This window comes from Bradyrhizobium sp. LCT2 (genome assembly GCF_009931255.1).
Classification (GTDB): domain Bacteria; phylum Pseudomonadota; class Alphaproteobacteria; order Rhizobiales; family Xanthobacteraceae; genus Bradyrhizobium; species Bradyrhizobium diazoefficiens.
The window spans coordinates 57,672-115,342 of sequence record NZ_CP034431.1; the positions used below are offsets into that span (position 1 = coordinate 57,672).

General features: G+C 62.3%; 25 protein-coding genes and 9 pseudogenes (2 of these 34 cut by a window edge). 11 read left to right on the forward strand and 23 right to left on the reverse strand.

Features of this window, described 5'->3' with window-relative positions:
* The 6 genes from EI171_RS00275 to EI171_RS00300 form a co-directional block, all read right to left on the reverse strand.
* A protein-coding gene (locus tag EI171_RS00275) for a non-ribosomal peptide synthetase/type I polyketide synthase (protein ID WP_161532261.1) crosses the window boundary here: on the reverse strand, nucleotides 1-6,810 show its 5' portion. The gene continues 1,062 nt to the left of window position 1, outside the view; 6,810 of the gene's 7,872 nt are visible here — the first part of the coding sequence; its start codon is at nucleotides 6,808-6,810; the stop codon falls past the left edge of the window.
* The gene (locus tag EI171_RS00280) at nucleotides 6,807-14,366 is read right to left on the reverse strand and encodes a non-ribosomal peptide synthetase/type I polyketide synthase (RefSeq protein ID WP_161532262.1); all 7,560 of its coding nucleotides are present in this window, start codon (nucleotides 14,364-14,366) and stop codon (nucleotides 6,807-6,809) included. Before EI171_RS00280 ends, EI171_RS00275 begins: the two co-directional genes overlap by 4 nt.
* Complete coding sequence (locus EI171_RS00285) at nucleotides 14,363-21,655, reverse strand: non-ribosomal peptide synthetase (RefSeq protein ID WP_161532263.1); 7,293 nt, start codon at nucleotides 21,653-21,655, stop codon at nucleotides 14,363-14,365. Before EI171_RS00285 ends, EI171_RS00280 begins: the two co-directional genes overlap by 4 nt.
* Entirely contained in the window at nucleotides 21,652-31,335 is a 9,684-nt protein-coding gene (locus tag EI171_RS00290) for a non-ribosomal peptide synthetase/type I polyketide synthase (RefSeq protein ID WP_161532264.1), read from the reverse strand. The genes EI171_RS00285 and EI171_RS00290 overlap by 4 nt, the downstream gene beginning before the upstream one ends.
* A gap of 198 nt (nucleotides 31,336-31,533) precedes the next feature.
* Nucleotides 31,534-31,863 (reverse strand): hypothetical protein, encoded by a 330-nt coding sequence (locus EI171_RS00295; protein WP_161532265.1) that lies wholly within the window; start codon nucleotides 31,861-31,863, stop codon nucleotides 31,534-31,536.
* 370 nt (nucleotides 31,864-32,233) lie between these two features.
* Nucleotides 32,234-33,007, reverse strand: coding sequence for a thioesterase II family protein (locus EI171_RS00300; RefSeq protein ID WP_161532266.1), 774 nt, complete (start codon nucleotides 33,005-33,007; stop codon nucleotides 32,234-32,236).
* A gap of 76 nt (nucleotides 33,008-33,083) precedes the next feature.
* On the opposite strand from EI171_RS00300, the gene EI171_RS00305 reads away from it, so the two are divergent.
* The 3 genes from EI171_RS00305 to EI171_RS00315 all read left to right on the forward strand — a co-directional run bounded on the left by EI171_RS00305 (nucleotide 33,084) and on the right by EI171_RS00315 (nucleotide 34,560).
* A complete protein-coding gene (locus EI171_RS00305) occupies nucleotides 33,084-33,833 on the forward strand; it encodes a hypothetical protein (protein WP_161532267.1) in 750 nt (249 codons plus the stop codon).
* A 35-nt stretch (nucleotides 33,834-33,868) separates the two neighbouring features.
* Entirely contained in the window at nucleotides 33,869-34,243 is a 375-nt protein-coding gene (locus tag EI171_RS00310; protein ID WP_161532268.1) for a hypothetical protein, read from the forward strand.
* Between the two features lie 77 nt (nucleotides 34,244-34,320).
* A complete protein-coding gene (locus EI171_RS00315; protein ID WP_161532269.1) occupies nucleotides 34,321-34,560 on the forward strand; it encodes an MbtH family NRPS accessory protein in 240 nt (79 codons plus the stop codon).
* Between the two features lie 40 nt (nucleotides 34,561-34,600).
* Here EI171_RS00315 and EI171_RS00320 read toward each other — a convergent pair.
* From EI171_RS00320 to EI171_RS00345, 6 genes and pseudogenes are all read right to left on the reverse strand, one after another.
* Nucleotides 34,601-35,083 (reverse strand): annotated as a pseudogene (locus tag EI171_RS00320) (type IV secretory system conjugative DNA transfer family protein); the annotation flags it as partial.
* Between the two features lie 134 nt (nucleotides 35,084-35,217).
* On the reverse strand, nucleotides 35,218-35,352 hold the full coding sequence (locus tag EI171_RS46565; RefSeq protein ID WP_371740237.1) for a hypothetical protein: 135 nt from the start codon (nucleotides 35,350-35,352) through the stop codon (nucleotides 35,218-35,220).
* A 448-nt stretch (nucleotides 35,353-35,800) separates the two neighbouring features.
* Nucleotides 35,801-36,124 (reverse strand): annotated as a pseudogene (locus tag EI171_RS00330) (transposase); the annotation flags it as partial.
* A gap of 22 nt (nucleotides 36,125-36,146) precedes the next feature.
* The gene (locus EI171_RS00335) at nucleotides 36,147-37,415 is read right to left on the reverse strand and encodes an IS256 family transposase (protein ID WP_038952271.1); all 1,269 of its coding nucleotides are present in this window, start codon (nucleotides 37,413-37,415) and stop codon (nucleotides 36,147-36,149) included.
* An 87-nt stretch (nucleotides 37,416-37,502) separates the two neighbouring features.
* Nucleotides 37,503-38,252, reverse strand: a pseudogene (locus EI171_RS00340) (IS110 family transposase); the annotation flags it as partial.
* Between the two features lie 89 nt (nucleotides 38,253-38,341).
* Nucleotides 38,342-38,520, reverse strand: a pseudogene (locus EI171_RS00345) (IS3 family transposase); the annotation flags it as partial.
* Between the two features lie 258 nt (nucleotides 38,521-38,778).
* Between EI171_RS00345 and istA the strand changes: the two are divergent.
* The 3 genes and pseudogenes from istA (at nucleotide 38,779) to EI171_RS00360 (ending at nucleotide 43,884) form a co-directional block, all read left to right on the forward strand.
* Nucleotides 38,779-40,536 (forward strand): IS21 family transposase, encoded by a 1,758-nt coding sequence (istA, locus tag EI171_RS00350; protein WP_161532270.1) that lies wholly within the window; start codon nucleotides 38,779-38,781, stop codon nucleotides 40,534-40,536.
* A gap of 4 nt (nucleotides 40,537-40,540) precedes the next feature.
* Nucleotides 40,541-41,308 carry an IS21-like element IS1631 family helper ATPase IstB gene (gene istB, locus EI171_RS00355; protein WP_038952109.1) on the forward strand — a complete coding sequence of 256 codons (768 nt, stop codon included), beginning with the start codon at nucleotides 40,541-40,543 and terminating at the stop codon, nucleotides 41,306-41,308.
* Between the two features lie 511 nt (nucleotides 41,309-41,819).
* A pseudogene (locus EI171_RS00360) lies at nucleotides 41,820-43,884 on the forward strand (recombinase family protein).
* Nucleotides 43,885-43,892: 8 nt separating this feature from the next.
* Here the strand turns inward: EI171_RS00360 and EI171_RS00365 are convergent.
* Together EI171_RS00365 and EI171_RS00370 are read right to left on the reverse strand one after the other, a co-directional pair.
* Nucleotides 43,893-44,003: pseudogene (locus tag EI171_RS00365) on the reverse strand (integrase core domain-containing protein); the annotation flags it as partial.
* Between the two features lie 240 nt (nucleotides 44,004-44,243).
* Complete coding sequence (locus tag EI171_RS00370) at nucleotides 44,244-45,365, reverse strand: IS630 family transposase (RefSeq protein ID WP_161532241.1); 1,122 nt, start codon at nucleotides 45,363-45,365, stop codon at nucleotides 44,244-44,246.
* A 38-nt stretch (nucleotides 45,366-45,403) separates the two neighbouring features.
* Between EI171_RS00370 and EI171_RS00375 the strand changes: the two genes are divergently transcribed.
* Together EI171_RS00375 and EI171_RS00380 are read left to right on the forward strand one after the other, a co-directional pair.
* Entirely contained in the window at nucleotides 45,404-45,685 is a 282-nt protein-coding gene (locus tag EI171_RS00375) for a LexA family transcriptional regulator (protein ID WP_126262178.1), read from the forward strand.
* 16 nt (nucleotides 45,686-45,701) lie between these two features.
* Entirely contained in the window at nucleotides 45,702-46,574 is an 873-nt protein-coding gene (locus EI171_RS00380) for an IS110 family transposase (protein WP_246740243.1), read from the forward strand.
* Between the two features lie 174 nt (nucleotides 46,575-46,748).
* Here the strand turns inward: EI171_RS00380 and EI171_RS45285 are convergent, their stop codons facing one another.
* The 3 genes and pseudogenes from EI171_RS45285 to EI171_RS46570 form a co-directional block, all read right to left on the reverse strand.
* Nucleotides 46,749-46,919 carry a transposase gene (locus EI171_RS45285; protein WP_246740244.1) on the reverse strand — a complete coding sequence of 57 codons (171 nt, stop codon included), beginning with the start codon at nucleotides 46,917-46,919 and terminating at the stop codon, nucleotides 46,749-46,751.
* Nucleotides 46,893-47,558: pseudogene (locus EI171_RS00385) on the reverse strand (DDE-type integrase/transposase/recombinase); the annotation flags it as partial. The gene EI171_RS45285 and the pseudogene EI171_RS00385, both read right to left, overlap by 27 nt.
* On the reverse strand, nucleotides 47,486-47,917 hold the full coding sequence (locus EI171_RS46570) for a transposase (protein ID WP_371740238.1): 432 nt from the start codon (nucleotides 47,915-47,917) through the stop codon (nucleotides 47,486-47,488). The pseudogene EI171_RS00385 and the gene EI171_RS46570, both read right to left, overlap by 73 nt.
* Here EI171_RS46570 and EI171_RS00390 point away from each other — a divergent pair.
* A protein-coding gene (locus EI171_RS00390; RefSeq protein WP_086023025.1) for an IS3-like element ISRj2 family transposase occupies nucleotides 47,881-49,010 on the forward strand; the annotation gives its coding sequence in 2 pieces (ribosomal slippage) (nucleotides 47,881-48,133 and nucleotides 48,133-49,010; 1,131 coding nt in all). The two genes, EI171_RS46570 and EI171_RS00390, sit on opposite strands and share 37 nt — an antisense overlap.
* Nucleotides 49,011-49,154: 144 nt before the next feature.
* A pseudogene (locus EI171_RS00395) lies at nucleotides 49,155-49,311 on the forward strand (IS5/IS1182 family transposase); the annotation flags it as partial.
* A 389-nt stretch (nucleotides 49,312-49,700) separates the two neighbouring features.
* Here the strand turns inward: EI171_RS00395 and htpG are convergent.
* Complete coding sequence (gene htpG, locus EI171_RS00400) at nucleotides 49,701-51,578, reverse strand: molecular chaperone HtpG (protein WP_161532271.1); 1,878 nt, start codon at nucleotides 51,576-51,578, stop codon at nucleotides 49,701-49,703.
* A gap of 336 nt (nucleotides 51,579-51,914) precedes the next feature.
* Here htpG and EI171_RS00405 point away from each other — a divergent pair.
* Nucleotides 51,915-52,499, forward strand: a pseudogene (locus tag EI171_RS00405) (ACT domain-containing protein); the annotation flags it as partial.
* Between the two features lie 13 nt (nucleotides 52,500-52,512).
* On the opposite strand, the gene EI171_RS00410 reads toward EI171_RS00405, so the two are convergent.
* The 5 genes from EI171_RS00410 to EI171_RS00430 all read right to left on the reverse strand — a co-directional run.
* Nucleotides 52,513-54,459, reverse strand: coding sequence for a glycosyltransferase (locus EI171_RS00410; RefSeq protein ID WP_161532272.1), 1,947 nt, complete (start codon nucleotides 54,457-54,459; stop codon nucleotides 52,513-52,515).
* On the reverse strand, nucleotides 54,456-55,826 hold the full coding sequence (locus EI171_RS00415; protein ID WP_246740219.1) for an HlyD family secretion protein: 1,371 nt from the start codon (nucleotides 55,824-55,826) through the stop codon (nucleotides 54,456-54,458). Before EI171_RS00415 ends, EI171_RS00410 begins: the two co-directional genes overlap by 4 nt.
* A gap of 506 nt (nucleotides 55,827-56,332) precedes the next feature.
* Complete coding sequence (locus tag EI171_RS00420; RefSeq protein WP_161532273.1) at nucleotides 56,333-56,509, reverse strand: hypothetical protein; 177 nt, start codon at nucleotides 56,507-56,509, stop codon at nucleotides 56,333-56,335.
* Nucleotides 56,510-56,686: 177 nt separating this feature from the next.
* A complete protein-coding gene (locus EI171_RS00425; RefSeq protein WP_161532274.1) occupies nucleotides 56,687-57,607 on the reverse strand; it encodes an SWIM zinc finger family protein in 921 nt (306 codons plus the stop codon).
* A protein-coding gene (locus tag EI171_RS00430) for a DEAD/DEAH box helicase (protein WP_161532275.1) crosses the window boundary here: on the reverse strand, nucleotides 57,604-57,671 show its final stretch. The gene runs 2,638 nt beyond the window's last position; only the last 68 of its 2,706 coding nucleotides appear in the window; its start codon lies off the right edge, out of view — the gene reads right to left on this strand; the stop codon is at nucleotides 57,604-57,606. The genes EI171_RS00425 and EI171_RS00430 overlap by 4 nt, the downstream gene beginning before the upstream one ends.

Sequence of the window (57,671 nt, forward strand, 5' to 3'; positions counted from 1 at the left end):
AATCAGCGCCGCGAGCACGGCAAACTTGGCGTCTGGGTCCCCGACGAAAAGGTACACGCCGTCCTCGCGAAGCCGCCCTACCGCTTTCGGGTCGACGAGACGCCGGGCTGCGAACGTCCGCACCCATCGATCGCCATCCCGGCACGCCACGACAGGATCGGAAGACGCCCTGGCAAGTTCCCGAACGATCGACTGAACAAGGCTGTCCATTCGTGCTGTGCGCAAGAGGTCGTCCTCGCCGGGCGGCATGATGACGTCGATGCTGCGGCAGCGCATCGTGGGATATTCCTGGGGTATGACCCGCAAAGCGCCGAGCATGGACGCCTTCTGCGGGGCCAGCGGCGCTTCGCCGGCGATGCTGTGCAGCCCATTCGAAACAGCAGCGATCAGCACCGGTTCGGCCGACGCGTGAGCGTCGATCGCCTTCGCAAGATTGAGGAGACTGAAGAAACCACGTTGCTGAGCGAGATCAAAGGCGGCTTCGAATTCCCCATTCGCGCCAGCGGTGATCGACCACATGTGGACAATGTGCTGAGGTCCGCGATCGTCGGCGGAAAGCTCGTCGAGCAGCCACGCATAGTCCGGGCCTGCACCGGGATCGAGCGCATAGGTCTCCTGGTCCAGCCGCACCGAGGCCGGTCCCATCGTGACGGTGGTAACTTGCTGGCTCGCCATCCGCAGTCGCGTCGCCAATGCGACGCCGAGCCCGTGCTCATCCATCAGCAAGAGCCAGCGTCCGCCCGGAGCAAGCGCGGCGGGCGCCGAAGCGGTTGACGCCTGCCACACCGGCACCGAGATCCAGTCGTCAAGCGAGTTCGCCTGTACGGCGGGCCTGGCGGCGGCGGCGGTGAGAGGTTCGATCCAGTAGCGCTGCCGCTCGAACGGATAGGTCGGCAGCGCGACGCGGCCGCGATGTTCCGCTGCGGCAAAGCCGGACCAGTCCACCGCGACGCCCCATTGCCACAGACGGCCCAACGCCTCCAGGATCGAAGCCCCGTCCGATCCCCCGGCCCCGGACTTCGGCAGCGACGAGACCACCCGCCGCGACGGTTGCTGCCGGGCCAGCCCCGACAACGTTCGCCCCGGCCCGACCTCCAGCAGCACTAGTTCGGGCCGCGTGGTCAACGTTGCCAGCCCGGCGCCAAACCGGACCGGACGCCGCAGTTGCTCTACCCAGTAATCCGTGCTCGTCACTTCCGCGCTCGTTATCCACCCGCCCGTCACATTCGACACATAGGGAAGCCGCGGCGGCGAACGCTCAACCGTCTCAACCAGTTCGGCAAACGCCCCGCAGATCGGGTCCATCATCGCCGAGTGGAATGCATGCGACGTCGCGAGCCGGTGACAGACCACGCCGGCCACGGCAAGCCGCGCCGCCAAACCCTCAACTGCGTCCTCCGGCCCTCCCACAACGCAAAGCCCGGGCCCGTTCTCCGCCGAGACCGAAAGACCAGCCGTCAGTTCCCGCTCGACTTCTGCGGCCGAAAGCGACACCGCCAGCATCGCACCTCCCGCCACCCCCTGCATCAGACGCGCACGTCCCACCACCAGCCGCAGCGCATCCTCGAGCGAGAACACTTCCGCAAGACACGCCGCCACATACTCTCCAAGGCTATGCCCGAGCATCGCCGAAGGCCGTACCCCCCATCCCATCCAAAGCCGCGCCAGCGCATAGCAAATCACGAACAGCGCAGGTTGCGTCAGCTGCGTCTGCTGCAGTTGCCACGCCGCCGCGGCCTCCTTGCCGGGCGCTGGGAACAGCACCTCGCGCAGGTCAAGCCCAAGCTCTCCCACCAGCGCCTCCGCGCACCGGTCAACCTCGCTCCGGAACACCGCCTCGCTGCCGTAAAGCTCAAATCCCATCCGCACATGCTGCGTCCCCTGACCGGGAAACAGGAACCCCACCGGACGGTCGTGACCCTCTTCAAACGCCGTCAGCAGACGGTCCGGCGCAGACCCCGAAAGCACCGCTATCGCGTCCGCCCGATCGCTGCATACCGCCACGCGGCGATGACCAAATACCCGACGGCCCTGCTGGAGCGTGAACGCGACGTCCGCCAGATTCTGATCCGCCCTGTCCCGAAGGTGCCCGCCGAGCCGCGCCGTCGCAGCCTCCAGCGCCGGCTCTGTGGCGGCCGACAGCACCAGCAACTGCCACGGTCGCGACGGGCCCGACGCCGCCGCCGCAGCCGCCGCCTCTACCACCACATGCGCGTTCGTCCCCCCAATCCCGAACGAACTCACTCCGGCGCGCCGACGATGACCCGCCGCCGCAGGCCATTCGCGAAGTTTCTGGTTCACATGGAACGGACTGCCGGCAAAATCGATCGCCGGATTGGGCGTCTCAAAATGCAGGCTCGGCGGAATCACGCCATGCTCAACCGCCAGCACCGCCTTGATCAGCCCCGCGACCCCCGCCGCCGCGTCAAGATGCCCGATATTCGTCTTCACCGACCCGATCGCGCAAAAGCCCGTCTTGTCCGTGGTCCGACGAAATGCCTCCGTCAGCGCCGCAATCTCGATCGGATCTCCCAGCCGAGTCCCGGTGCCGTGAGCCTCAACATAGCCGATAGTGTCCGCATCAACGCCGGAAGAAGACAGCGCCCGCTCTACCACTTCCGCTTGTCCCTGAACGCTCGGTGCCGTGTACCCTACCTTCAGGTTGCCGTCATTGTTGACCGCAGAACCCAGAATCACCCCATGAATGTGGTCCCCGGCCAATATCGCATCCGACAAACGCTTCAATACAACAACCCCGACGCCGTTGGAAAACACGGTGCCGTCGGCCGCGGCGTCGAATGCCCGACAGATGCCGTCGGGCGATCCGATACTGCCGTCCTGATGGAGATACCCGGTCTTTTGCGGGACCCGCACCGTGACACCGCCGGCCAGTGCCGTATCGCACTCGCCGCCAATCAAAGCGCGGCACGCCACATGTACCGCCACCAACGAAGTCGAGCAGGCAGTCTGGATGCCGAGACTCGGCCCTTTCAGACCAAGCTTGTAGGAAATTCTCGAGCTCAGGAAGCTACTATCGTTGCCGACGGCAATCTGAAATATGCCGGCCGGGTCACCAAGATCGAAATGCCCGCGCAACTCCGACAAGAGGTAGGTGCTCATCGTGGTCCCGCAGTACACGCCGACCCTACCTCGGCAATTCGGGCCGTCATATCCAGCGCGCTCCAGGGCCTCCCAGGCACATTCCAACAGCAACCGGTGCTGGGGATCCATCAGCTCCGCCTCTTTGGGATGGATGCCAAAGAATGCGGCGTCGAGCATATCGACATCGTCGAGGAACGTACCGCGCTTCACATAGCGTGGGTCCGACAACAGGGCTTCGTTCACGCCGGTCGCCAGCATGTCTTCGTCGGTGAACGGGATGAATGAATCCGTCCCCGCACACAGGTTCCGCCACAACTCATTGATGTCGCGCGCACCAGGAAACCGACCGCTCATCCCTATGATCGCGATTCCGCCTCCCGTTTGCACCTTCGCTACGACTGCACTAGAAGGGCGCGCGTCAGCATCGGTGCTGTCCTGTTCCTGCCGGTGTGTGGCCTCGGCGTCTGCCGGAGAATCGGCGCTCAAATGCACGGCCAGAGCCTCGATGGTCGGATATTGGAACAGTTCGACAAGCGTGACTTCCTTGCCGAGCGTCCGGCGCATCTCCGCGCGAACGTCGATCATCGCCAGTGAGTGGCCCCCCAGATCGAAGAAGTTTTCCCGCAGGCCGATCCGATCGCGACCGAGTATCCGCCGCCAAATGTCGAGCAGCGTCTGTTCGACAGGGCGGTCTGGGCCTGCATCGGCGTCCGCGGCCGGTTCTGCCGTTTCTCCGGATACCGCAAGCGCCGCCCGATCGACCTTGCCGGTCGAGGTCACCGGAAAGGCGACGCGCAACGTCAACGACGCCGGGATCATGTATTCGGGCAACTTCGCGCGAAGGAAGTTGCGCAGGTCCGCAGTGGTTATCGCGCTCCCCAGGCGCAGGAGCACAAATGCCGCGATACGGTCTTCCGCGCCCGCCTTGCGCAGCAACACGACGGCTTCGGCCACTTCGGGATGGCCAAGAAGCACGGCTTCGATTTCTTCAAGCTCGATCCGGAAGCCCCTTATCTTGATCTGATGATCGCTGCGGCCAATGAACGCGATGTTCCCGTCGGCCTGGTAGCGGCCGAGGTCGCCGGTGTCGTAGAGCCGTGCGCCCGGCACCGAGCTGAACGGATCCGGCACGAACTTTGCCGCCGTCAGTGCGGGTTGGTCGTGATAACCTCTCGCGAGCCCGTCGCCCCCGATATGGATGCGGCCAACAGCCCCGAGCGGCACCGGCTGTAGATCGCCGCCCAACAAATAGACTCGCGTATTTCTTATCGGTCGGCCAATCGGTACAGTCGATAGGCCATTAGCCGGTCCAGCCACCTCGCACCAGGTCACGTCGGCAGCGACCTCCGACGACCCATACAGATTCAACAGCTTTGCGTGGCCTACAACCGTGCGGAAACGCTCGACCAGCGCTATGGACAGCACCTCACCGCTTGCGATCCACAGGTTCAGGTCCGGAAGCCGCGCTTGAAGCTCGGCGCAAGTATCGAGGACGATCCGAAGCAACGACGGCACCAGCACGATCCGCGAAATGCGGTGAACCGCCAAGGTCGGAACCAGCCGCGAAGGATCCTTCACGACGTCATCGGGGATGACAACCGCGGCGATTCCTTTCAGCAGCGGCCCAAATACCTCGCTCACCGAGTCGACAAAGACGGGAGCGACCGAATGGCAGCAGACCTCCGCGGCGGCATATGGATAGGTCTCCCACATCCATTCAAGCCGGTTGAGTACGCCGCGGTGCGTGCCTAGAATCCCCTTGGGCTCGTTGGTCGATCCGGAAGTGAAGATGACATAGGCGAGGCTGTCCCCCGCCGGTTCGGCGGTCGGGACACAGCGGAACGCCGCACGCTCGATTTCGTCCCAGTCAGAATCGAGGCATGTGACCCGCGTGTCCGAGTTCGGTAATCGGTGCGCGAAACGCCGGCAGGTCAGCACCATGGGCATCCCAATGCGGCCAAGCAGCACGGCGAGGCGGTCGGTCGGATGTGTCGGATCGAGCGGCACGTAGGCAGCTCCAGCCTTGAGGACGCCGAGCAAGGCGATCACGCGCTCGACAGAGCGATCCATGCAGACGCCGACGAGCCCCTCATCGCCCACGCCGGAGGCCCGGAGATGGTCGGCAAGGCGATCGGCACGCCGATCGAGTTCGCGATAGGATAGCGACCGGTCCCCGGCGATGAGCGCCACAGCGTCAGGCGTTCGACTTGCCTGTGCCGCGAACATGCGATGAATCGTCTCGACCGCAGTTGCAGGTCGTGCAGTGTCGTTCCAGGCGACAAGAAGCTGCCGGCGTTCCTCCGAACCCAGCATCGGCAGATTGCAGATGCTGCAATCCGGATCGATGACGATGCCCGCCAACAGCCTGCGCAGATGCCCGAGCATCCGCGTCATCGTGAGTTCGTCGAACAGATCGGCATTGTACTCCGCAACCAGCCGAATCTGGTCTTGCCCTTCCCACGTGTAGAGCGTGAGATCGTGTTTGGCGGCGGCAACCTCAATTTCCACCGGGCTCACGGTCAGGTGCTCAAACTCGAACGAAGGCGTCGGCGCGGTCTGGACAAACATCACCTGGAACAGCGGCGATATCGACAAGCTGCGAGTCGGTTGAAGGACCTCCACCAGTTTCTCGAAGGCCACGTCCTGATGACCGTACGCCTCGATTGCCGCATCACGGACGTTGGCGAGTAGCCGGCGAAACGAATGCGCGCCGGTGAGCCGCGTACGCATCACCAAGGTATTGACGAAACAGCCAATGAGACCTTCGATTTCGGTTCGGCTGCGGTTGGCCACCGGACAGCCGATAACGATGTCTTCATGCCCGGCGTAGCGAAACAGCAGCGCGTTGAAAGCGGCGAGCAGCATGACGAAGGATGTAACGCCCTCACGCCGGCACAGCAGTGTGAGCCGGGCGGTGAGTTCGCGATCGATCGATACCGATGCTGACCCGCCCCGGAACGTCTGCACCGTCGGCCGCGGCCGATCGGAGGGAATGCTGACCATCGGCAGACCGGCGAGCGTCCGCCGCCAGTAGGTGAGATGGGTCGCTTCGATTTCTTGCCTCGATGATTTCTGCTGCCAGTCCACGAAATCGATGTATTGGACCGGCAACTCGGGCAGCGGCGAGGGCAAGCCGCCATGGAATGCCGCATACAGCACCCGAATCTCGCGCAGCAACACGCCGAGCGACCAGCCATCGCAGATGATGTGGTGCAAGGTAATGAGCAGCACGTGCTCGTCCGAAGACAGCCGGATCAAGACGACGCGCATCGGCGGGCCGCGGACGAGATCGAAAGGCCGGTAGGCTTCCCGGATCAAGACCCTTCGCATCTCCTCCTCGCGCAACGTCGCGGGCGCCGCTTCGAGATTGACGTGCTGCAACTCGAATGTCCGATGCGGGGCGACCACCTGGTGCGGAACTGTGCCGACTATTTCGAAAGTCGTTCGCAAGGTTTCGTGGCGACGCACCGTCTCATCGAAGCTGCGCGCCAAGGCATCCACGTCGAGAGGCCCTGACAGCCGCAGCGCCAGCGGGACATTGTAGGCGACGTTGCCCGGCACCATCTGATCGACGAACCAGAGCCGCTGCTGAGCTGATGAAAGCCGGAAGCTGCGGCGTTGCAGCGCCTTCTCCCGCAGCAGCGCAGCGAGACGCGCTCGCCTGTCGGGCGGCGCCGTACCATGATAATCCGCTTCTCCGTCACTCATGGGATCCTGCCTTCAGGAGCTCTGAGTTCGCTGAGCATGGCGTCGACCTCGGCATCGGAGAGGTAATCGATGTTCACCTGTGGCGAGAGATCAATCCGACGAATGGCGTTGTCCAGGCCGCCGCCGTTCCCATTATGTCGAACCTCCCCGATGGCATCGGCAAGGCCGGCCACGGTCGGATGCTCGAAGAAGTACGCAAGCGGCACTTCGGCGGCGCACACATCGCGGACGCGGGCGATGAGTTGAGCAGCGAGCAGTGAGTGCCCCCCGAGTTCGAAGAAATCATCATATCGGCCGATTTTATCGATGCCGAGCAACTGCTGCCAAATCGCGGCGACCTTGTGCTCGACGTCGCTATCAAGAGACACATAGGCCGTGGCGATGTCCGGCCGCCGGTGGGACGCGGCCGGCGCCGTGGAACTGTTGGCGCTGCCCGGCACCGCCCCCTTGGACAGCGCCTGTACGGCGGGCCTGGCGGCGGCGGCGGTGAGAGGTTCGATCCAGTAGCGCTGCCGCTCGAACGGATAGGTCGGCAGCGCGACGCGGCCGCGATGTTCCGCTGCGGCAAAGCCGGACCAGTCCACCGCGACGCCCCATTGCCACAGACGGCCCAACGCCTCCAGGATCGAAGCCCCGTCCGATCCCCCGGCCCCGGACTTCGGCAGCGACGAGACCACCCGCCGCGACGGTTGCTGCCGGGCCAGCCCCGACAACGTTCGCCCCGGCCCGACCTCCAGCAGCACTAGTTCGGGCCGCGTGGTCAACGTTGCCAGCCCGGCGCCAAACCGGACCGGACGCCGCAGTTGCTCTACCCAGTAATCCGTGCTCGTCACTTCCGCGCTCGTTATCCACCCGCCCGTCACATTCGACACATAGGGAAGCCGCGGCGGCGAACGCTCAACCGTCTCAACCAGTTCGGCAAACGCCCCGCAGATCGGGTCCATCATCGCCGAGTGGAATGCATGCGACGTCGCGAGCCGGTGACAGACCACGCCGGCCACGGCAAGCCGCGCCGCCAAACCCTCAACTGCGTCCTCCGGCCCTCCCACAACGCAAAGCCCGGGCCCGTTCTCCGCCGAGACCGAAAGACCAGCCGTCAGTTCCCGCTCGACTTCTGCGGCCGAAAGCGACACCGCCAGCATCGCACCTCCCGCCACCCCCTGCATCAGACGCGCACGTCCCACCACCAGCCGCAGCGCATCCTCGAGCGAGAACACTTCCGCAAGACACGCCGCCACATACTCTCCAAGGCTATGCCCGAGCATCGCCGAAGGCCGTACCCCCCATCCCATCCAAAGCCGCGCCAGCGCATAGCAAATCACGAACAGCGCAGGTTGCGTCAGCTGCGTCTGCTGCAGTTGCCACGCCGCCGCGGCCTCCTTGCCGGGCGCTGGGAACAGCACCTCGCGCAGGTCAAGCCCAAGCTCTCCCACCAGCGCCTCCGCGCACCGGTCAACCTCGCTCCGGAACACCGCCTCGCTGCCGTAAAGCTCAAATCCCATCCGCACATGCTGCGTCCCCTGACCGGGAAACAGGAACCCCACCGGACGGTCGTGCCCCTCTTCAAACGCCGTCAGCAGACGGTCCGGCGCAGACCCCGAAAGCACCGCTATCGCGTCCGCCCGATCGCTGCATACCGCCACGCGGCGATGACCAAATACCCGACGGCCCTGCTGGAGCGTGAACGCGACGTCCGCCAGATTCTGATCCGCCCTGTCCCGAAGGTGCCCGCCGAGCCGCGCCGTCGCAGCCTCCAGCGCCGGCTCTGTGGCGGCCGACAGCACCAGCAACTGCCACGGTCGCGACGGGCCCGACGCCGCCGCCGCAGCCGCCGCCTCTACCACCACATGCGCGTTCGTCCCCCCAATCCCGAACGAACTCACTCCGGCGCGCCGACGATGACCCGCCGCCGCAGGCCATTCGCGAAGTTTCTGGTTCACATGGAACGGACTGCCGGCAAAATCGATCGCCGGATTGGGCGTCTCAAAATGCAGGCTCGGCGGAATCACGCCATGCTCAACCGCCAGCACCGCCTTGATCAGCCCCGCGACCCCCGCCGCCGCGTCAAGATGCCCGATATTCGTCTTCACCGACCCGATCGCGCAAAAGCCCGTCTTGTCCGTGGTCCGACGAAATGCCTCCGTCAGCGCCGCAATCTCGATCGGATCTCCCAGCCGAGTCCCGGTGCCGTGAGCCTCAACATAGCCGATAGTGTCCGCATCAACGCCGGAAGAAGACAGCGCCCGCTCTACCACTTCCGCTTGTCCCTGAACGCTCGGTGCCGTGTACCCTACCTTCAGGTTGCCGTCATTGTTGACCGCAGAACCCAGAATCACCCCATGAATGTGGTCCCCGGCCAATATCGCATCCGACAAACGCTTCAATACAACAACCCCGACGCCCTCGCCGCCAACAGTTCCCCGAGCACTGGCGTCGAATGCCCGACAACGGCCGTCTGGAGAAAAGATGCCGCCTTCCTGATAGCGGTACCCGACCCGCCGCGGCACACTGACCGAAACGCCGCCGGCCAGCGCCAGGTTGCACTGGTGCGCCAACAGACTTTGACAAGCCAATTGAACTGCTACCAGCGAAGTTGAGCACGCTGTCTGCACCGCTACACTAGGTCCCTTGAGGCCGAGCTTATAGGAGACCAGCGTGGCGAGGTGGTCCTTGTCGTTGGCGATCGCCGTCTGATGCAACCCAACCGAGTCGATCAAGTCGAGATTGGGGAACAGGTTGAACAGCAAATAGGTGCTCATGCTCGACCCGGCGAACACCCCGATCTCGCCCGGAAACTGTGCGGCATCGTATCCGGCAGTTTCGAGGCCTTCCCACGCGCATTCCAGAAACAGCCGATGTTGCGGATCGAGAATCTCAGCTTCTCTCGGATTGATGCCAAACAGTCCGGCGTCGAACATCTCGACATCGTCCAGCACCGCACGCGCCCTCACATAGTCGGAGCGCCTGAACGCCGCGGGATCGACCCCCGAGGCCGCCAGTTCCTCATCCGAGAAGATCGAAATCGCTTCTTTTCCGAGCTTGAGATTTTCCCAGAAGGTCTGAATGTCCGGAGCGCCGGGAAAACGTCCGGCCATACCGATGACGGCGATGTGAGCTGAGCCTTCGGATGGGCGCGCGCTCCCGGATCGATGCCGAGAGGATGAAGCATCCGACAGCCAGCGTCGCTCGGCGGGGTCCACCAGTCGCGCCGGCGCCCCGCTGAAGCTCGGCCACCACCAAAACAGCAACTGCGTACTGCGGTGCCAGGACTCCTGGTGCCGGCGCGCCAGCTCTTCTGCACTCAGCGGCTCGGCATGGCCCGCCGCGATCCGTCCGGCCAGCAAGCTTACGGTTGGATATTCGAACAGCTCGAGTATCGACACCTCGCACGCATTCAGTTGACGAATGCGCTCGTGAACCTGCACCAACAAGAGCGAGTGACCACCAAGGTCGAAGAAATTCTCGTGCAGACCGACCTTGCCGATCCGCAGCACGTCCTGCCAAATCGATGCAATCGAACGTTCCATCTCGGTCTGGGGAGCCACATACGCGACTTCATCCTCGAGGGCCCGCTGCTCCGATGTGATCCGCTCCAGTGAGGGCAGCCTGGCATGGTCCGTCTTGCCATGCGCTGTGAGGGGCATCTTGTCGAGGAATGCAAATACCGAAGGAATCGTGTGCTTCGGCAGCCTAGCCTCGGCGAAGCGGCGCAACTCCGTGGAAGCGAGAAACGGCGCTCGCAAGGCCGCGGTCGGCCGATCGGGCGACCGACTGCGGAAAAGACGGGGATTACCGCGAACGCCGTACACGTAATAGACGTTTGTGGTCTCGTCGAGCGACCAATCGCGCTCACTCGTCACGTGGTAGCCGCGGCATTCCAGCATGCTCGTGACGTACTCCAGCCGGCCGTCGAGATCGTGCAGTTCGAGCACTACTTGCCGGATCTTGATCCAATCCTCTTCGTGAATGCCGTTGATGACGTCGAGCTCGCTCTTCTCGACATTGATCTTGAGCAAATCGACCCGCTCGATGCGATGCTCGAGCAAGATATCCGACAGCGTACGCAGCCTGACCGGAAACTTGCTTTCCTGCAGACGGTCGTCGAGTAGCTTCTCGAGCGGCTCATCCAGCCGCTCTTCGGCGCTGTCCGCCATGGGCACGGTTTCGCCGCCGCGCAGCTGCCGGCGAATATAGGAGCGTACCAGCGCTTTTTCGTCCTCGGCCTGGGCATAGAAGCCGGACAAAATCGAGAATTTCTCGTAACAAGAGAATTCGGCCATCTGATCCGTTGCGGCTAAGCCGCAGTTGAACAATGCCGCGTCCACACCATAGAGCGCGAGGTTGCTGCGCAGAAGGTCGAACGCCACCAGGTTCGGTTCGAACGCGAAGACGCGCACGCCATCGGCTTCATGGTGGGCGAACAGCGAGAACAGGCCGATATTCGCCCCGACATCGAAGACGCATGCGCCGTCCGCGATGGTGATGCCGTGCTTCAAATAGGCGTGGTTTTCGAAAATGTCGGTATAGAGAAATGACGTCTCGTTCCTGTTCAGCTCAAGGACGGCCATGTTATTTTTCAGCAACCGGCGCGAATGGCCGGCGATCGTGCGCGAGCGCTGCGGCGACGGCACCACATAGGCGACAAGGTGCTGCTCGCCTGCCTCGCCGTCGCGAAGCTGCGCGGCAACCTCCCTTACATCGGGGTGCTGGCCAAGGATCGCCTCGACTTCGCCGAGTTCGATGCGGACTCCCCGGAGCTTGACCATGCGGTCGTTGCGACCGAGAAAAACGAGGTTGCCGTCCGATGAACGTCGCCCGAGATCTCCGCTACGGTACATCCTCGCGCCCGGCGTGTCCGCGAACGGATCGGGAAGGAACCTCTCGGCCGTCAGACCTGGCTGACCAAGGTAGCCCCGTGACACACCGGCTCCGCCGATGTAGATTTCTCCCGGCATGCCGGTCGGAACTGGATCGACGCGCCGGTCCAGCACATAGACCCTCACATTTGCGATAGGGCGACCGATCGACGGTGTCTGCGGGCCATCGCCAATCGGGCATGCCGTAGCATCGACGGTGCATTCGGTCGGGCCGTAAACATTGTAGAAGCCTGTCCGGCCAGCCTGACGCATCGCCTTCCACGCCGACTCGCCGATACTGTCTCCCCCGACCAGGATGCGCGCCGGCATAGGCCCTGGTTCGCTCGTCAATCCCGCGCCCAGAAGGAGCTCGCACTGGGAAGGCGTGCAATCGAGCACATCGATCCGGCTGGTGCGCAGAAACGCGATCAGAGCCCTCGGATCGAGCCGAACTGGGTCGGGAATGATATGGAGGGTGTGCCCCCGCAACAGCTGAACGATCTGCTTGACCGACGTATCGAAGGCGAAGGAACCGTTCACGCCGACGGCGAGCGGAGCGCCGCCGTCATCCGGGTAGACTTCCGTCAGCGCCGCCGACAAATTCATTACGGCGCCGTGGGGAACCATCACCCCGTGCGGCGCTCCAGTGGACCCGGAGGTATAGATCACATAGGCAAGGTTGTCGGATGAGACGCCATCGTTCCATGATCGGTCGCTCATGACATCGGGCAGGCTCTCCATCGCGTCGATCAACTGGATTGCGATGCCATGCTCGGGCAGTGCGCCAGCTGAACGAGCGGTGGTGACGATGACTAGCGGTGAGGCGTCTTTCAGAATGAACGCCAGACGATCCTGTGGATAGGTCGGGTCCAAGGGCAGATAGGCGCCGCCGGCTTTGAGGATGCCGAGCAAGCCAATGATCATTTCGACGGAGCGCTCCACGCAAAGCCCCACGATCGCGTCGTGCGCGACGCCGAGCGTCCGCAGCCGCCCGGCAAGCCGGTCGGCACGCAAATCGAGCTCGCGGTAGGTTAGCCGCCGGCCATCATGCACTACCGCATCGGCGTCGGGCGAACGCGCCGCCTGGGATTCGAAGGCCTGGTGAATGGTACGTTCCAGAGGAAGACCGACGCTGAAATCGTCCCGCCCGGACAAGATCGTTTGACGTTCCGACAAGTCCACGAGCGCAAGATCCGACGCCAGCTGATCGGGACTCGCGGCGGCGCACTCCAGCAACGTGCGGAAATGCCCCAGCATCCGGCGAATGGTGGATCGATCGAATATATCGGTCGCATATTCGAGTGTCGCGGCCAGTCCGGCAGCGGTTGTATCCATGAAAAGGAGCAGGTCGAACCTTGCGGTCCCCAGCGTCGTGTCCACCGGCGTCATGCGCAAATCCGGCAGTTGCAAGAACGACGACAATCCGCCTTCAAGCAGGAACAACACCTGGAACAGGGGCGCGTGGCTCAGGCTCCGCTCGGGCCTGAGTTCCTCGACCACCCGGTCGAACGGAATGTCTTGGTTGTCGTAGCCTTCGACAGCGACCTTGCGAACGCGACCGAGGATCTCGCGAAACGTCGGATTTCCGGAGAAGTCGATGCGGAGTGCGAGCGTGTTCATGAAGGTTCCGATCAATCCCTCCAGCTCCGTCCGGCTGCGATTCGACACCGGCGTTGCGACGACAATGTCGTACTGACCGGTGTAGCGATGAAGCAGTAACGCAAGACCGGCGAGAAGAGTCATGAACAGGGTGACGCCCTCATGGCGGCTCAGCGCGTCAAGGGCTCGTGTGAGTTCCTGCGGGAAAGCGGCGGTCTCGATCTCTCCCCGGAAGGTCTGCTTGGCAGGCCGCGGCCGATCAGTCGGCAAATTGAGCGACGGCGGAGCTCCGCCGAGTTGGTGCACCCAGTAGGCGAGTTGAGCCTTCAACTCGTCGCTCTGCACCCAACGACGCTGCCAATACGCAAAATCAGCGTACTGGATAGCCAGGTCGGGCATCCCATGAGGTACTCCCAGAGCCTGAGCTTCGTAAAGCTTTGCCAGTTCCCGACCAAGAATCCTCATCGACCAGGCGTCGGCGACGAGATGATGCATGGTCAAGATCAGAGCATGCGATTCGGCTCCGAACCGGACCAGCTCGCAACGCAACAGCGGACCTTCAACGAGATCGAACGGTCGCCGGACACTCGCGCGGCAAAACTCGGAAAGCCCTTCAGCTTGCGCGCCACTTGCCAGGTGAGAAAGATCGGTTACCGGTAGCGGGATGCGCAATATCGGCCGGATAACCTGAACGGGCTTCCCGTTGACGCTGGGAAATACCGTGCGTAACGCCTCGTGGCGCCGCACGATTTCGTTGAAGGCTTGCTCCAGTGCCGGCAGATTCAGTTTGCCTTCGATCCGAAATCCGGCTGGTACATTGTAGAAAGGACTATCCGGATCGAGTTGCTGCACGAACCACAGGCGCTGCTGGGCGAACGACAGCGGCATCTCTCCGGATCGGGGAACCGGATGGAGCGGCAGGCCGGGAGCGGCCGCGCTGCCACGCAGCAATTCGACCAGCTCCGCTCTGACCAAGGCTATCTCTGCACGCAGCGACGGCGTCAGAACACCCCTCGGCGCCATGTACCGCAACTGAGCGCCTTCTATCCAGAGCTCGGCGCCAAGTGCGCGGAGCCGGGCCATCAGCTCGATCGCGCTCATAGCTCTCCCACCTCCCAGTTCGCCACGTCCGAGTGATATGGCGCACGGCGGTCGGACGGCTCGTCGACGAGCGAACCACCGAGAAACGAATGGATGAGTACCTGGTTCTCGCCGAGCACGAAGTAGCGCCGAATCGGCTCGAAATCCATGACGCCGACTGGGCACAGCCCGATGCCGCAGGCGGCGGCTGTTTGCATCAACACCTGGCTCATATGCCCGGCTTCGAGCATGCACAGACGGTACGCGTGCTCGCCGTAGATCGGACCGACGGCGTCAAGCTGGGCGATCAGGAAAATGGAGAATGCCGCCTCATCAAATACGGGCTGATAGACGAAAGGAGCGTGCGCGCTCCGGGAGATGTTGGCGTCGCTCGAGAGCAGGTTGAGGCGGTGATCGAGCGGATCATGATAGTAGGTGCCGCAATCGAGCCCATCCACCCGGCCCGGCTTCACATGCAGATAAACCTGGATTGGAAAGCAATCTCCAAACGAGGGATAAACCGACATCGTGTGGTCGCTGGCCGCAACGTGACACAGGGAACCGAGCAGCTCGCCCAGCGCCGTTAGCCCGACCCGCGTACCAGCGAAGTGCCGTTGCAATTGCCGCTCGGCGGCTATCACCCGCGAGGCTTCGGTCGGGCCGCCAGCCGGGAGACCGACGGAGAGTGTGCCACTGTCGCGGCGCAGCCAGACCCGGCGCTGCTTGAGCTCATTACGTAGTACCGGATCGATCAGCATCTCGAGTGCCGGAATGCCTTCGCCCTGGAACCTCGCGGCCGTCGGCTGTATTTCCCGAACGGACTTCTTGCCGAAGACCCGGCGTGTGTGCAACGCAGCGAGCCCCCTCACCGTCGGGGCACGGTAGAAATCTTCAAACTTCAGGCGGAATCCGAGCTCGCGCTCGAGCAAGTTGGCGATGCGGACGACATCGATCGAGTTGATCCCAAGCTCGAGAAGATTGGTATCAGGCTCGATTTCCACCCGGTCGAGCAGGTTCGCCACCAACGTTCTCATTCGGTCAATCGCCGTCGCCGTCTCGGCCAGCGGTATCGTCGAATCCTTGACCGTTGAAGTGGCCGGCCAAGGCAGCGCCTTGACATCGACCTTTCCGTTCGCGGTAAGCGGCAGCGCCTCCATGGCCATCACGGTAGCGGGCACCATATAGTCCGGGAGTTTTTCGGCGAGGAAGGCGCGTAGTTCACGGCCGTCGACGGATACGCCTTGCCTGGGGATGACATAGGCCATGAGGACTTTGGAACTATTGCCGTCGCGTGCAACTACCACCGCCGCTCGCACGGAGGGATGCCTGGTGAGCACGGATTCGATTTCTCCAAGCTCGATGCGATAGCCGCGAATCTTGACGCGGAAGTCATCGCGACCGAGAAACTCTAAGCTGCCATCGGGCAGGTAACGCGCCACGTCACCGGTGCGATAAAGCCGCTCGCCGGTCTTGGGGTGGGTAATGAACGCTGCGGCGGTGCGTTCCTCGTCGCGCCAATAGCCTTGCGCCAATCCTATTCCGCCGATGTAAAGATCGCCCGCCACCCAAACCGGCCGCGGCTCGAGCGCCTTATCCAGGACGTGGCAACGCTGGTTGGTCATCGGCCAACCGTAGGGAATGCTCTGCCACGACGGATCGACATCGCCGATCGGGTAATGGATCGACCAGATAGAAGCCTCCGTCGCTCCGCCAAGGCTAACAACGCGTGCACATGGCACCGTGCGGCGAATCTCGTCCGGCAAGCTCGTCGGAATCCAATCGCCGCTCAACAGGACGAGGCGGAGTGACGGCGGCAGGCCGCTGTCCCGGTCAATCCCATATTCCACAGCGAGGGACATCAGCGCCGGCACGGAATTCCAGATGGTAACACCCGCGCGCGTCGCCAGATCGATCCAGTGCGCCGGATCGCGCAGCGCGGCTGGATCCGGCAAGACGATCGTCCCGCCCGCTCCGAGGATGCCGAAAACATCGTAGACCGAAAGATCGAACCCCAACGAAGATACCGCGAGGAGACGATCATCGGGTCCCACCGCGAATCGCCGATTGATGTCGTTGATGGTATTGAGAGCACCGCGGTGATCTATCGCCACGCCTTTCGGCTCCCCTGTTGAGCCTGAGGTGTAGATGACGTAGGCGAGATCGCCCTGGCGCTGGATCGGGGCGAGATCGTCAAGATCATTCGACAGCGCCACTTCGTCGACACGGTATCGCTCGACGCTGTCAGGCCAGCAAAGGCGCGCATCGACCGCGGCCTGTGTCAAGACGAGCCCGACCTGCCCATGTTCCAGGAGGAACTGCACCCGCTCGGCCGGGTAACCGGGATCAATCGGAAGGTAGGCGGCACCGGCCCGGAGCACGCCGAGCACGGCCACGACCTGCTCCCAGCCTTTTTCCATCACCACGGCCACCAACATGCCTGGTCGCGTGCCCCGGTGTCGCAGCCAATGCCCTACCTGATTGGACGCCCGCCACAAGTCGGCGTAGCTCCATGACCTCGTTGAAGACATAACCGCGACGCGGTCTGGATCCTGGGCAGCGCGTGCTGCTATCGCAGTGTGCAGCAGCTCCGGCACAACCTCGGCCTCGGTCGCGTTAATGGCCGCGCGCGCGTCGATCTGGGATTTCGGCGCCGACGGCAGCGTTGCCTCCTGCCACGCGGATTCCTCCAGGGCGAGCCGGTTCAGGTGGCCGCAATAAGCCTCGAACATGTCGTCCAGGAGGCCAGGCGGGAACATTTCCTTGACCGCATCCCAGTTGAAGCGTAACCGGCCTTCGTCTTCATAAACTTGGTGGTCGAGATAGAGCTGGGGCGTCTGCGTGATGACATAGGCGAGTTCGCCGAGCTTGCCGATCGCCTTCGTGTCGTAACCCTGCCCGGCCTGCGCCAGCAGACTGCTGAACACCACGGGCATCGATGCCTTGAAAGGGTTGCCCTGCATGCGGGCGAATTCCCGCAACACCTTCACTGCACTGAACTGGCGGTGGTCGAGATCGTCCCAGAGCTGTCCCTGCAGCCGCTGGGCCCGCAGCTCGAACGAGAGTGGAAAAGAGGCATCGACCGCAAGCAACGTGAGCGAGGTGAAATCGCCGATGATATCATTCACCTCTGGATGCATCGGGATTCGATTAAAGAGCGTCAGGTTGATGGTGAATTGCGGGCTCCTGCTCCAGACCGCCAGGATGTCGGCGAAAGCTGCGATCAGCAGCCCTGAAGGCGTGATCCCGGCCCTCACGGCGCGCCGCTTCAGTCCGCGCCATACGTCGTGCTCGAGCGCCCCTTCCAGGCGCGAGAACCGCGGCCGTGTCGGAGAGCTCCCCTGCTTGACTAGCGGCAAGTCAGGAGCGGGCGGCAGCGTCGGCAGGCGTGCGTTCCAGTAATCGGATGCCCGCCGATACGCCTTGGTCTGCCGAAGCTGCTGCTCGGCCAGGACATAGTCGCGAAACGACAGTTCAAGTGGAGCCGCGACATCGCGGAGTGTGCGCGCGAACTGTCCGAGCTCCTTTAGAAAAATCAGCCAGCTCAACGCGTCGCCGATGAGTAGATCCAGACTGATGTGCAATCGGAGCTGGTCGCGGTTCAGTCGGCTTGCGCGAATCTCGAACAGAGGCCAGCGGTCACCGGCCCGGACCTGGTGCGACATCTCTTCGCGGATTTCCGCCAGCACCTGGACCGTTGCCGCGGGCTCGCGTTCCTGCAAGTCGACATAAGCGATGTCATAGGGCAGCACATCGTCGAGAATCTGCTGCATTCCATCCGCCAGAACGACGATGCGCAGCATGTCGTGGCGTCTGATCAGTTGCGCAAGCGCCGCGTTTAGCGCCGTCACATCGAGCCCCTTCGCATCGATCTCGAGATATAGATGCGATGCGACGTTGCCGAGCTCGAATTCCGCGCGCCGCCCGACCCAGTAAGCCTGCTGGACGTCGTTGAGCGGAAATGGATCGTGGCGGTGTGCCCGGTCGGGCACGACGGCAAGCTCAGGCCAGCCGGCATCAGAACGATCGCCGGATCCGGCGCTTTCAATCTGCGTCCGCATGATCACCGCAGCGAACTCTGCTACGGAGCGCGCGAGAAAAATCTGCCGTAACGGAATTTCCACTTGAAACGCCTCACGCACGCGCGAGACGAGTTGTATCCCCAGTAGGGAATGCCCGCCCAGTTCGAAAAAGTCGTCGTGAATGCCGACCTCTTCCATGTCCAGGAGCCGCGCCCAAACGCCGGCGAGCCGCTCTTCCAGAGGGCTGCGCGGAGGCGCATAGGGCCGCGACAGATCGGCCCGCGCCCCCTCGGTATCCGGCAAAGCGCCACGGTCGACCTTACCGTTGTGCGACAGCGGTAATGCTTCGATTCGCACGAAGCGCGCCGGTACCATGTGGTCCGGCAGTAATCCTGTCAGGTACTTGCGCAGTTTGGCTGCCGAACGGAAATGTTGGCCCTGGGCCACCCAATAGGCGACGAGGCGCATGTCGTCGGGGGTGTTGCCGCGTGAAACGACGACCGCTTCGGCTACTTCCGGATGCTGCGCGAGCACCGATTCGATCTCGCCGGGCTCGATGCGAAAGCCGCGGATCTTGGTCTGGTGATCGACGCGGCCGAGGAATTCAAGGCTGCCGTCCAGCTGCCGACGTGCGAGGTCGCCGGTGCGATACATGCGGGAGCCGGACCCATCGCCGAATGGATCGGGGACAAAGCGTTCCGCGGTCATTCCTGGGCGTTTAAGGTAACCGCGCCCGACGGCGATGCCTGCAATGTAAAGTTCGCCCACTACCCCGAACGGGACCATTTGCATTCCGGCATCGAGCAGGTGAATCCGGACATTTGCGATCGGCAGCCCGATTGGAACAGTATGGCCAGAACTGTGCGGCGCGCATTCCCAGGCCGTCACGTCGATGGCGGCCTCGGTCGGTCCATAAAGGTTATGCAGCCGGGCCGGGATGCGTTTGAAGAAGGCATCGCGCAAATCCACGCCGAGCGCCTCGCCACTGCAAATCACCGTCCTAAGGCCATCGCAACGTCCCAGCCCCGGTTCATTGAGAAATGCCCGCAGCATCGAGGGTACAAAGTGGATGACCGTAACGCGCTGCCGCGCGATCAGCTCGACCAGATAGGCGGCGTCCTTATGGCCTTCGGGTCGCGCCACCACCAGCCGCGCACCGGTGATCAAAGGCCAAAACACCTCCCACACCGACACGTCGAAACCCAATGGCGTTTTCTGCAACACGCGGTCGTCGTCACTCAATCGGTAGGCGTCTTGCATCCACAGCAGGCGGTTACATATCCCGCGATGGGAGTTGAGCGCAGCCTTCGGCTTCCCGGTCGAGCCCGACGTGTAGATCGCGTAGGCCAAATTATCGGGATCGATATCGACCACCAGCCGTTCGCTGCTTTCGGCATCGAAGCAACTCCCATCGTGGTCCACGGACACGAGCGCCGCACTGGTGGCCGGAAGGGAGCCCGAGAGATGACTCTGCGTCATCACCACTGAAACGCCGGGGTCGCTTGCCATAAACGTCAGGCGATCGCGCGGATATGTAGGATCGAGCGGGAGATAGGCACCGCCCGCCTTGAGGACGCCGAGGAGGCAGACCACCATCGCGACCGAACGTTCGGCCTGAATGCCCACCAGCATATCCGGGCCCACGCCGAGGCGGCGAAGGTGGTGGGCCACGCGGGTGGCACGTCGATCCAACTCGGCATAGCTGACGACGCGGCCGTCAAACTCCAGTGCAACCGCCTCCGGGGTCCGGTCGGCCTGTCGCTCAAACAGGGAATGAAGGAGCATCGGGCCAGGAAAGGATACTTGCGTGGCATTCCAGCTGCAGATCTCGCGACGCTCGGCTTCGCCCAGCAACGGAAGCCCGCCGAGCCGCAAATCCGCGTCTCCGATCACCGCCCGAAGCATGACTTCGAGGTGACCGACCAACCGCGCCATGGTTTCGGCTTCAAACAGATCGGTGCTGTATTCGAGATCGATCTCCAAACCCTGCTTGCCGCGGGTGGCCTGCAACGTCAGATCGAATTTCGACGTGCCGCAGTCAACCTCCAGGAGCGTCAGCTTAAGGTCCGCCAGTACCAACGGAGGCATCGGCATGTTCTGAAGCACGAACGCGACCTGAAAGAGCGGCGTATGGCTTAGCCGTCGCTCCGGCCGCAGTTCCTCCACAAGCTTCTCGAATGGAAGGTCCTGGTGCTCAAAAGCCCCCATCGCGCTCCGCCGCACCCTGGCAAGCAACTCACGGAAGCTCGGATCGCCCGAGAGGTCGGTGCGAATTGGCAGCGTATTGACGAAGAATCCGATCAGGGATTCGGTTTCGGCGCGATTGCGATTGGCGATGGGGCATCCGACGCAGATGCTGGCCTGCCCCGCATATCGGAAAAGGGCGCCCTTGAATGCCGCGAGCAACGCCATGAACAGGGTCACGCGCTCACGCTGGCACAGCGCTTCGAGGCCTTGGGTCAAGGCTTCGGAGAGCTTTGTGCGATAATGCGCGCCGCGATATGTCTGGATTGCAGGCCGTGACCGATCGGTGGGCAACTGGAGCATGGGAGCAGCGCTGTCGATCTGCTGCTTCCAATAGTCCAGCTGGGTTGCCAACGCGCCGTCGACCAGCCACTGGTGCTGCCAGCGCGTGAAGTCGGAATACTGGATCGCGAGTTCCGGCAAAGGTGATGCCAGTCCCTTTGAAAAAGCGTCGTAAAGCGTCGCCAGCTCGCGGACGAAAACGCCGATCGACCAGCCGTCCGAGACAATGTGATGCATCGTCAGGACAAAAACGTGCTCGCGCTCTCCGATCCGCAACAGTCGCGCACGAACGAGAGGTCCGGTGACCAGATCGAACGGACGCCGGATTTCCTCCTCGACCCGTTTCAACATTTCGCGCCACCGTTGCTCCGGCGCAACCGCGCCAAGATTGATCAACGGCAAATCCAGCGGCGGCGCCTGGACCACCCGCAAGCGCGCAAATACACCATCGTCCACGATCGCCGAGCGCAGGATCTCGTGGCGCCGCATAATTTCATTCAAGCTGCGGTGCAGGGCATCGACGTCAAGCGGCCCCTCCAGATGAAGTGCCGCCGGAACGTTGTAGAACGCGTTTCCCGGCTCCAGTCGATCGAGAAACCAAAGCCGCTGCTGCGCGAACGATAGCGGGAAGGTTTCCGGTTTATCCGAGTCGTGCGCGATAATGTTCCGCGGAGACGCTGTCTCCGCGGCCGCCATCTGCGCCACCAGGGAATCGAGCTGTTGCTGCGAGAGCGCTGCGATGCGTCGCTCAAATATCTCGTTCATGGTCGGCTGCCGATCTGTGCCTGCGGCTCGTCAAACACGGAAGCCTCGATCGCGGTGAGTGCGACATCATTGATCTTCCTAGCCAGTTCGCTGATGATGATGGCTGACAAGTGTTTCACGGTCGGAGTTTCAAAGATCGCTCGCAATGGCATCTCGAGGCGAAAGATTTTGCGTACGCGCGAGACGACCTGGGTGGCCAGCAGCGAATGTCCTCCGAGCTCGAAGAAGTTGTCATTCACACCTATCCGATTGACATTGAGAACCTGGCTGAAAACCGATACCAGGGTGTTCTCAACGGAATTACCGGGGGGAACGAACGCCTCCCGCACGTTCGGCCGCTCGAAGTCTGGTTTTGGAAGCCGAACGCGGTCGAGTTTGCCGTTGGCCGTAAGGGGCAGATTCTGCTGAATGACAAAGACTGTCGGAACCATATGCTCCGGAAGGATGCGGCCGAGATGCTCGCGCAGCGCGGGCTCGAGCCGGCGGGCGACGTGCTGCTGGGATGGTGCATTCGCGAACCGGCTCGACGGCGCGACGACCTTCGGCTCCAGCAGCGACAAGGCGGCTTTTTCCGATACGTCCGAATTACGACGCCGAAACAGCACCTCGATCAGTCCGTCGGCGCCGGTGCCGCTCCAGGTGACGTGAACCGCGTAGGAGAGGCGTTCGCCGAGATCGAATAGGTCCTCCGGTTCTATTCCGGAAGCGTGCGCAAGCCTGGCGGAATCGGCGTCGGCGGACTCGTCCAATGCGGGGTCAAGGGCGGTGACCGCCGACGCGAGGCGCGCGTTTGGAATCCGCCGCACCAACAGCACGGGAAACCGGTTCATCTTCAATCGGCGCTCGAGCCGCGCGATCGTCAGTCGGTCTTTGCTCCAGTCCACCTCAGCATATTCCGCAACCGGGGGAATCGGCTCATCCGTCACATGGAGCACTACGTCGTAGCGAAACCGCGTCAGCTCGTTGTGGAAGCGGCCGCGCTTGACCCGAATTTCGACCAATCCGATGGACGGCTGACGCTGCTTCAGCGCGATGAAGAAAGCAGGATCAATGACCAGCTCATGCTCCCGCTCCTTGCGGCGCTGCGCCATCGTCCTGATAGCCGAAAACGACGTCGAGGGAGCTGCATTGTGCAGCACAACTGATATGTGGAATGCATCGATCAGCGCGAGGCTGCGAACATCGCCGACGAATATGGCCCCGCCCGGCTTCGCAGCCTCGACCGCACCCTCCAGTACACGGGTCAGGTAATCAGTGCTGGGGAACAGCTGGGTAATCGAGTTCAGCACCACGAGATCGAAAGACCTTGTCGCGATGCCCTCGAAATCGTCTGCGGCGCGTTCGAGCAATTCGACGCAACGATGGTTCGGGCCGAGCCCGGCGAGCTGGCGGCCGACATATTGAAGGGCAGCGCCGGAGAAGTCCGTGCCGATGTAACGAGCGCAGCGCGAAGCGACACGGAACAGCAAGAGCCCGGTGCCGCAGCCGATCTCGAGGATCTGCGCGGGTCGCCGTTCCAAAATCTGACTAACTGTACGATCGACCCATTCTTTCATTTCCTGTCTGGGGATCATTTCGCCGGTGTAGCTGCTCTTCCAGCCCGCGATGTTGAATGTTGGGTCGGCTGTCGGCGCGCCCTCGCGGTAGGTTTCATCGAATACCGTTCGCCAATGGGCCAATTGATCGGCTTCGATTTCTGCTGCACCGCCGCCGTCACCCGCATCGGGCGCCACGCCGCGCTGGGCGGGCACCACATACGCAACAAGTCGGCCGGAAGCGACGCTCTCGTCGAGGGCGACGGCCGCGTCCGCCACCGTCTCGTGTTGCTTCAGAACCGCCTCGATCTCTCCAAGCTCGACCCGAAACCCCCGGATCTTGACCTGATGGTCGATGCGACCATGGAACGAGATAGAGCCATCGTGACGATGGCATCCCGTGTCGCCTGACCGGTATAGTCTGGCACCCGGCGTCGGACTGAACGGATTCGGGATGAACCGTTCCGCGGTTAGTCCGGGCTGGTTGAGGTAACCAAGTGCGAGACCCGACCCGCCGATACATAACTCCCCGCGCGCGCCGACCGGAACGAGGTCGTGAAGCGCGTCGAGAACGTATACCTGCATGTCCGGGATAGGCACGCCGACGACGCTACCGTAGTCGCGCTCCGGCTCGAGCGGATCGAATTGCCTGAAGGTCACGTGCACGGTCGTCTCGGTAATACCGTACATGTTGATCATTCGGGGACGCACCTGAGCGTACCAAGCCGGCAAATGGCGCAGGTTTTGCAAATCGAGCGTTTCGCCGCCGAAGATCACGAGGCGGATCGGTGGCCGGACCAAGGCCCCCGCCGGGTTTTCTTCGGCGACAAGTTGGCGAAACGCCGAAGGCGTCTGGTTGAGAATGGTTACACCTTCGGCACAGAGCAGGCGTTGGAATGCTTCCGGCGAGCGGCTGACCTCATACGGCACGATGACCAGGCGTCCGCCATGAAGAAACGCGCCCCACATCTCCCAGACCGAGAAGTCAAAGGAAAATGAATGGAAAAGCGTCCAGACGTCCTGCTCGTCGAACGCAAACAAGGTCCGCGTGGCGCTGAAGAGCCGGGCGATATTCGCATGCGGTATGAGCACGCCCTTTGGGGTTCCTGTGGAACCTGAAGTGTAGAGCAGATAGGCAGGGTCGCCCGGAGTCGCGCTGGGATCGGGATCGGTTTGCGGCTCGCCGGCGACTGTCTCGAATTCGGGAGTGAACAGGAGAACCTGCCGGTCGAACACGGGAAGGCGGTCGCCGAGCGACGTCTGCGCCAGCAGGATCGACGCCGCGGAGTCCTTGAGCATGAAAGCAAGGCGATCCGCTGGATAGCGCGGATCGAGGGCCAGGTAGGCGCCGCCGGCCTTGAGGGTGGCGATGATGGCCACCACGAACTCGATGGAGCGCTCCATGAAAATGCCAACGATCCGACCTGGACGAACCCCGCCGCGGCGCAAACGATGCGCCAGCCTGTTGGCCCGGCTATTGAGCTCGGCATAGCTGAGCCACGTCTCGCCGCATTTGACCGCGACCGACTCTGCATTGCACAGCGCAGACGACTCGAACATCTCATGGACAGAGAGCGGAACGGGAAAATCCCGGTCCGGACGATTCCATTGCGAGAGGATCAACCCGCGCTCGGTCTCCGACAGCACCGGGAGGGCTGAAATTCGCTGCGCTGGATCGGCCACCACCCCGGCGAGCAGCGTGCTGTAGCCGTCCAGAATTCGTTCGATGGTTTGCCTCTCGAACAGATCGGTATCGAACTCGCACTCGAGCACGATGCCCCCCGGGGTCTCGGCCAGTTCAAAAATGAGGTCGAGTTCCGACGTTTCGTTGTCCACCTGCGCAAGCGGTGGCACAAGGCTGAGCTGAAGCGCACCCGCGTTCCACGTTCCGGGCGTACGCCCCGTGAAAGTGTGCATCACAAAGGCAATGTCGTAGAGCGGGTTGCGGTTGCCCTTGCGAACCGGATTCACCGCCTCGACGATCTTGTCGAAGGGGCAACCACCATTCGCGAACGCATCCATGGCAGCCCGTTCTATCCTGGCAATGAATTCCCTGGCGCTCAGATTGCCCGACACCTCGGCTCGAAGAGGCAGATGATTGGTGAAGTCGCCGACCACGACCTCGAACTCCGGCCGACTTCGTGTGGTGATGGTCGTACCTACCGAGATGTCTCGCTGACCTGTCAATCTGAACAGGAGCATCTTCATCGCGGCCAGCATGACGACGAAGAGCGTGACCTCGCATTCTTTACTCAACGCGGTGAGCCGATCGGTCAGTTCGACCGCAAGCGTGCGGGTCAGCCTCTGGCCGTGATTCCGAAAAGTCGCGGGACGCCGCCGGTCGGTCGGTATCGACAGCGAGAAAGCGGCGCCTGCCAACGTTTCGCGCCAGTAGGCCGATTCGCGCGAAAGGCCATCGACCGTGTGCTGCGCCTGCTGCCAAACCGCAAAATCCGCATACTGCAGTTGCGGCTCGCTCAGCGGCGACGGCTTGCCTGTCGAGAAAGCCTGGTAAAGTGCCGCCAACTCGGGTAGCAGGATTCCCAGGATCGACCAGCCATCGGCAACGATGTGATGCATCACTACCACGAGAATGCATTCCGCATCGGCGATCCGCAGCAGCGTCGTGCGCATGACCTGACCGGCGGTCGGATCCAATGGCCGCTTCGCCTCCTCCACCATCAGCCGCTGTGCTTCGCTGCGCGCCTTGCCCTCCGGCAGGGAACGCAGGTCCAGTACTGGGAGGAATGCAGGGGCGGGATTCGAGGGCACCTGGCGTGGCTCGCCGTCGATTACGCGAAAAGTCGTGCGCAGGACCTCATGGCGTCTTTGCAATTCCGTCAGGCCGCGCTCCAATGCGGACACATCCAATCTGCCGCGCAGCCGTATCGCCGTCGGAATGCTGTAGGCCGCCTGGTTCGAAGAGATCTGGTGAAGCACCCAAAGCGAGTGCTGCGAGGCCGACAGCGGAAATGACCGCATCGGGGACACAGCATCTCGACCGAGGAGAGTGACCACATCGGCCTGCATTGCAGTCGGTGCGACACGCTGCTCAATGAGCTCCACGAGGCTTCTGATGTTGGCGCGCTGCAGCAACTTCGCCATGGGAACCTGCAGGCCGAAGTCTGCCTGGATGCGGTTTCTCAATTTCAACGCCAGGATTGAATCGAACCCCAAGTGAGTGAGAGATTGAACGGGATCAATGTGGTCCGGGGCGGCCATCAGCATCGAGGCAACATGCAGGCGCAGGTAACGTTCGATCAGTAACCGCTGCTCTTGCGGCAGCGCAGCAAGGACCCCGGCCGGAGTCGGAATTCGCTCCAGGTCCGCGTCCGGCGGTCCTGGGGCAGCCGACCCGCCCTCGCGCTGCGATGCCGGGATCTCGGCATCGGCGGCATCGGCGCCAGAACTTTGCGCCGCTTCCGCGGCTCGCGGCGGCGCAATGCCCCAGTAACGCCTTCGCTCAAACGGATACGTGGGAAGCCGCACCCGGCGGGGCCGCAGCGGCGCGGCGATGCCGGCCATATCGACATCGACTCCCCGCGTCGAAAGCGCGGCAGCGGCATTTAGCATCATGCCCCAATCGTCCTCGCCCTCCTTTAGTGACGGAATAAAAACTGCGTCGGTGTCATCGATGCATCCGGGACCAAGGCCGCTCAAAACGGCGCCCGGTCCGATCTCGAGAAACAGCCGCCATCCCTGGCGGGCCAGACAGCTCATTCCGTCGGCGAACCGAACCGGTTCGCGGGCCTGGCGCCTCCAGCTCGCGGCACTCGGAGCGGTATTGACCGCCTTGCCGGTCAAGTTGGAAATCAGCGTGATGCGCGGGGTGCACGATACGACCTGTTGCGCGGCCCGCTCCAATCCGTCGAGTGCGTCATCCATCACCGGCGAGTGAAACGCATGCGAGACGCTGAGCCGCCGCGTCTCAAATCCGGCAGCGCCGAACCCAGCGAGCAAATCATCGACAGCCGACTTATCGCCCGAGATCACGATATTTCGCGGGCCGTTGACGGCGGCAATTGCCACATGGGCGCTATGCGGAGCAAGCGCTGCCGCCACCGTCGCCTCGTCGGCGAATACCGCCGCCATGGCGCCTCGCCGCGGCAGCGCCTGCATGAGCCGCGCGCGCTCGGCGACGAGCAGCAGCCCTTCCTCCCAGGTGAGTGCGCCGGCCACGCAAGCGGCCGCATACTCGCCGAGGCTGTGTCCCATAACAGCCACGGGCTCGACTTTCCACGACCGCCAGACTTCGGCGAGTGCGATTTGTAGTGCAAACAGCGCAGGTTGGGCGTAAATCGCCGCATTGAGCTTTACGGCTTGATCCGGTCGCGATTGCAGCGCCGTCAACAGAGGAGCGCGGCCATAAACACTCGCGAGCTTCGACTGGAGCATCTCATTGCAAGCATCGAGCACTTGCCGAAATCTCGGATGCATTTCGTAGAGCTGACGACCCATTTCGACATATTGAGATCCTTGCCCGGTGAATAAGAACACCACGCCGGGTTGCCGCGAGCCGGTGACGTGCCCGACATGCCCAGCGCCGATATTGCCGGAAGCAAAAGCGGCAAGCCCCTTTCGCAACTCGATCTCGGAATTTGCCACCACGCCAAGACGGTGCGGCAGGACGGCGCGCGCCACGCCCGCCGTGAAGCAGACGTCCGCCAGCGACAGCGACGGATATTCTGCAAGATGCCGTTCGAACCGGGTCGCGAGTTCGCGGAGCGCTGCGCCGGTCGCAGCAGACAGGCGCAGCAAATGGGGTCGGCCATCATCGCAAGTGTGCACCGGCAATGTCGGCGCCTCCTCGACAACGACATGAACATTGGTTCCGCTAAATCCGAAAGAGCTCACGCCCGCGAGGCGCGGCACATCGCCTCGGCGCCACTTGACCGGCTGAGTAGGAATCGTCACCGGCAAATCGCCCCAGGCAATGTGGGGGCTGGGCGTGCGGAAATGCAGGTTCGCCGGAATTGTCCCACCCTGCATCGACAACACTACCTTGAAGAGTCCGGCGATGCCGGAGGCTGCCTCCAGGTGTCCGATATTGGTCTTCACCGAACCCACGATCAGAGGATCACCCTTGCAACGACCAACCGCCAACGCGGCCGCGATGGCATTGATTTCGATCGGGTCGCCGAGTGCTGTCCCCGTCCCGTGTGCCTCTATGTAGCTGACGCGAAGTGGCGGCACTCCGGTTTGTGCAAGCGCGGCGCGAATGACCGCCTGCTGAGCGCTGGGATTCGGTGCGGTGAGACCATTGCTGCGGCCGTCCTGATTGACCGCTGATCCGCGTATCACCGCAAGCACGCTGTCGCCATCCGCGAGCGCGTCCCGGAGCAGCTTTAGCACGACCACGCCGCATCCCTCGGAGCGGACATAGCCATCCGCCTCCGCCGAAAAGCTCTTGCAACGCCCTTCAGGCGACAGCATCCCTGCCTTGCACAGGCCGATAGACAGGTAGGGCGAAAGGATTGCGTTGACCCCACCCGCGAGCGCCATGTCGCATTCGCCAGTACGCAAGCTCTGGCATGCTAGGTGAACGGCCATCAAAGATGACGAGCAAGCGGTGTCCACCGCAACGCTCGGCCCATCAAGACCGAGCAGGTAGGACACGCGTCCGGCCGCGACGCTCGAGGCGCTACCTGTCGCGGTATAGCCGTCTATCTGAGTCGGGGCGGCCATCCGCATGCGGCCGTAGTCGCTGTTGCCGATCCCAATAAACACGCCGGTCCGGCGTCGAGTCCGGGGGTCGCGTCCTTGCCCGGCCCGCTCTAGCGCCTCCCAGCTCAGTTCGGCCACGAGCCGCTGCTGTGGATCAAGCCCGATCGCCTCGCGGGCGGAGATCCCGAATAAGGCCGCATCGAACTTATCGATATCTTCGATGAAACCGCCGTGACGCGTGTAGATCTTTCCCGGAGCCTCGGGGTCCGGATCGTAGAATGCGACGTTGTCCCAGCGGTTGGCAGGAACTTCGGCGATAGCGTCGAATCCGTTCAGAAGGAGCTGCCAAAGCGCTTCGGGACTGCCGGCGCCGGGAAAGCGACAGGCCATGCCGATGATGGCGACAGGCTCCGGGCCGAGCGTCCGCGTGGGCGCGGCCTTCAAATTGGCAACGGTCGGCCGTATCTCGATCGCGAGATGCCGTGAAAGGGCGTCGATGGTTGGATGTTCATACACCACCACGGGCGAGACGGCGCGGCCGAGCCAGTTCGCCATATCACCCGATAGACCAAGTGCGTGCCGCGAGCTCATTCCGAAGGACGAGAATAGCGCGCCTGGGTCCAGTTCGGCGGACGATACGTGCAGATTGCGCTCCAGCCACGTAAATAACCACGCCTCTATGTCGGCCTTCTTGATCCCCCGAGGCGGTCCGATCTCCGCCTCAGGATCGCCTGACTTACCGGGGTGCCTCTCCGGCATGCGCCAGTCCGCAACGATGTCGAAAGCGCCCGCGAGGAAATTATTGCGGCACTCGCTGCGCTGTATCTTTCCACTGCTCGTCTTTGGGATCGTGCCGGGAGTAATGAAGGCTATCGCATAAAGCGCGAGGTCGTGGTGCTTCGAAACTGCATCACGGATCGTCCCCGCCACGAAAGCGGCGTCCGGCATCGTGGCGTTCGTCACTTCATACACGACGACAACGCGTTCCTCCTCACCGACATCGACCGAAAAGACCGCACCACACCCCGCGCGAACGATCGAGGTGCACCGTTCGACTGTGTGCTCGATGTCCTGAGGGTAATGGTTCTCGCCATTGATGATGAGCAAGTCCTTGTGGCGGCCGGCCATGTAGAGTTCGCCATCTCTCACGAAGCCGAGATCGCCGCTGCGCAGAAAGGGACCCTCGCCGGTCTCCTTCAAGTAAGCGTGGAACGTGGCGGCCGATGCATCGGGCGCGTTCCAGTATCCACGCGCCACCGAGCCGCCCATGACCCATATCTCGCCGACACGACCGGGTGGGCAGCGGATTGCCGTATTGGGGTCAACGATCTCAATCCGCGTGCCCAGAACCGACGTGCCGCATGACGCCAACACGCTTACCTTGCGCTCCCCCGGTGCCGCGTCGACAATCCGGTTGCGCCCAAGCTCGTCACTCGACACCGAACAGAAACTGACGTGCGAGCGGCGGCGCGAGCATATCACCAACGTCGCCTCGGCGAGGCCGTAGCTCGCGATGTAGGCGTCCGAACGGAAGCCGCACGCGGCGAAAGTCTCCGCAAAACGGTCCAGCGTGTGTTGACGAATGGGCTCGGCGGCATTCGGAAATGCGCGCCATGACGACAAATCCAGCGACAAGCGTTGCTCGGGTGTGGTTTTCCGTAGGCAGAGCTCAAGGGCAAAGTTCGGGCTGCTGCTATGAGTACAGCGATAACGTGAGATACCGCGAAGCCATCGCACGGGATGCTGGACCATCGCTTCTGGCGACATCAGATGACAATGGATCATCTCGAAGAGGGGTTGAATGATGCCCTCCACGATGCCCCAATCATGGAAAAGTGGTAGCCAGATGAACGAGGAACTCTCCGGCGTATAGCGATGCAAGTCCGATAGGGCCGCCGCTTCGTGAAGCAAATTGCCGTGGGTCAGGATTACTCCCCGCGGCGTTGCGGTCGACCCGGACGTATATTGAAGATAAGCGACGTCGTTATTGCTGGTGGCCACACCGCGCCACTGCTGCGCCAGCGCGACATCGATGTCCGCGACGGATATCCAGCGGATCACGCGCAGTTCGGGGGCCAGAGTGAGAATCTCGTCGAGCCTCGACATCACCGCTGCATTGGTCAGTATCGCGGCCGGGCGCGCATCGGAGCAGATCGCCCGTAGTCTTCTGGTGGTGCGATCCGGGACTCCGAGACCTATGCGCGGCGGAAACACAGGTACCGCCAGAGCTCCCGCATACATGCAGCCGAACAGCGAGGCTGGATAGTCTAGGCCCGATGGCAGCACCAGCGCTACGCATTGTCCGGACAGCCCATGGCTCTGCAATAGCGCCGCCACGGCCCGGGCGCGGCGATCCAACTGCGCGTAGGTCAGGCTTTCGGCCTCGAATTCGCCGCTCTCCAGGAACGTGTAAGCGTGACGATCCGGATGCTCGTATGCTCTGCGCTGCAGCAGACTGACGATAGAAGCATCGAGAACCATAGACCGTCCTCACTGTGACGGCCGGCGGTGAACCGCTGCCATCGCGATGATCCTTGGTCATTAATCCAGCCGAGCCGCAGCCACGTTCTCTAAAACAAAGCCACGTTCGAGCACGCAAAGCGCGCCCCGGATCTACGATCCAGCCGGATCGCCGTACTATTCAGCGACCGAAACCAGGCCGGCCCACGCCTGCACGCCTCACTTGAGTACAAATTCAGACAGCACACGGCTCTGGCTGGAGATCACAGAGGCCGCAAAGTTTTCAAGCACCGTCTTACCCTTGGCTTGGCCGTGAGTCTTGAGCACAGCGTCTGGAAGCTGCGACCAAGCATCCATATCGCCCAGCGAATTGAGGCCGATCTCGAGAATGATATCGTTGCCTTCGCCGATGAAACTACCGAGAACGCGAATCTCGGTATCCTTTATTGCTGCCGAGTAGGCTTGCAGGATCTCGCCGAGCGATTCTTGAAAAGAAGACCGACTCTGCGGAGAGACCACAAAAGTTATCTGGAAAAAATGCTTAGCCATCTGATCATCCACTCCTACTTTACTGCACTGTAGATTTGACGTTTCAATCGTCCACAAATAATACTACCGGAGCGCGAGGCTACAATAAAGCAGAACGGGCCCGCCCTACTAGTTCCAGTAGGTGCCTAACGGGACTTCTCGGCGATACAGCTTGGCGACACCCGGTGGACTATCCCCCAGCCGCAGTCATGAGCTTTGCGAAGAAGGTGGGGTTGGCGGCGACTTGAGCGTTCTTCTTGTTTGCTGGGCCGGCCTTGGAGGATGAATTGAAGTATCTTTGTTCAAGGAAGCGCTGCGGTGTCGCGCTAAATCCACGCCGAGCAGGTAATTAACATTTCTCCAGAGAGAGACTACGCGTGATCGTTGAAACTCAGATTAGCTCTTCGAGCATTCGGGCGATCACTGGCAGGACATATGTTGCCTGCTTGAGAACGAAAAAGTGATCGCCGGGAAACATATGGAGTCGGCAGGAGCCGGTGGTTTGATTTGCCCAGGCCTCCAGGCCTTCGCGGCTGGTCTCTGGATCGTACAGCCCGCCAAGCACAGAGATCGGACAAGTGAGCGGCTGCTCTGCAGTGCACTGATAGCTCTTCGTGACCTGATAGTCGGCCCGCAGCGTAGGGAGCATGATTTCGAGCAGCGCGGAATTCTCCAGAATCTCTTCAGGTGTTCCGTTGAGACGCCGCACATCAGCGATGAGGTCGGAATCCGATTGCAGGTGCAGCGTGGTGTCTCGGACCGGTTTGCATTGGGGGGCTTGGTGGCCGGACACGAGAATATGAGCCGGTATGCGAAGACCGCCGCGACGAAGCCAGCGGGCGACCTCGAACGCCGACAATGCGCCCATGCTGTGTCCGAAAAGAACATACGGCGAATCGCCGAGGAGAGGCAGGATCGCCGAGCCGACGGCCTCGGCAAGTTGATGCATCGAGGTGAAGGGTGCTTCCCAAATCCGCGAGCCACGTCCCGGCAGCTGGAGTATCAGCAGCTCGACCGTGCTCGGCAGATACGGCGACCACGCGAGGTATGCTGCGGGCGCGCCGCCGGCATGAGGAAAGCAGAAAAGTCGCAGCTTGGCCCGGCTCGGCGACGAGCCGCGCAGAAACCAGCGCACCGGAGGACGGGCGATACTCGTGTCGATCAAATCTCGGCGCTCCCTATTTCATCTGACAATCATATGGCAGCAAACTAATCCCCCAACGAGGCTGGCGAGGCTGGAAATGGAAAACGGAAACTTTGCGTGGGGGTGTCCGTACTTTGCGCCCAAACTGACCCATCCTTCCCCTTATCTTTACCAAGTTCTGTATACGCTAGATATTGCCAAGGGTCGGCTTTTTCACGATCACCTCGTGACCATCGCCGAGGCGCACCGGAAACATCCGAACGGAAACATTTTCGCCTGCTATGGTTCTTGGATCGGTGAAGGCGTCATCACCATGCTTTATCCGATGAGGGACCCTGACGGAATGAGATCGTGGACGCCTCAAGAACAAATTCTGCTCGACATTTATGGTGCAGATGACGGCAAAAAGCTCATCAAGAATTTCGAGGAGACATTGAGAGGCGAGGAGCGGACAGTACTGCGGCATCTGCCCGAATTTAGCAATATTCCCGATCGACCGGAAGGGACCACGTTCGATTACATCTACCACATCGCCGGGACTCGAAGTGCACACAGCAGGACCGCCGAATTCCGCACGCGGGCCACCCACGCGATCGAGGTCAACCGAACACATAAAGACGGTTTCCGATGGATCGCATATGGCGAGCACGGCGCAACACAGGACCGGTTTCACATCTATTTGCCGTTCAGGAAAATGGCGACATTGGATCGGTGGGTCGACATCCTGGACAACAGGCAGATCTCCATTGTCGAAGGAGAACCCTTCAGCCGGACGCTACGATGCGGTCTCACCAATTATCGCACTTACGTCCACGTTCACGTATCAGCCTGCGATCATAGCGGCTGAGTGCTACAACCGGTAAATAATTGCGAGTTCCGCGAATGAGTGCAAGCTATCTTTATTTCCTAACAATCGACGTCAGGACGGGAATGCGTCCGATATTCGATGCGGCGCTGGCCAAGCTTCTGGAAGCCCATGCAAAGCACCCCAAGGGGCTCAGCCGCTTCACGACGAGCTATGACAATATCGCCGGCGCCGGAGATCGAGCCTATCTTATGGTGGAAATGGATGCGCTCGGTGACCAGGACACCTGGGTGCACACTCCCCTCATCGTGATTGAAATATTCGGCCAGGAACAGGGAATTCAGATCCTCGATGACTGGGCGGGATCCCAGATCAGGTGGGAGAGTCAGATCCTGCGTCGGCGCGTCGACGACCGACGCGACGCCGGAGAGGCGAACGTTCCTGCCGCGTGAGAGAGCGGAATCGCGGCCAGCAATGGTTGTCGATATTCAATGATAGAGAACCGATTAACCGCAGATGGACAGCCGAAATGACCGATGCAGAGCAGGATAATGTGGTGTCTTATCGGGTGGTCGTGAACCACGAAGAGCAATACTCGATCTGGCCGGAGTGGAAAGAAATCCCCGCCGGCTGGCGTGACGTCGGAATCGTCGGGACGAAGCAGATGTGTCTCGCCCATATTGAGGAAGTGTGGACAGACATGCGGCCGCTAAGCCTTCGACAGCGCATGGATTCCCAAAAGGATGGCTTGGCCGATACCGACTCGTGAATCGCTTTGCATCGGCCTTCAGCCAATCCACATCCAGCGCAACGACTGAGTCCGGCCAATTGAGCAGGTTCGGAATGACATGGCCCCCCTTCCCCGCGCGGGTTGGGGCGTAGAGGAGGACGTGTTCCGAGCCGCCGAAGCAGAGAAGTTTTCTATCTTTGCGGCCAAGCAGCAGACCCTCCTGGATCGCAGGCCCGCGGCCTTGATCTCGCGCTCGGAGGCTAAACGGGCTCTGCCGTGAAGGGGAAGCGGACGGTGCCGGGGGGATGGCGCCGAGCAGGCCAAAGACCACGATCAGGCCAGCGAGGGTCGACAGCATCAACCAGCGGTCGAAGCGCGCATCGACCCCATAACGTGGCCAGCCTGTGGCGATCTCCGACCAGTGAAAACCGCCATCATGAAGCTGGAGCCCGAGCAGCAGAATATTCGAGGCGACCAGCAGGAAAACGGCGCCGGCTCCGAGCGCAAGCGCGGTGCCGAGGACAGTCTTAACGGGCGTGGTCGCGTTTGCGAAGGGGTTCATAATGGAGTCCCGAAATGCGATACCGACCGTTACGCTTCTGCATCTGGACCACGACGTCGACGAGAGCAGCAAAGCGAACGGATATCGCGATGGAGGTCACGTCCCTCCGCACTCTCCTTGACCAATAATGTCATCTATTCGAAGGCAAGGCGGGCGCTGTCGGCGTGAACGATCGATCCCGGATTTCCTGAATTCACATTTCTGAGGTAAAAGAAGGCGGTGCCGTTGCGCAGCTCCTGCAGCAGAATGCGGTCAGGCCGCATGAGCAAGGACGATTCCTGGAGTTCGCGGGGGCCGATTGTGGCCAGGCCCTGCCCATCCTTGGCATAGAGCAGCTCGGACGCAATTCTGATGTGGGATGGCGAGCTCGGCGGTGCCTTCGATGGTGATGAGCCATTCATGCGCCGGGATCGCGGCAATCAGCGCCTTGTGAAGGTTGACCTTGCCCCCATATGTGGAACGGCCCGCGAGGCAAGAGCTTTTTCAGTCGATTTCACACATTGGAACGGTGCGGTCATATGTCCGGCCTTTGCGCGCGGCACAATATGGCCGCTGGCCTCGATGAGATCCGCGGAACGAGGAGCTAAATCAAGTTTACGCGCTTGAGCGCATTGGGGGCAGTAGCTTCACTCGTTTCGGGATTTCGTCCCATGGGTTCATCGCCTGTTGTTGCACCTCGCCCTCTGCCGGCCTGCGCCGGTCAGATCGTTTTGGCGGTCACTGCGTCACCGCGGCAATCGCCAATGGGTCGGGACGCCGATAAATTCCGCCCTTGTTCAGGAGCGCCCAGATGATCCGCGCCGTCTTATTGGCCTGCGCGACGGCGGCAACCTTGAAGGGGCGTCTGGCGAGAAGCGCCTTCAGCCACGGCCGCGCCCGAACGTCGTTTCGGACAAGCCGCAAGACGGCCGTTGCCCCGACAACGAGGAGAGAGCGGAGTTCTGGATTTCCCATCTTCGATATTCGTCCCAACCGCTCTTTGCCTCCGCTTGAATGAGGCCGCGGCGTCAATCCCAGCCAGGCGGCAAAGGAGCTATGGCTGATTTTGGGTGACGCGGCCTGATCAGGCGGCGTGGCTTTCAGTGTTCGGAATGACTTCGATTCCGTCGATGAACTTTACACCGGCGATGACTTTCGGCAACTGGTTCGTGCTCTTCAATCGCCGCCAGGTCTTCGATGCGGCGTCGATGAGCTTGAACACCATCAGCTTCGCAGTTTGTTGCGACAGCGATCCCTTGGTCCGCACCGTTCGGTGGCGCACCGTGGCGAAGACGCTCTCGATCGGGTTCGAGCTGCGTAGGTGGATCCAGTGCTCAGCAGGGAAGTCGAAGAAGGCGAGCAGCGCATGGCGATCCTTGATCAGGCACTCCACCGCACGTCCGTATTTGACGTGGTATTTCTCGACGAAGACGTCGATCGCGGTTTCAGCTTCGGCCCGGTGTGGGGCCAGATAGATGTTCCGCAGGTCGTTCTTCATGGGGCCCTGCACGGATTTGGCGACCTTGTCGAGTACGTTGCTCACTTTATGGCACCAGCATCGTTGGTGCCGCGTGCCGGGAAAGGCCTCGTCCAGTGCCTTCCAGAAGCCGAGGGCGCCGTCGCCGATGGCGAGTTGCGGGGCAATCCGTAACCCGCGTTGCCGCAGGTCGATCAGGAGTTCGCGCCAGCTCTGCGCGCTCTCGCGCACGCCGACCTGGAAGCCGATCAGCTCCTTCTTGCCTTCCGGCGTGGTGCCAATCAGCACCAGCATGCATTCGCTGTGATCTTCCATGCGGGCCTGCAGGTACACGCCATCGGCCCAGATGTAGACATAGCGACGCGCCGACAGATCGCGTCTCTGCCAGCGTTCGTACTCGACCTGCCAATCGGCCTTCAGGCCGGCGATCACCGAAGGCGACAGGTTCGGCGCATCCTTGCCGAGCAGCGCCGAGAGCGCCTCCTGGAAGTCGCCGGTCGAGATGCCGCGCAAATAGAGGACCGGGATCAAGGCATCCAGGCTCTTCGTCCGCCGCGCCCATAGCGGCAGGATTGCCGAACTGAAGCGGAGGCGGTCGCCTGGCCCGCTCGCTCCGCGGTCGCGGACCTTGGGACGAGCGACCTCCACCGGACCGATGCCGGTCGCAATCTCGCGCACCGGACCGTGCCCATGTCGGACCAGGCGCGCTCGACCGTCGGGCAGCGTCAGATTGGCCGTGCTGGCCAGAAACGCGCCAACCTCGATCTCGATCGCCCTGGCAAGCAGGTCCCGCGCGCCGGCACGAACGATATCGGTCAGTGGATCATCAACCGCGGACGGCTGACGGAAAGCAAGAACATTGGTAGTCTCGGTCATGGCGTATCGCTCTCCTCGAGAGGTTCTGGCAGGCTCGTCACCCGCCTCGATACGCCGCCTTCCTCACACCGTCATCACCCAGATTCCGCCATAGCTCGCGGCAAAGTGGCGAGCCGACTTGAACCCGCCGGGATCCGGCACAAGCGCTTTGATGGTCGCCGCCGTAATGGCGCCGACGCCAGGGATCGTGGTCAACCGACGCATGTCCTCGTCGTGCTTGGCCTCCGCGACGATTGCGCGCTCGAGCCTCTCGATCTGGTCGGCTGAAGCTTCAATCTCGTCGGCAATAGCCATCAGCGCGAAGCGCGCTGCTGCGGGCAGGCGTGCATCTGTCTCATCCCGTATGATTGCGACCAGCGCCTCAACCTTTGCCAGGCCGGCGGTGGCGATGATCCCCAATTCTGCCAGATGCGCGCGCAACGCGTTGACCGACTGCGTTCGCTGCCGCACTAGAAGAGCGCGGGTCTTCAGCACCATCGCGGCAGCCTGTTGCTCAGCCGTCTTAATCGGCACGAAGCGCATGGTCTTTCGGGTCACCGCTTCGCTGATGGCCTCAGCGTCCGCCGCATCCGTCTTGCCACGCTTGACGAAGGGTTTGACATAAGCCGGCGGAATGAGCCGGACCTCATGACCGAGAGCTGCGATCTCGCGCGCCCAATAGTGGGCGCTACCGCATGCTTCCATCCCCACCAGGCATGCTGGCAGCTTCTCAAAGAAACGCAGAACTTCGCTGCGCCGTAGCTTCCGGTTGAACACGGGTGAGCCCTCGGCATCCGCCCCGTGAACCTGGAAAACGTGCTTGGCCAGATCCAGCCCGATGGTGATAACCTGTTTCACGGAACGGTCCCTCCTTTGTGGCGTTCGAACAACGACCACGTTCTAGCACTTTGATGCTGTTGGAGCGGGCCGTTCCACCACATCAAGTTTTATCCAGTTCTGAGTTCGCCCGTGCCGTTGGATTTGCCCGGTTGGGCGGTGGAAGCGCCGGGGGCTGGCGCGGAGCCTTCGGCATAGCGCAGCGCCAGATCCCGGCGCGGTGGCATGTCATCGCGAACTCGGACGGGGTTCTCCATCCGAGCTGCGAGTGTGGTCGTGTGTCGTTGTACAATAAGGCTCAAGAACGCCCACAGGACCGTTCTTCGCGAGGTTCTTTATCGACATCATCCCTGGTTTGGTCGCCGAGTTTGCGTTCATGGAAGGGTCGAGAAGGCTGATGATGTCGCTTTCCGCTGCTCTCTAGATGGATCGCAAGCGGACCCCGTGGGTCGGTCAAAATCCCCCGGGTATGGTCACTTGAAACTCCCCCACCTGATGATCGCCGTCAGCGCCGCTGAACAGCAGTAGCCGGTCAGGCAGGACGTTTATGTTCGACCCCTTTAGCCAGCAAGGGGCCGGGGAGTTGAACGTCTTGAAGCGACATCTGCAAAGCACGGTATTTACATTACTTGATCGCAACGCCAGCCAGCGCGAGATCCACAGGCTGACGGGGGTCGATCGCAAGACGATCCGGCGTTACCGGGCGCTGCGGGCTGGTGCGGAGGCAAATTCCCCCGGGGAAGTGACCACCGGCACGGTGAGCGCGGACGACCAAATTCCCCCACCCCGACCACCGGCTTTTGGGGTGTCGGAAGCGACAGCCGCCTGCAGCCTGGCCCGCTCGGCCTGCGAACCGCATCGGGCATGGATCGAAGAACAGGTCCGCCTGAAGCGGAATGCGCAGGCGATTTACCAGGACCTGGTCGATCGATTTGGCTTTCCGTCCAGCTATCAGAGCGTCAAGCGGTTTGTGCGCACGTTGCGACACAGCGATCCCGAGCAGTTTGATCGACTTGAGTTCCTGCCTGGCGAGGAGGCCCAGGTCGACTATGGCGAGGGCGCTCTGACGATTGATCCCAGGAGCGGCCGGTACCGCCGTCCCCGCCTGTTTGTGATGACGCTGCGCTACTCGCGGCGCAGCTTCCGGCGGGTGGTCTGGAAGTCCAGCCAACACGTCTGGGCGCAGCTCCACGAAGAGGCGTTCCGGTATTTTGGCGGGGTCCCCAGCTATGTCGTGCTCGACAATCTGAAGGAAGGCGTCCTCAAGCCGGATTTGTACGAGCCCGAGCTCAACCCGATTTACAGCGCGATGCTGGCTCATTACGCCGTGGTCGCCGATCCCGCGCGGGTGGCCGATCCCAATCGGAAAGGCTGCGTCGAGAGTGCGATTCAACATACCCAGGGCACCGCGCTGGCCGGACGGCGCTTCGAGACACTGGAAGCCCAGAACGAGTTCCTGAGGCACTGGGAGGAGAATTGGGCCTCCAAGCGCATCCACGGCAGCACGCGCCGTCAGGTCGAGGCGATGTTCCAGGAAGAGAAGCCGCACCTGCGGCCGCTGCCTGTCGCTCCCTTCCGCATCTTCACCGAAGTCGTCCGGACTGTCTGCGACGACACCACCGTACGCGTCGACAACAGCTATTACGCCGCGCGGCCCGCGCCGATCGGCAGTCAGGTCGTGGTGCGGATCTACGCCTCCACGATCGAGATCCGTGATCGCCACACCCGTGCGCTGCTGCGTGTTCATTCCCGGATGACGCACCCCGGTTCTGTTGTCCTGCCGACCAGCGAACGGCCGTTCAATCCGTCGCGGCAAACCGCCGTGCTGCTGGCGAGCGCCGAGCGCATCGGGCCGCAGACCAGGGCGCTATGCCAGCAAGTGTTCGACACCGAGGGGCGCCCCGGACAGCGCGCGATGTGGGGCATTGTCGGGCTGGGCCGGAAGTATCCGGCGCGGCTGGTCGAGCAGGCCTGCGCGCACGCCATCGACAACCGCATCTACCGCTACAAGCACGTGCGTGCGACCGTCGAGCGGTTGTTCGAACAGGCGATTGAGCAGGTTGGAGTGACGCCACAGCCGGCATCGCCGCTCACCCAGGATCATCCGCTGATCCGTACCCCCGCGGAATACGGCGACCTCTTCAGCCGCGCTGTGCGGCGCGACGCCGACGATAATGGTCGGCAGGCCGAGGCTCACGACGATCACGCCACGGCAATCCGCGCTCGTGTCGCCTGCGCAACCCCGGCCAGCTCCGGCGCCACGAGCGCTCCCGCTGCACCTTCTCACCTTAAACTGGAGACCTAGCCACATGATGACCATGCCGGAAATTGAGCGTTGCCTACGACAGCTGCGCCTGTCGGGTGTCCGCGACACGCTGCAGACGCGCGTGCTCCAGGCGCAGGGCGCCAACCAGCCCTTCCTCGAGACCTTCTCCCTTATCCTGCAGGATGAACTGGACCGTCGTCAGTCCCGTCTTATCGAGCGGCGATACCAGCAATCCGGGCTCGACGAAAAGCTGACGCTCGCCGAGTTCGACTGGTCCTTCAATCCCAAACTGCCACGTCAGACCTGCTTCCAGCTCCACACCCTGGCGTTCATTGCCGCTGGCGAGAACGCTCTGCTTGTCGGCAAACCTGGCACCGGGAAGTCGCACATCGCCAAGGCGATTGCCTATCAGGCGATCCTGCAAAGCCACAAGGTCCAGTATCTTGAGACCGACGACTTCTTCCACCGCTACGCCCTGAACTCTCCGGCACAACGCGAGGTCCGGCTGCGAACCATCATCGACTGCGATCTCCTCGTGCTGGACGATCTATTCCTCGCACGCGCCATCCCCGACGACGCCGGCACTTTGCTGCAGACCCTGATCCATCAGCGCTACAAACTGCGCCGCAGCGTCATCGTCACCTCCAATCGCGTCGTGCAGGATTGGGGGGCATACCTTGGGGACAACACTATGAGCACGACGATCCTCGATCGCCTTATGCATCATTGCCATCTGCTTGAGTTCGACGGACGCAGCTATCGGCTCAAAGAAGCCGCTGAAGCTCTTGCCCGGGAAACAAACTCAAACTAACAGTCCCTTGTCCTGCCTCGCGGGTGGAGGAATTTGACTGACCACACCCGGAGGAATTTGAAGTGACCCGCGGGGGCGGATCGATGGTTGGAGGTTCCAGCATGGATGTTCGATCGGGCAGCATGCCCTGACGCTGAGCTTTTGACAGCTCAGCCGTTTGTCAGCATTGACGCACTTGCGGCACTCTCTGCGCTTCTCGATCTGGCGTTGAAGGATCGAACGCCATCAGCTGCCTTGCTTTCTGGCGCATCCAGAGCCTCTCACGACCAGAATCGGGGAGAGACTCATGTCACGGACGGCAGTGCCAGGGAGCGGATACCGACACAATCGACCACCGCGGTCGCAGCATCAGATGGATCTGTTCGGGAGTGGCCTGTCGAACGGCGCGATCGGCGCGCCCACATGGCTGGATCTGCCAGCAGAAGCGCGGGCAGCGCTCACGAGCCTGATGACGCAGTTGATCCTCGACCATGCTGCGATACAGCGACGCCGCGCGCGAAGGAGGTCGATCATGATCTCTGACAAGGTCAGGCCTCATCATCTGGAGCGCAAGGCGATTCTTTACGTGCGTCAATCTTCAGCCCATCAGGTGTTGCACAATCGCGAGAGCAGCGCGCTGCAATACGCCATGCGAGACCGGCTGACGGCACTCGGGTGGTCTGAGATCGAAGTGATCGATGATGATCTCGGTCGTTCAGCCGCCGGCAGCATACAACGCGCCGGATTCGAGCGAATGGTGGCGGAGGTCTGTCTCGGCAAGGTTGGGGCGGTTTGCGCCCGCGAGGTCTCGCGCTTCGCCCGCAACAGCCGGGATTGGCAGCAACTCATCGAGATGTGCCGCGTGGTCGATACCGTTCTGGTCGATCAAGAGACCATCTATGCGCCAAGGCACGGCAACGACCGCCTGCTGCTCGGGCTCAAGGGCAGCCTCAACGAGTACGAGCTGGATCTGTTGCGCCAGCGCTCGCTCTCGGCCCGCTACGAGAAGGCGCGCCGGGGCGAGTTGGTTGTGACAGCGCCCGTCGGCTTCGTGAAGGCCGGCGACCGTTATGAGAAAGACCCGGATCGGCGTGTCCAGGAAGCGATCAAGCTGGTGTTCGACAAGGTCGAGGAACTTGGCAGCGCGCGACAGGCGCTCTGCTGGTTCCACGAGTACAATCTCGATCTGCCGGTGAAGCAGACCAACGGCGACACGGCCTGGCGGCGACCAAACTACTCTGCCATCCACCGGATCATTGAGAACCCGGTCTACGGTGGCGCCTACGCCTATGGTAAGACAGCTGTGGCGGCGGGATACAGCACCGCGGGCGTGAGCGTGAAGATCCGCCGCAAGGCGCGAAACGAATGGCTGACGCTGAAGCCCAACACTCACGAAGGGTATGTCAGCTGGGAGAAGTTCGAGGCGATTCGCACCATGGTCAGCAGCAATGTTCCCACCAGTCGGCATCACGGCGCGCCCAAGCATGGTGACGCGTTGCTGGCCGGTCTGATCCGCTGCAAGCGCTGCGGTCGCAAGCTCACAATCCGGTACTCCGGCATGGAAAACCATATCCCGCGCTACAGCTGCAACCGTGCCTGGATGGATAATGGCGGGGCCCACTGCATCGCCTTCGGCGGACTGCGCGTCGATGACGCCATCGAGGAATCGCTGCTTGGAGTCGTCGGTCCGGGCGCTGTCGCCGCCGCAACCGCTGCCGCCAAGGGAGCCAGGGAACGGCACGATCAGGCGCGCGATGCTCTCAGTCGCGACCTCGAAGCGGCGCGCTATGCCGCCGACAGGGCTTTCCGGCAATACGATGCCGCTGATCCCGCGAACCGGCTGGTGGCCAGTGAGCTGGAAGCCCGCTGGAACAGGGCACTCGCTCACGCGGCGGAGGTTGAGGCCAAGATCGCCATGCATGATGCGGCAACGCCCGCACCCCTTGCCGATCCAGTCTCGTTCGGCGTTCTGGCCTCGAACCTCAAAACGGTCTGGGATGCGCCGACGACGGATGTTCGCCTCAAGAAGCGCATTGTGCGCACCCTCATCCATGAGGTCGTGGCCGATATCGACGACGCGGCCTCGGAGATCGTTCTCATCGTCCATTGGGTGGGGGGCGCCCACAGCGAGTTGCGCTTGCCGAAGCGCCGGCGCGGACAGCGCAACAGCACCTCTGCCGATATCGTCCAGGCCGTGCGTCAACTGGTGCTGATTGCCAGCGACGATCTGATTGCCGGCCTCCTCAATCGCAACGGCCTCAAGACCGGTAACGGCAATCGCTGGACCCGCGAGCGCGTCACATCAATGCGCTCGAACTACCACATCCCGGTGTTCAAGCCTGCTGAGGACGGGATCGAGCCATGGGCTTGGCAACGCCGCAAAGCTCCCGAAGATCGCGCCTAAGACGCTCCGGCTGGCCGCTGAAGCCGGCGAGATCGAATCCATCCATCCTCTTCCGGATGGTCCTTGGATCTTCGCCCACACCTGGCTGATAACAACTGCTGCTCAATCTATCGCCGAACGAGCGCGACAGAACCCCAAATACCCCGCGGGATCGCATCCCGCTCAACAAAATCTCTTCTCTTCAATCACATAGCCAGATGGGTGTTCTGATGCGCAGTTGTAATCGGCCCGCCAACATCCAAGTGTGATGCGGGCTTGTGCCAGTGAGGTGAACAAAGTCTCGTTCAACAGCTCGTCGCGCATCCGGCCATTGATGGGGAAGACGGCCCCGCTCCCTCGGCGCCGGCGATATACTGGCGATGGACGAACCCGCTAACAGGAGCAATTCACCATGGAAATCGCGACAATTGGGTTGGATATTTCGAAGCACGTATTTCACATCCATGCAGTTGATGGCCAAGGCCAAGTGGCCGGTCGCCAACGCCTCCGGCGAGGCGAGATCGTGTCGTTCTTCTCCTCGCTCGCACCTTGCCTAGTGGTTCATCACAGTGATTATGACTCTTTGGCGGTGGCTGGATAGGCGCGGCCGAGTTTGGTGCGGGCTTTTTCTGTTGTGAACATCCATTTGATGCGGGCTCGGGTTTTATTCCGCCTCTTTTGCCATGCTGCGATCTCGTTTCGGAGCCTTTTGGGATCGTCGATGCGGCGGCCGAGACACTGACGCTGTAGCACGCTGATCTCGCACTCGACCATATTGAGCCAACTGGCGTGCTTCGGGGTGAAGTGGAATTCGAGGCGGCGCAGGATGCGCCGGGCCTCGGCGGGCGCGAAGGCCTCATACAGCGCCCCAGGCTTGTGGATCGACAAATTGTCCTGCACGACACGGATGCAGGCGGCGTCGGGATAATGGACGTCGACGAGATCACGCATGCAGTGGGCGTAGTCCACGGCGGCGCGGCGGTCGGTGACCTTGACGTTGCGCCAGCCCCGATGTGGATCGAAGGTGACGAAGAGATTGGCGGTGCCGTTGCGGCGATACTCGTAATCGTAGCGCTCGCGCTGTCCCGGTTGGGCCGGGACCGGCTGGCGCACCTCGCCGATCAGCTGGATGGGGGTCTCGTCGAAGCAGACCAGCGGCCGGGCGGGATTCTGCGTCTCGGCGTAGAGGTCGAGCACGTCCTCCATGCGGGCAACGTATTCGCCGTCGACATGGGGAATGCACCACATGTCCCTGCGCCACGGCTTGAGGTCGTTCTCGGCCAGCCGGCGACGCACGGTCTCGCCCGACAGGCTGTTGTGATCGGTGAGCTTGACCATCGTGTCGGCCAGCAGCGTCAGCGTCCAGCGTTTGCAGCCAGCGGGCGGCTTGGCGCATGCGGTCGCCACCAGCAGGGCTTCCTCCTTGCCGGTCAGCTTGCGCTCAGCGCCCGGACGCGGCTCCTCGCTCAGGGCCCGCTCCATATTGCCTTCCACGAAGCGGCGCCTGGTCCGGCCGACGGTGGAGAGGCTGACACTCACGGTCCGGGCAATCTCCTCGTCGCGGCAGCCTCCATCGGCCGCCAGCAAAATCTGCGCCCGCTTAAGCTTGCGGGCGGCGTGCTTGCCGCCGCCGAGCATCGCCGTCAGTTCGTCGCGCTCGGCTTGGCTCAATTCGACCCGATAACGTACATTCATGCTTTGCCTCCTTGTCGGAGGCCGGGACGAATCCAACGATGAGTCAAAAATCAGGCGCGCGCTTCACCGAGAAGCAGGGTTATTACCTGGCCTTCATCCATACCTACGCCCATATGTTCGGACGTCCCCCCGCCGAAGCCGACATCCAGCGCCACTTCCGCGTCAGCCCGCCTTCGGTCCATCAGATGATCGTCACCCTCGAACGAAACGGCTTCATCCGACGTCAACCCGGCGTCCCCAGAAGCATCGAAATCCTCGTGCCACCGGAAAGCTTGCCGATCCTCGAATGGCTCGGTATCAAAACGTCAAAATCACTGTGATGAACCACTAGTCGGCATTGAGGCCTGTGCGACTGCTCACCACTGGGCGCGGGAGATTTGGCAGTTTGGACACGATGTGAGATTGATCCCACCAGCCTATGTTAAACCCTACCTACGAAGAGGAGCCAAGAATGACGCCGCTGACGCGGCCGCGATCTGCGAAGCGGTCACCCGTCCCAATATGCGGTTCGTTCCAATCAAGAGCGTTGAGAACCAGGGCTTCTTGATGCTTCATCGTGCAAGAGGCTTGTTGGTCCGCCAACGAACCATGACAGCCTGCGCGATTCGGGCTCACTTTGCTGAGTTCGGAATCATTGTCGGGCAAGGCCGGCAACGGGTGGATGGTCTGGTGGACTTGTTGGATGACGAGGAACTGACGCTACCGGCCCACGCCCGCATCGCACTAGCCGTCCTTGTGAACCAACTGAAGGAATTGGACCGGCAGGTCGAGGCCATCGAGCGCGAGATAGCTCAGATCCAGCGAGTAAATCCGATGGCGAAGTTGCTGTCCACAATTCCCGGGATCGGTCCCATAACGGCCACGGCTCTCGCCGCGACCGTACCGGACGCAACAATGTTCCGCTCCGGGCGGGAGTTCGCGGCCTGGCTTGGCCTGACGCCTAAGCAGAATTCCACCGGCGGGAAGGATCGGCTCGGCCGGATTACGAAACAGGGCGATTCCTATCTCAGGCACTTGCTTGTCATCGGGGCACGTAACGTCGTTCGGTACCCAAAGGCTCGCTCCCGGGTTGGAGGCGGCTGGATCGAAGCCCTGCTTGAACGGCGTCGGCCGATGGTCGTCGCCATCGCCGTTGCCAACAAGTTGGCCCGGATCGTCTGGGCGATGATGACGACCGGGGAATTCTATCGGCCTAAGCTTGCGGCCTGACTTTCCGCGTATGTTGGCCACCTTATGGTGTGAGGGCAAATGACAGCATGATGGACACCGGCGGAGCTGGGGATCGAGCAAGCCCGAAGAGCTTTAAGCGCAACAAGCGCGACCCGTTGATGAGGCCTCGATCCGCGATCTCCATCAGGGCCAGCGGCCATGGCATCGGTCGCACTAACAGGCCGGATACATGAACGCACCCGACCGGAATCCAAAGTGCTGCTGAAATCCCTTGCATCCGCGGGGCCGTCTATACATGAAGCTCTCGATGAAGGCGTTCTGCATGGGTTTGCCCGGCGCGATGTAGTGCCATTCGACACGGCTCTGGTCGGCCCATACCAGGATGGCGTTGCTGGTGAGTTCGCTGCCGTTGTCGCTCACCACCATCCTGGGCTTGCCGCGCTCGATCATCAGCCGGTCCAATTCCCGCGCCACACGGACGCCGGAGAGCGAGGTATCGGCCACCAGCGCCAGGCACTCACGGGTACAATCATCGACGACGGTCAGGATGCGGAAGCGGCGGCCGTCGGTCAGCTGATCCGACACAAAGTCGAGCGACCACCGGTCGTTCGGCGTCATCGGAACCAGCATCGGCGCCCTGGTCCCGATCGCCCGCTTGCGGCCACCACGGCGGCGCACCGTCAGCTTCTCTTCCCGATAGAGCCGGAAGAGCTTTTTGTGGTTGATCAGATACCCCTCCCGCCTGAGCAGAACATGCAGCCGCCGATAGCCGAAGCGGCGGCGCTCCTGGGCGATCGCCCTCATGCGCTGGCGAAGGCTGGCGTCGTCAGCCTGGGTCGTCCGGTATCTCATGGTCATGCGGCAGCAGCCGATGGCTTTACACGCCCGCCGTTCGCTCATCCCGAATGCCTCGCCCAGATGGACGACAGCTTTCCGCTTCCCTGCGGGCGTCACCACTTCTTTCCCACAAGGTCCTTCAGCGCCGCATTGTCCAGCATGGCCTCGGCCAGGAGCCGCTTTAGCTTCGTGTTCTCGTCCTCTAGCGTTCTCAGCCGCTTGGCCTCGGAGACGTCCATCCCGCCGAACCTGGCCTTCCATTTGTAGATGCTGGCGTCGCTGACGCCGTGCTTGCGGCACAGATCGGCCACCGAAACCCCGGCCTCGTGCTCCTTCAAGATCCCGATGATCTGCTCTTCCGTAAAACGATTGCGCTTCATGCTCTGGTCCTCGTCTTGGGCCAGAGCGAACTTCAAACTGAGAGCTGGCCCCGCAAATTCGGACAGTAGCTTGAGTGGATTTTCTGCCTGACAGCGGCGAGGATTCTTGCTGCGAATCAGGAGCGAAGATGACGAAGAAGAGCCGCCGGACGCATTCTCCGGCATTCAAGGCGAAGGTTGCTTTGGCTGCGGTCAAAGGCGACAAGACCCTGGCGGAGCTGGCGCAACTGTTTGATGTTCATCCGAACCAGATCACGATCTGGAAAAACCAGCTCCTGGAAGGCGCCGCCGGCGTGTTTGGGCATGACAAGACATCGGCCGAGACGCCGGTCGATTTGAAGGCGTTACATGCCAAGATCGGCGAGCTGGCGTTGGAAAACGATTTTTTGTCCGGCGCGCTCACCAAGGCGGGCCTGCTGAGCGCAAAGCGATGATCGACCGCGGTCATGATCTTTCTATCGTGCGCCAGGCGAAGGTCCTGAAGCTGGCTCGCAGCACGGTCTACTATGAACCTCGGCCAGTTTCGGCCGAGGACCTTGCCTTGATGCGTCGGCTCGATGAGCTGCATCTCGATTATCCCTTCGCGGGAGCGCGTATGCTACGATCGTTGCTGCGGCGGGAGGGGGTATACGCCGGTCGCCGCCACATCGCGACGCTGATGAAGCGCATGGGGATCGAGGCGGTCTATCGTCGCCCGAACACGAGCAAGCCGGCTCCGGGTCACAAGATCTACCCGTACCTGTTGCGCGGATTGAAGATCGAGCGGCCCGACCATGCGTGGGCAATGGACATCACCTACATTCCGATGCGGCGTGGCTTCGTCTATCTCGCGGCGGTCGTCGATGTGTTCAGCCGACGGGTCCTGGCCCATCGCGTCTCGATCACAATGGAGGCGGCCTTCTGCGTCGAAGCGGTCCAGGAGGCGTTGGCGAAGCACGGCAGGCCCGAGATTTTCAACACGGATCAGGGCAGCCAGTTCACCAGCCTCGAGTTCACCGATGTGCTGCTGGACGCGAAGATCGCCATCAGCATGGACGGCAAGGGCGCCTGGCGCGACAACGTGTTTGTCGAGCGGCTCTGGCGCACGGTCAAATACGAAGAAGTTTATCTCCGCGCCTACGACAGCGTGTCCGAGGCGCGAGCGTCAATTGCCAAGTATCTGGCCTTCTACAATCAGGGACGCCCTCACTCGAGCCTTGACGGGCGCACGCCCGACGAGGCTTACTTCGGCACGCAAGCTATGGTGATGGCCGCATGACCGTCGCCGACGATTTTGTCGTCGCTCTGGTCGGGCTACGCCCTCCCGACGCAACGACAAAATCGTAAAGCCCCGCGTTCAGCATAACCCGGCAGGAATCCACTTAAATCCAGCGGGGCGCTGTCCAAACAACCGGGGCCAGCTCTGCTGTTCGCGCAGCTCAAGCGCATTCTCAAGCTCGATCGCCTGCGACTGAGGGGGCCCGAACGGCGCGCGTGACGAGTTCACCCTCGCAGCCACCACTCAGAACCTTCGTAAGATGGCCAGGCTGATCCCGATGCAAATCCCCAGGCCCGCATAGCGGTGGACCAAGCGCTAGGCCGCTTCGGAGCTGGCGCCAATACATCGGATTACCGTCGCCGTTTTCAACGAAATCGACCCGAAACGGTCTTCGGCCATGCCGGACAGCGGCTCAACTTACTGCTATAAGCGTTGAGCTTCCTAAGATGCTGTCAAAACGGGCAACTTGCCTGAGCGCAGCCGAGACCTGCGGTCAATTGCCCAACGACGTCATCTGAATGCCGCACTGTCTGACATTTACCGTATTCCTCCGGCGGCGGCCGTCTTGTGAAGTTCGAGCGTCTTTCTGAGGATGTGACCTTATGTATGGTCCGGCCGTGTGTTGCGAGAAGATTCGTCGAATTGGCGGCGGCGGTCTTGCATCTATCCACCCGGAGGCACGTGTCTGGGCTACCTACCGAGCCCCTGCAGCACCAGCCGGTTCAGCCTTGCTGCAAAGGCCGTCGCGTGCTCCGGCAGTTCGCCGTCCAGGATCTGCGCCTGTTCGAGCAGAAGCAGGCTGAGGTCGTCGACGGCCTTGGAGCCGGCCTCTGCCCTGGTAATCGCCGCCACCATCGGATGGCGCAGGTTGATCTCGAGGATCGGCTTGGTGCGCATGCCGCGGTTCTGCTGCGACAGAATGCGCTCCAGTTCGCGACTCGGGCCGTCAGTGCCTGCGACGAGGCAGGAGGCGGAGCTGGTGAGGCGCGTGGAAGCCTTGACGTCACTGACGCGCTCGCCGAGCGCGGCCTTGATCAAGGCGATGGTGGCCGCTTCATCGGCGGCCGGCTCGTCCTCCTTCGCCTCGTCCGTTTCGTCGACGCGCGGGATCAGGTCGAGATTGAGGTCGCCCTGGCTCAAGGACTTCAGCGGCTTGCCCTCGAACTCCGATGGCATCGAGGTCCAGAACGCGTCGACGGGATCGGACAGCAACAGCACCTCGATGCCGCGCGCGGTGGCGGCCTCCAGCCGCGGATTGGATTTCAGTCGCTCGATGCTGTCACCGACGAGATAATAGATCTCGGTCTGGTTCGGCTTGAAATCGGCGATAATCTGCTTGAGCGAGCGCTTCTCGCCTGACGTGGTAGTGAAGCGCGACAGCGCCAGCAGCTTTTCGCGACGCTCGAAATCCTCGTAGATGCCTTCTTTCAGCACCGCGCCAAAAGCATCCCAGATCTTGGCAAAATTCTCCGGGTCCTTCTCGGCGAGGCTTTCGAGCTCGGACACGACGCGGGTCGCCACGGCTTTGCGGATCTGCGCGAGCTGCGGATTGTTCTGGAGCATCTCGCGGGAGATGTTGAGCGGGAGATCCTCGCTGTCGACGACGCCGCGGATGAAGCGCAGATAGCCCGGCAGCAGATCGGCATCATCGGTGATGAAGACGCGGCGGACGTAGAGTTTGACGCGGCCCTTGCGATTCGGCTCGAACAGGTCGAACGGCTTCGTCGACGGTGCGAACAGCAGCACGGCGTAGGAGTGGCGGCCCTCGGCGCGGTAGTGCAGCGTGATCGCGGGATCGCCGAAGGCGGAAGCGATCTGCTGATAGGCCTTTTTGTAGTCGTCTGCCGTCAGCTCGGATTTCGAGCGCTGCCACAGCGCGCTTGCCGAATTGATCTGGCGCGGCTCGCCCTCACCGGGCACAAGCTCGATGGGAAACAGGATGCTGTCGGAATAGGCACCGACGATGCGCTCGATCTCGTAGGTCTCGAGATACTTCTTCGCGTCGTCCTTCAGGTGCAGGACGATCTCGGTGCCGCGCGCCACGCGCGCTGCGTCCTCGTCGCTGGCGCGGGCGATCTCGAATCCGGAGCCGCCGGAGGACGTCCAGGTCCAGACGTCACTCTCGCCGGCGCGGCGGCTGATCACGACGATCTTCTCGGCGACCATGAAGGCAGAATAGAAGCCAACACCGAACTGGCCGATCAGGCCGAGGCCGTCCTTGGCCTCCTTCAGCTTCGACACGAACGCCTTGGTGCCGGAGCGGGCGATGGTACCGAGATGGTCGACCAGCTCCTGCCGCTCCATGCCGATGCCGTTGTCGGCGATCGTCAGCGTATTCGCCGGCTTATTCGGAATGATACGGACCTTCAGCGCCTCGCCCTTGCCAAGTAATGAAGGGATCGCGATAGCCTCATAGCGGAGCCTGTCGCAGGCATCCGACGCGTTCGAAAGAAGCTCGCGCAGGAAGATGTCGGTCTCCGAATAGACGGAGTGCACCATCAGGTGCAACAGCTCGGACACCTCGGCTTGAAAGGGCTGCGTATGCACAGCCGTATCTGACGTCGTCATGCATTCACCGGATCACAATTGGGTAAGGGGAAACCCGGATATAGCGCAGAAATACGATGGATCAAGAGTCGTGATGGGACTGTTGACCTTTCCCGCCTGTGGCTGGAGGTCGGCCGAGGCCCACTGAAGGGCGCAAGCGGGAGGCTCCGCGCGGCCACAACGAGCCGTCGACCACAGAAGTTCCGACGTGGCCCTTGAGGAAATGTCCCTGAAAGTCCGTGGTCCCCGTTCCCGCGACCGAGTGCTTCGGAATAACCGTCGCCTGCGAAGCTATGAGGCGTGGCGACCATGAGGCCATCGCCACGAACGCACGATCCGCAATCGATACGCTGTCCTATCCGCGCCGTCACCGAGCTCACGATCCTGGCGACCGACCATCCCTGGCTGCTGTCGATCATCGCCTGCGCCTCGGCTGGCGCCAACATCGTCGACGCGCAGATCTACACCACGACCGACGGCCGCGCGCTCGACACCATCTCGATCTCGCGCGAATACGACCGTGACGATGACGAAGGCCGCCGCGCGACGCGGATCGGCGAGATGATCGAGCAGGTGCTGGAAGGCAAGCTCAGGCTGCCCGAGGCGGTGGCCAAGCGCGCGGTGCGCAGCAAGGCGCGGCCGTTCGTCGTCGAGCCCGAAGTGACCGTCAACAACCAGTGGTCCGACCGCTACACCGTGATCGAGGTCTCCGGCCTCGACCGGCCCGGCCTGCTCTACCAGCTGACGACCGCGATCTCGAAGCTCAACCTCAACATCGCCTCGGCGCACGTCGCGACCTTCGGCGAGCGCGCCCGCGACGTGTTCTATGTCACCGACCTGCTCGGCGCCCAGATCACCGCGCCGACCCGGCAGGCCGCGATCAAGAGCGGGCTACTGCATCTGTTGTCGAGCGAGGACCAGGCGGCGAAGCCGGCAGCATGACGCTCCGCCCGCTCTAGCCGAACAGCCGCATCAGCAACGCCTTGCCGACCGGCGCCGCGCGCACGCCGTGGAAGGCGCGGACATATTCGCCGGCATAGAACGCGCGCACGACATTGATCCGCGTCGCAACCGCGTCCTCGAAGCGGACGCCGAAGCCGTCGCGGCTGCGGCGGACCACGGTCGCGGTCACGCTCTGGCCGTAGACATTGCACTTGATCAAGGCGCCGATGGCGGGCGGGGCGGGATCGATGAAGCGCGCGCCCGAAATCGAGATGTCGGCCATCCGCAGCAGCCGCGGTTCGGCGCCTTCGTGAACCAGGATCGGCTCGTCGCGCTCGAAACGCTCGGCCTTGCGGCGCCGCGGCTGCTCGATGCAGATGAAGCACACGATCGCGAGCACGACGCAATTGTACAGGCTCCAGGCCAGTGCCAGTCCGCCATAGGCGATGTTTTCGCCGCGCAGGTGCAGGATGAAGGCGTAGGCGATCGCCACCAGCGTAATCAGCAAGGCACCGCCATAGAGCCGCAGCAGCGGCCACTCGATGAAGCGGCGGTTGCGGTCGCCGCCCTTGGCGGTCACCTTGAATTTGTGGCCCTGCGGCTTGACGAGGCCGGTCACGACCGCCTTCATGACCGCCGGCGCCGCAATGTATTGCGAGACGTCGGTCATGATCGCAAGCGAGCGGCCACGCGATATCCAGGCCATCGTGAAGGCGTGCCAGACATAGAACGGCAGGAAGTACGTCAGCAGCTCGAACAGGTCGGCATGGACCGCCTTGATGCCGAACAGCAGAAAGAGCCAGGGTACGACCAGGCCGAAAGTCTTGGTGCTATAGACCGCCGCCCAGCTCATGAAAGCGTCGACCAGCGACAGCCGGTCCATGAAGGCGAGCCTGGATTGCCGCGAGAACGGCCCGCTGCGGCCCCTGAAGATCTGCATGAAGCCGAGGCACCAGCGCCCGCGCTGGGTGATGTATTCCTTCAATCCCTCCGGCGCGAGGCCGATGGTCAGGCGCTCGTTCAGATAGACCGTGCGCAGACCCCTCTCCTTCAGCCGCAGCGTGACGAGATAGTCTTCCGTCACCGAATCGGTGGGGAAGCCGCCGATCTGCATCAGGCCGGAGAAACGGATCAGCGATGAGGTGCCGCAGCAGAACGCGGTGCCCCAGGCATCCTTGGCCGGCATCAGGATATCGAAGAAGAAGCGCTGCTCGTCGGGCCAGACGTCGGTCGCGGCGAGATTGGTCTGGATCGGATCCGGATTGATGAAGTGCTGCGGCGTCTGCACGACGCCGACCGTGCCGTCCTGCATCAGGCTGATCGCCCGGGTCAGGAAGTCCGGCATCGGGACAAAATCCGCATCGAGGATCGAGATGAACTCCGGCCGGTCCGGCAGAGCGGAGACGTGGTGGAGCCCATGATTGATGTTGCCGGCCTTGGCGTGCCGGTTGTCCGGACGGGTCAGGTAATTGCAGCCGAGCTCCTGGGCGAGCCGGCGCAACCAAAGCCGTCGCCCGTCGTCGAGCACCCAGACGCGATAGTTGGGATAGTTGAGTCCCGTCGCGCCGATGATGGTGCGCTCCAGGATCGCCTTCTCCTCATTGTAGGTGCAGATGAAGACGTCGACGAGCGGCGCATCCGTCGGGGCCCTGGATCGGCGCAAGATGGCATTGACCTCGGGCGAGCGGTCGATGGTTCGGCTGAGGAACAGCAGCGACAGGCACACCGCGATCATCGAAGCCGCCTCGGCCGCCACGAAGGGATAGCCGACCACCGCGTCGGCGGTGAGTCCCAGAGGCGGCAAGGTCTGGGTCACCCGCCAGACGAAGTAGTGCAGCAGCAGGACGAACGACATGCCGGTCATCATGATGCGGGCCAGCGTGTGCTCGCGCCGGAGCAGCGGCAGGATCGCAAGGCAGGCGCCGAAGGCAACCAGGCCGGGCGCGAATGCCGCCATCATGGCTTTGCCGCATCCGTGTTGAACACCACCCGTCCGGTGCGGCCGACCGCGCATTCCTTGCCCGTGCTGTCGAGCGCCGGCATCGAGACCGTCACCCGGTAGGGCTCCTTGTTCAGCGCATCCGGATTGATCGCAAGGTTCGCGGGCGCGCCCGATGCGCCGGTGAGATTGACGATCTCACCCTGGATCGTCGCGCTGCCGTCATTCGGCTCGAAGATCGCTTGCTCGCCGAGCCGGAGGCGGTTGTAGACGCCTTCGGTGACATTGGCGGTGACCACGGCGCCGCTGCAATCGAGCAGCTTGAGCAAGGGCTGACCGGCCCGGACATCCTCGCCGGGCGACGTCATCATCTCCCAGATGCGTCCGGCGACCGGCGCCTTAATGTCGGCTTCCGCCCGGTTGACGTAGTGGAACTGTTCGACTGCAATCTCGTGCGTGAGCCAGTCGATCTCGGCGTCGGCATGCGCCAGATCGGCGCGCAGATCGCTGGCGCGCTGGCGCATCTCCTCTTCGCGTTGCGCGGAGCTCGGCCGATCATTGTAGCTGTCGCCGAGATAAGTGCCGCTCCCGACAGCGGTGAGCTCAACCTTGGCGGCGTCGAGCCGGCGGCGGGCGCCGATCTCGGTCTGCTGGGCGATCGCCTGCTCGCGCGTCAGGCGGGCCATTTCGACCGTCGAGACGCTGCCCGATTTGATCAGTGACGAGGCCCGCTCGACGGCGGCCACTGCCTCCTCCCGTCGCGCGGCCGCGGCCTCGATCGCCGACTGGATTTCGGCAATGCGCGCCTGGAGCTGGAGGAGGCGACCGTCGCGGAACTGGGCCGCCTGGCGCGCAAGGTCCTGTTGCGCCGTCTCGGCGGCCGCAAGCTTGGCGGCGAAACTCGGGCGCTCATTTTCCATCCGGGACATCTGCCGCCGAAGATCGTCGAGCCGCACGCGATCGCCGCGCGCGTTGACGACATGAAGGATCGCATCGCCCTCATGGACCACGCTGAGTTGCCTCGAGCCTTGCGGCGGCTTCGCGCTCACGGTGCCGTCGATCGGCGAGCGCAACGTCACGATCCTGGCGTTGACCACGGCCTCGACGCTCGAGGTCTGCAGCACGGCCTTCAGCGGCAGCCATCCGAAGACGGCCACGATCGCAAGGCCAATGCCGACCTTGAGCAGGCGGCGAACCCACCGGCCCGAGCCTGCAGGTGCTTCGGGATGGGGAGCGCTATCGCTGACCGGCTCGCTCACCGGCTCGTCGTGCGCCGGCTGCAACCGATCCTGCAAATCGCGCTGCAATCCGCATGCGCCCGCGTCCTTATCCTTGGTGACGGAAACTTTGTCTTCAGGAGAGGGCTTCTGCTGCTGTGCCTGATTCATTGACCGGCCCCTGAATTGTCAGTGCGGGCGGGGTTCAGAAACCGTAATCCTGAACGGCCAATGTGCTTTTGGGGTGCCCCTTCGACATGGGAGCACCGTCCCACCGAACGGGGCCGTTATACGCTGGCCCATTGATGGCCACTGATGCTATCTTGCTTGGGTTTCTGAGGCCCAACCCTATGGTTGCACACAACCTATACGTTTGCAACAGTAATTTTCTACTCAGAATGCAACGAAACCCCGCGCGCTCGTAAAGCGGTTGCAAGGCTCGACGCTGACGGAAGACACGGTGAATTGGCGTGGGATCCGGACGCCGATCGGCGTCCCAAGTGCTTGATTGACTTCGCGCGTGCGGGGTCAATTCAGCGTCGATTCACAAACAGGCAGAGCGTTTGTCGTCTCCCTCACACCTGTGAGCGTGCCGCGCACGATACCACTTGCAGCGGCCGTTCTCGATTATCAGAAGCACCGAGTGAAGAAGCTCAAGAAGCCGGGCCGGAGGTAGCCTAGAAATGGCGCACGCGATTATCCGTGGAAAGAATGGTCGCCGATATGAAGTGGATTTTGACGACGCGCCGGTACGCGTCGAAGTTCATGCCAGTGAGGAGATCATCGATGATTTTTGTGGAGGCAGATTTTGAAGCGCACCCGGAAGAACGGCGACGTTTTGCGATAATCAGCATCCCCCGCCACCTGTTCAGCGAGGCCACGGGTCGGACTGCGCGACGCGCAGCGAAGGATCGTTAATGCCGCGGCCGCGCACTCTGTGGCGTCTCCCCCTTCAGGCCGCAGCCATGCGCTCCCTACCGCGGTAGCGGTTTAGTGCAGCATTCATTCCGGCAACGTCGGCCCGACATAGTTCAACAGCGATCGGGACATCCCCGAGTGCGCCGTTTCCTGGCACTTGCTCGGGTTGTCTTTTTCATTCCCGAACTGGCCCGAGTCGCACGATGTAAGGCGACATCTGTCTTCGCTGCTCGTTTGGTCTTTCTGGCAGATATCTTGCCTTTTTGCGCCTTGGACTGTTGGGGTCTCTTTGAGACTGTAAAGGCAGGATTTGGGGTATGGGGAGTTTCGGCCATCTCCAGCCCGAATAGAGCGGCGACATCGCCTTCATCAAGCACCTTCGCCGCGCCTGGCGCCGTTGTTAGCGGAGAATCCTGTCCAGCGCTGGCGAGCATTTCAGTTTCATCCACATCACGCAGCACAAAAAGAAGCTGAGGCTTTTCATCTAGCCGGGCACCGACACCATACAGTGCTGCCGCAACGTGCTTGCACATGTCCGCCCAGTCCGGACAGCTGCAGGACAGCTTGATTTCCGTCGGCGACGGAAACAGGCCGTCACCCTCTCGACAGACCCGGTCCATCACGCCTTTCGCCAAGCGGCCCTGCAGGAGCTCAACTAGCGAATCGACGGTCCCGGCGCAGTCCCGACAGATGGATTTCCAGCGTGCCCGCGTAACCGGTGCAATGACAATCTTGATTTGGTAGAGCTCAGACCCGGCTACCATTGCCGAGATCTCGCCCTTGGCAATTTGCAGGTCGATAACGGAGCCGTTTCGAACATAGGTCCGGCCGCGCGGCAAGCGGTTCTCATAGTCGCTGTAGCGTTCAAGGTTGACGCACCAAGATCTGCCCCAGAAGCTCTTGGTAATTGTGCGGCCCTCGATCCTCACGGGCGCAACCGATCGTCCCTGCTTCTTGAGCTTGGCCAACTTGCGTTCTGCCTGTCGCCGCTTCTCAGCTACTGGCACGTAAGCATGCCACCCGTAGTAGCTCATTCATCCCCTTCCTTCATCGCCGCGCCCAAATCGAGAGTCACGAGTCTAAGCAACTCCTCATCTT

Bases quoted from the DNA above. Each gene is read 5' to 3' on its own strand.
- EI171_RS00285 (WP_161532263.1), bottom strand. From the start codon at position 21,655: ATGAACGAGATATTTGAGCGACGCATCGCAGCGCTCTCGCAGCAACAG.
- EI171_RS00415 (WP_246740219.1), bottom strand. From the start codon at position 55,826: ATGAATCAGGCACAGCAGCAGAAGCCCTCTCCTGAAGACAAAGTTTCC.
- EI171_RS00305 (WP_161532267.1), top strand. From the start codon at position 33,084: ATGGAAAACGGAAACTTTGCGTGGGGGTGTCCGTACTTTGCGCCCAAA.
- EI171_RS00335 (WP_038952271.1), bottom strand. From the start codon at position 37,415: ATGACCGAGACTACCAATGTTCTTGCTTTCCGTCAGCCGTCCGCGGTT.
- EI171_RS00420 (WP_161532273.1), bottom strand. From the start codon at position 56,509: ATGCTGATTATCGCAAAACGTCGCCGTTCTTCCGGGTGCGCTTCAAAA.
- EI171_RS00280 (WP_161532262.1), bottom strand. From the start codon at position 14,366: ATGAGCGCGATCGAGCTGATGGCCCGGCTCCGCGCACTTGGCGCCGAG.
- EI171_RS00295 (WP_161532265.1), bottom strand. From the start codon at position 31,863: ATGGCTAAGCATTTTTTCCAGATAACTTTTGTGGTCTCTCCGCAGAGT.
- EI171_RS00410 (WP_161532272.1), bottom strand. From the start codon at position 54,459: ATGATGGCGGCATTCGCGCCCGGCCTGGTTGCCTTCGGCGCCTGCCTT.
- istB (WP_038952109.1), top strand. From the start codon at position 40,541: ATGATGACCATGCCGGAAATTGAGCGTTGCCTACGACAGCTGCGCCTG.
- EI171_RS00310 (WP_161532268.1), top strand. From the start codon at position 33,869: ATGAGTGCAAGCTATCTTTATTTCCTAACAATCGACGTCAGGACGGGA.
- EI171_RS00375 (WP_126262178.1), top strand. From the start codon at position 45,404: ATGAGTCAAAAATCAGGCGCGCGCTTCACCGAGAAGCAGGGTTATTAC.
- EI171_RS00425 (WP_161532274.1), bottom strand. From the start codon at position 57,607: ATGAGCTACTACGGGTGGCATGCTTACGTGCCAGTAGCTGAGAAGCGG.
- istA (WP_161532270.1), top strand. From the start codon at position 38,779: ATGTTCGACCCCTTTAGCCAGCAAGGGGCCGGGGAGTTGAACGTCTTG.
- EI171_RS00370 (WP_161532241.1), bottom strand. From the start codon at position 45,365: ATGAATGTACGTTATCGGGTCGAATTGAGCCAAGCCGAGCGCGACGAA.
- htpG (WP_161532271.1), bottom strand. From the start codon at position 51,578: ATGACGACGTCAGATACGGCTGTGCATACGCAGCCCTTTCAAGCCGAG.
- EI171_RS00315 (WP_161532269.1), top strand. From the start codon at position 34,321: ATGACCGATGCAGAGCAGGATAATGTGGTGTCTTATCGGGTGGTCGTG.
- EI171_RS46570 (WP_371740238.1), bottom strand. From the start codon at position 47,917: ATGCCGGAGAATGCGTCCGGCGGCTCTTCTTCGTCATCTTCGCTCCTG.
- EI171_RS00290 (WP_161532264.1), bottom strand. From the start codon at position 31,335: ATGGTTCTCGATGCTTCTATCGTCAGTCTGCTGCAGCGCAGAGCATAC.